We start from the raw sequence: 54,673 nt of genomic DNA on the forward strand, positions 1-54,673 counted from the left end.
ACCAAGGCGGCCCTGTCGCTGCAGGGCGGCACCAACAGCGCCACTAAGGACGCGCAGCCGCGCGGCGCGGCCATGATCAGCAAGAACTGGGACGACAAGTTCGGCGTCCTGGTCTCAGTCGCCTATTCCAAGCGCAAGACCCAGGAGCAGGGCTACAACACCTACGCCGCGCCGACGACCAAGGCCCTGGCCGCCAACGTCGTCAATCTGAGCGCCGCTGACCAGGCCAAGGCGATGAACGGCGAGCTGATCTTCCAGCGCGGCAACCGCCTGACCGTCTGGGAATCGGACCAGGAGCGCCTGGGCGTGACCGGCGCGATCCAGTGGCGTCCGGTCGAGAACGTGACCCTGACCCTCGACGCCCTGCACGGCAAGTTCACCAACGACCGCAGCGAGAACAGCCTGGCCACCCGCGCCACCCTGAACTCGACCATCCTGGGCGCGGCCACCCCGCACTCGGGGACCCTGGTCAGCCCGCCGCCGGTGCTGAACTCCATCCAGTACGACCAGTACAACACGGTCGTGTACGCCGACGTCGACAACACCGTCTTCGCCACCGAGACCCGCCGCCAGCAGACCAAGAACGCCTTCGATCAGCTGGTGCTGACCGGCGAGTGGCAGGTCAGCGACAAGCTGACCCTCGACGGCCATATCGGCCGCGAGACCTCGGACTACGACATTCCGATCTCGGACAAGTTCTACACCGAGGCCTTCGGCGGCCTGATCACCGACTATCGCGGCGACACGGGTCACAACACCTACAAGTGGAACACCACCGACCCGAACAATTACCGGGCCCACGAGATCGACTTCTCGGCGACCTACCAGAGCACCGAACTGAAGAACGGCGAGCTGAACGGGGCCTGGGCGTTCAACGACGACGTCACCCTGAAGGGCGGCGTCTCGTATCGCGGCTTCACCAACTCGGGCTTCACCCAGACCAACGACGACGTGAACAAGACGGCGTGGGAAAAGGGCACGCTGGATGACAAGGTCACCGGCTACTACACGATCTTCGACAAGCACGACGACCAGTCGTGGGTGAACGTCGATTTCGACAAGGCCCTGGCCTATTACGGCGTCACCCGCACGCTAGGCGCGCCCAAGTCGATCTACGAGGTCGAGGAAGACACCAAGGCCGGCTACCTGCAGCTGGACTGGAAGGGCTCGCTGTTCGGCAAGTCCATCCGCGGCAACACCGGCCTGCGCGCCTATCAGACCGAGCTGACCTCGTCGGGCGTCATGGCGGTCAAGGGCGTCAACACCCCGACCGAGGCCAAGAAGAAGTATTCGGGCGTCCTGCCGGCCTTCAACGCCGTGCTCGAGATCTCGGACCAGTTCCAGATCCGCGCCGCCGCCGCCCGCAACATCAACCGCCCGGCCCTGGGCGCCTACGCCATGAACGGCACGATCAGCGTCGACGGCGCCAACGTGTCGGTCTCGACCGGCAACCCGAACCTCAACCCCTACAAGTCGGACGAGTTCGACCTGGTGGCCGAGTGGTACTTCGGCAGCGTCGGCATGCTGACCGCCGGCGTGTTCCACAAGAACATCGACGGCCTGGTCGCCAGCCAGACGACGACCAATGTGACCTACGCCAGCACCGGCCTGGCCGAGGGCCTCTATCCGGGGATCACCGGCTCGACGATCGTGTCGACCTACACCCGCCAGGTGAACCTCAACACCGCCAAGCTGACCGGCCTGGAGCTGTCGGCCCAGAGCGACTTCTTCTTCCTGCCGGGCGCGCTGAAGAACCTGGGCGCGGTCGCCAACCTGACCCTGATCGACAGCGAGACGACCAACCTGATCAACGGCAAGCAGCAGAAGTCCGACATCTTCGGCCTGTCGGACGTCAACGCCAACGCCACCCTATACTACGAGACCGCCAAGTACGGCGGCCGCGTCTCTGCCAACTACCGTTCGGACTACCTGATCGACAGCGGCGGCTTCAACGCCACCACCTATGTCGACGCGGCGGCCTTCTACCAGCTGACCCCACGCATCCGCCTGTCGCTCGACGCCATCAACCTGACCGACGAGCGCGAGGAGCAGGTCAACAGCTACAACAACGGCTTCGGCCAGACCGGCGCCAAGCGGCTGTGGAACTACACCACCAGCGGCCGCACGGTGTTCGTGGGGGCGAATATCCAGTTCTAGGGACTGGAGCCTGAGAACGACGAAGCCGCCCGGGAGCGATCCCGGGCGGCTTTTTTGTGGGGGGGCGTCTGGCTGGCGAGGGGACGCGCTGAGCGTCGGCTATGGGCGGGGAGCGGACCTTTAGTTTCCTTCTCCCCTTGCGGGAGAAGGTGGCCCGAAGGGCCGGATGAGGGGTCGAAAGGCTTGTCCGGATAGCGGAGCGCAACCCCTCACCCGACCCGCTTCGCGGGCCACCCTCTCCCTCAAGGGGAGAGGGATGAACGTCCGCAATGGGTCGAAGGTGGACATCAGGAACCCTCTAGAGGGATTTCCAAGTGCGTTCGCACAAGCAAAAAGCCGCCCTGGAAGGATCCCGGGCGGCTTATCTGTCTCGAAGTGGAAGGCCGCCTTACGCCGCCTCTTGCTCCTCGTTCGCGGGCACCTGCCGGATCAGGTAGTCGAAGGCCGACAGCGAGGCTTTCGCGCCTTCGCCCATGGCGATGATGATCTGCTTGTAGGGCGTCACCGTCGCGTCGCCGGCGGCGAAGACGCCGGGCAGCGAGGTCTCGCCGCGATAGTCGACCTCGATCTCGCCGCGCGGGGTCAGGGCCACGCCGCTATCCTTCAGCCACTCGGTGTTGGGCACCAGGCCGATCTGGACGAAGACGCCTTCCAGGTCCACGCGGTGAACACTGTCGTGGTTGCGGTCCTTGTAGCTCAGGCCCGAGACCTTGCCGTTCTCGCCGTGGATCTCGGTGGTCATGGCCGAGGTGACGATCTTGACGTTCGGCAGGCTGGCCAGCTTGCGTTGCAGGACAGCGTCGGCGCGCAGTTGGCTGTCGAACTCGATCAGCGTCACGTGGGCGACGATGCCGGCCAGGTCGATGGCCGCTTCGACGCCGCTGTTGCCGCCGCCGATCACCGCCACGCGCTTGCCCTTGAACAGCGGGCCGTCGCAGTGCGGGCAGTAGGCCACGCCCTTGTTGCGGTACTCGGCCTCACCGGGGACGTTGACGTTCCGCCAGCGGGCGCCGGTCGACAGGATGACGGTGCGGGCCTTCAGGGACGCGCCGTTCTCCAGCTTGACCTCGTGCAGGCCGCCCGGCGTCTTGGCCGCGACCAGGCCGACGGCCTTCTGCAGGTTCATCACGTCGACCTCGTAGTCCTTGACGTGCTGTTCCAGGGCCGAGGCCAGCTTGGGGCCTTCGGTGTGCGGGACCGAGATGAAGTTCTCGATGGCCATGGTGTCCAGCACCTGGCCGCCGAAGCGTTCGGCCGCCACGCCGGTGCGGATGCCCTTGCGGGCGGCGTAGATCGCCGCGGCCGCGCCGGCCGGACCGCCGCCGATGACCAGCACCTCGAAGGCGTCCTTGGTCTTGATCTTCTCGGCGGCGCGATCGGCCGCGCCGGTGTCCAGCTTGGCCAGGATCTGTTCGACGTCCATGCGGCCCTGGCCGAAGGGCTGGCCGTTCAGCAGGATGGTCGGCACGGCCATCACCTCGCGCGCCTCGACCTCGGCCTTGAACAGGGCGCCGTCGATGGCGACGTGGCTGATGCGCGGGTTCAGGGCGCTCATGGTGTTCAGCGCCTGCACCACGTCGGGGCAGTTCTGGCAGGACTGCGAGAAATAGGTCTCGAAGCGGTAGTCGCCGTCCAGGCCCTTGATGCGCTCGATCACCTCGGCGTCGAGGCGCGGCGGGTGGCCGCCGACGTGCAGCAGAGCCAGCACCAGCGAGGTGAATTCGTGGCCCAGCGGCAGGCCGGCGAAGCGGACGTCCGCATCCCCGGCGGCGCGGGTAATGGCGAACGAGGGCTTGCGGGCGTCGTCGCCCGACAGGTTCAGGCTGACCTTGTCCGACGTCGCGGCGACGTCTTCCAGCAGGGCCAGCATCTCCTTCGACCCCGCGTCATCGGCGAGGGAGGCGACCAGTTCGATCGGCTGGCGCAGGTTCTGCAGGTAGGTGGTCAACTGGGTCTTCAGACCGGCGTCCAGCATGAGGCGCGCTCCCAAAAGGCTAGGGGGAGAGGAGGAAAGGCGTTCGATTTTCGGGGGAGGAGATCGAACGCGGCGAACGATCAGAGAAGTCGCGCCGCCGCCCGCTGTGAGCGGCGGCGCGGGTAGTTCAAGTCTTAGATCTTGCCGACCAGGTCGAGCGACGGGGCCAGGGTCTTCTCACCCTCTTCCCACTTCGCCGGGCAGACTTCGCCCGGGTGCGACGCCACGTACTGGGCGGCCTTGATCTTGCGGAGCAGTTCGATGGCGTTGCGGCCGATGCCTTCGGCGGTGACTTCCATGAACTGGATCACGCCTTGCGGGTCGACCAGGAAGGTGCCGCGGTCGGCCAGGCCGACGCCCGGACGCATGATCTCGAAGTTGTTGGTCACCTGACCCGACGGGTCGCCGAGCATCGTGTACTTGATCTTGCCGATGGCCGGCGACGAGTCATGCCAGGCCTTGTGCGAGAAGTGCGTGTCGGTCGACACCGAGTAGATCTCGACGCCCAGGCGGGTGAAGACGTCGTAGTTGTCGGCCAGGTCTTCCAGCTCCGTCGGGCAGACGAAGGTGAAGTCGGCGGGGTAGAAGAAGAAGACCGACCACTTGCCCTTCACGTCGGCTTCCGTGACCGTGATGAACTTGCCGTCCTTGAAGGCCTGGGCGGTGAAGGGTTTGATCTCGGTGTTGACCAGCGACATGAAGCGCTCCGTTTGAAAAGGATGAGCCCTTCTACGGGTCTGCTGACAATCGATCAAATTGATAAATCTTGTTATCGGGATAGAGGGGGTCTATTCCTGTGGGCGGACGCACGGAGTCGCGCGAGGCCTTGTTGGATAAGGGATGGCGCGGGATGGCAGGGCGGCGATGATGGACGCCTCCGCCCACGATCGCCGCCGCACTGGTTGCAGGGCGACACTGTCCAACGGTGGAGCCGAGCGACGTGGTCCAATTCCCCGGCGGGCCCCAACCCGCCACCACGGTCTCGACGTCCTTTGGACCACCCCCAAGATGATCCGACCCGTCGCGTCAGCGTCACGTCCCCCCAGACGTCACCCCGAAAAAGGGGCGTCCCTGCGCCAGGTCGCGCAGGTCAGCGCACGGCCGCTATCGCGTCGAGCGGTCTCAACCGGCGGGGGAAGCGCACGGCGCGGCTGACGCCTGCGTGGGCGCCTGAGGTGGGCGGCGCCTCTAAATCAACCACGCGAGCGGGCGCGGATAGGCCTCGCCGCGGACCAGGTAGTAGATGCCCATCACGCAGCGGACGACGAACCACAGGCTGACGGCGCCGATGATCGCGCCGCCGGCGATCATCATCGGGATGCCGATCAGCAGCAGGCTCAGCGGAATGCCGAACGCCAGCAGCAGGGCGCCGATCAGGAACCAGGCGATCGACAGCCAGAAGGTGCGGATGGCGAAGGTGTAGTGGCTCTCGTTGATCGGCCCGGCCGCGTCGCGGTTCACATAGGCCACGATCAGGCCGACGACGAAGGTCAGGCCGTTGGTGAAGCCCAGCAGATACAGGCCATAGACGACGGCCGGCAGGACCTTGTCCTCTTCGGCGTGGGTCTCGATGACGGGGGCGTCGGTCATGTCACAGCATCCAGGCTTTGGGAGTGGGATAGGGCTGGCCCTTGAGCAGGGTCGACAGGCCCACGACGCCCCGCACCACCAGCCACAGGCCCAGGGCGACGAACAGCAGCAGGCCGACGGCCAGCATCGACAGCAGGCCCGCGACGATCGAGAAGCCCAGGGCCAGCCAGACGGTGCGGATCTGGAACTCGTAATGGCCGGCCAGCCACGCGGGCGCGTCCTTGCGGCTGACATAGGCCAGGATCACCGCGATCAGGCAGGTGACCCCGCCCGTCGCCACGCCGGCGATCAGCAGGGCGTAGATGGCGATCGGCAGGGTCTTGTCGTCCTGCAGCCGAGGCGGGACGGCGGGATCGATGGGGTCGGACAAGGTCGGTTGAGCCTGTGGATAACGTCGTTGGCTCGATCGTCGCGCGGTTGGGCGTGGGATGCAAATGAAGGTGCGGTAACCCGGTGTACTCTCCTCCCCCTCTGGGGGAGGGGGACCGGCGAACGCCGGTGGAGGGGGCTTTGGGGCGCTGAACGTCAGCACCGCTTGCGCGGACCCCCTCCGTCTCGATGCGTATTCGCATCGATCCACCTCCCCCTAATGGGGAGGAGAACGCTAAGGCAGCAGGTCCTTCGGCGGGGCGTGCGGGTCGAAGGCGCCGCCGCGGTTCAGCCAGGGCAGGACGGCGGCCAGCAGGATCAGCGCGAAGACCATCCGCGCGGCCATCTCGACGCCGACGGCGGCCATGCCGGCGGTCAGGGAGAAGACCAGCATCGCCGCCGCGCCCAGCGCCAGCAGACCCATGATCCAGGTCAGGGCCTGGCGGGCCTGCAGTCGGGCGACGCCGAAGCGGGCGCGGGGGGCGAGGTCGGCGCCGACGGCGGCGAGGGCGCGGGCCAGGGTCGAGAAACTGGCCAGCCGGTCCTCGAACCGGCCGGGCGCCACATAGCTCTGCGAGACGATGACCAGGCGACGCTTGCCGAAGGTGACCAGCAGGCTGCGGCGGCCGCTCCTCTGGTCAGCCGCCAGGCGATAGCGGGTCAGGCTGGATAGCGGAAAGCGGCGAACGACCTTGCCGCGCGTCTCCACCAGCGTCCCGGCCTCCAGGGTCCAGACCGTCTCGGGCTGGAAGGGGGCGAGCCGGGCGCTGTGTCGGACGTCCATGTCAGCCGCGGACGGCGGTGATCTCGACGCCGGCGGCGGCCGCGTGCGGGGCCAAGGCCAGGGGCTTTTCCACCCGCACCCGGGCGCGGGTCACGCGCGGGTCGAAGAAGCAGGCCTGGGCCAGGCGCTCGGCGAAGGTCTCGACCAGGTCGATATGGCCCTCGGCGGCGATGGCGCGGGCGGCCTCGCCGACCATCTCGTAGTTCACGGTGTCGCCCAGGCGCTCGCAGTGGCTGGCGGCCACGTCCAGCTCGACATCGACGACCAGCGGCTGGACCCGGCCGTGCTCGTGGTCGTAGACGCCGATCTGGGCGTCGACCTTCAGGCCGCGGACGAAGACCTTGGTCACGATGATCCGGGCCAGGTCCGGCGCGCCGACGGGGCTGGCGGCGGTGTCGTGAAGCGGAGCTGCGGCCAAGGGGCGGCCTCTCTTAGTTACGGAGCGACGATGTCCGGCGTCTTCCAGCCCAGGTGCTGGCCGCCGTCCACGGCGATCATCTGGCCCGTGACCGACGGCGCGTCAATCAGATAGCGCAGGGCGGCGGCGACCTCGTCCGGCGTGGCCGCGCGTTGCAGCAGCGTCCCGGCCGCCTCGGCCTCGAACTCGCCAGGCGCCTGATGCGTCGAGGGCAGGGTCGGGCCGGGGGCGATGGCGTTGACCCGCACGCGCGGCGCCAGGGCCTGGGCCAGGGTCTGGGTGGCCCACCACAGGCCCGCCTTGGCCAGGGAGTAGCTGAAGAACTGCGGGTTCGGGCGCAGCACCCGCTGGTCGACGATATTGACCACCAGGCCCGGAACGCCGTCGGGCAGCGCGGCCGCGAAGGTCTCGGCCAGCACGATCGGGGCGCGCAGGTTGGTCTCGAGATGCAGGTCCCAGGTCGCGCGGGCCAAGCCGCCGACGCGGTCGTCCTCGAAGGCCGAGGCGCTGTTGACCAGCAGGGTGACAGGACCGATCTCGCCAGCCCCGTCTCGAGAGACCTGCTCGATCAGACCGCGCGTCTGCGCCTCGTCCGAAAGATCGGCGCGAACCAGGACCGCGCGGCGACCCAGGGCCCGCACGGCCGACGCCGTTTCCTCCGCCTCGTCGGCCGAGGCGCGGTGATGGACGGCGACGTCGTAGCCGGCGCGGGCGGCTTCCAGAGCCAGGGCCTGGCCGATCCGGCGCCCCGCGCCGGTGACCAGGGCCGCGCCGCGCGCCGTCCGGGTCATCAGTCGATGCGGCCGAACTCGACGGCGTTCAGGACCAGGATGACGCCCAGGAAGACGGCGATGACGAGGATCGCGAGCATTGGCGCGGCTCCGAAAAGGAAGACAGTGTTCGGCTCGGCTTTAGCCGTCGCGGGGACTGACCGCAAGGCCGGCGCGCGCTACACCAGCGGCCATGCTCTGGCGACGTCGCATCGAACCCTTCACCCGGCCCCTGGTCTACGCCTTCTTCCGCTTCAAGCGCGGCCTGACCCTGGGCGTGCGAGCGGTGGTCACCGACGAGGCCGGCAAGGTCCTCTTGATCCAGCACACCTACATCAAGGGCTGGTACCTGCCCGGCGGCGGGGTCGAGCGCGGCGAGACGGCCGAGATCGCCGTCGTGCGCGAACTGGCCGAGGAGGCCGGCGTGCGGGCGCTGTCGCGTCCCCAGCTGGTCTCGGCCCACAGCAACGAACGGCTGCATCCGGGCGACCACGTGCTGGTCTATCGCGTCGAGGCCTGGGAGGCCTGCGCCTCGGACGCGGCCGGCGAGATCCACGACGTGGGCTGGTTCGACCTGGCGGACCTGCCCGAGGAGACCACCAAGGCGACCCGCCGCCGGATCGCCGAGGCGCTGGGCGGGGCCGAGACCGATCCGATGTGGTGACGCGAGTTTGTTGCGCGTGGCCGTATGGGAAGGCTTCCCACCTGAACGCCGATCATTAAAATGACCGTTTGAAGGGGCCCGCCACGGAGCAGGGCCGCGCGACACATCCAAGGGCAGGAGAACGGCATGCGCGAGTACACCAAGTTCTACATCGACGGCGCCTGGGTCGATCCGGTGACGCCCAAGCCGCTGGACGTCATCAACCCCGCCACCGAAGAGGTCGCCGGCGTGATCTCGCTGGGCTCGGCCGCCGACGTCGACAAGGCCGTCCGCGCCGCCCGCAAGGCGTTCGCGACCTACAGCCAGACCAGCCGCGAGGAGCGCATCGACATCCTCGAGCGCATCATCGCCGAGTACCAGAAGCGCTTCGAGGACATGGCCAAGGCCATCACCGAGGAGATGGGCGCCCCCGCCTGGCTGGCCCAGCGCGCCCAGGCCGCCATGGGCATCGCCCACGTCCAGACCGCCGCCGCCGTGCTCAAGAACTACAAGTTCGAGGAAGACCGGGGCACGACCCGGATCGTCAAGGAGCCGATCGGCGTCTGCGCCTTCATCACGCCGTGGAACTGGCCGGTGAACCAGATCGCCTGCAAGGTCGGTCCGGCCCTGGCCACCGGCTGCACCATGGTGCTCAAACCCTCCGAGATCGCGCCGTTCTCGGGCTATGTCTGGACCGAGATCCTGCACGCCGCCGGCGTGCCGGCCGGGGTCTTCAACCTGGTCAATGGCGACGGCCCCACGGTGGGCGCGGCGCTCAGCAGCCATCCGGAAGTCGACATGGTCTCGTTCACCGGCTCGACCCGCGCCGGCATCGAGGTGGCCAAGAACGCCGCCCCGACCGTCAAGCGCGTGCACCAGGAGCTGGGCGGCAAGAGCCCCAACATCATTCTCGACGACGCCGACTTCGCCCGCGCGGTGGGCGGCGGCGTGGCCTCGGTGATGATGAACTCGGGTCAGTCGTGCAACGCCCCGACCCGCATGCTGGTCCCGGGCCAGCGCATGGACGAGGTGATCGCCATCGCCAAGGCCGCCGCCGAGAGCCACACGGTCGGCGACCCGAACGGCAACCACAAGATGGGCCCGGTGGTCAGCGAGACCCAGTGGAACAAGATCCAGGGCCTGATCCAGAAGGGCATCGACGAGGGCGCCACCCTGGTCACCGGCGGCGTCGGCCGGCCGGAAGGCCTGGACAAGGGCTACTACGTCAAGCCGACCGTCTTCGCCAACGTCACAAACGAGATGACCATCGCCAAGGAGGAGATCTTCGGCCCGGTGGTCTCGATCCTGGGCTACGACACGGTCGAGGAAGCCGTCACCGTCGGCAACGACACCGAGTACGGCCTGGCGGCCTATGTCTCGGGGACGGATCCGGAAGGCGTCCGCGCGGTGGCTTCGAAACTGCGCGCCGGCCAGGTGAACCTGAACGGCGCCAGCCCCGACCTGATGGCCCCCTTCGGCGGCTACAAGATGAGCGGCAACGGCCGCGAGTGGGGGGATCACGCGTTCGGGGAGTTCCTCGAGACGAAGGCGATCCTGGGCTACTCGGCGAAGGTGGCGGCGGAGTAGGGGTGCACTCGCATTGAGTTGGAAGTCTGAGAGGGCGGAGCTGGGAGGCTCCGCCTTTTTCTAGAACGGTCGCGAACTCAAATCGAGCACACGTCTATGGTGAAGCTGCGCCTTTCTCTCTACCCTTCGTGTATCAGATGGGAGGGGGCCATGCTCAAATACATGTTCGTTGCTGTATGCGCACTCGGGCTGACAGCCTGCGCGAGCACGCAATCCGTGATGCCACGTGTTGATATTGTCGATCGTCCAGAACTAGGTGGCCTGGCTCAAGCTGAGCTAGGTGACACGATTGTCGAAAAAGGAAAAATCACCACCTACGACGGCCTGGCCTTGAAAAATGAAGTCACTTGGGGTGATGGATTTATTCTCAAGAAATTTACAATTTCTCCAGGACGCCTCCGCGCAAGGCAGTCCGATAGCTCTTTTACGTATTATTATTCTGATAAAATGACGACGTACGATGCGATATTGGGAACGTCGCCCTACGCTGCTGGCGGTCTTTGCGTGAAGAAGAATGATCCCAGTTATGTGCGAGGGTTCTTCCAGACTGGAAAGTGCAAAAATAACTTCAAGCCGGCACCCGAAGTTTCTGTCACGCGAGTGATAGATTTGGACGCTCCAAATTTTAGGCAAGAGCTGATATACAATGGGAAGTCCGACAATACTTTGAAATTTTTATACCGCGAATTCTCTGGTGACTATGCAAGGCCTTCATTCTCCCAAGATGTTCAATATGATCTAAAAGACGGGAATACGATTGGTTTCAAAGGTGTGAGGATCGAGGTCGTTGAAGCCTCCAATACACGACTGTCGTATCGCCTGATTTCATCCTTTCCGGACCCTCGGAATTAACCGACAGTGTTATCGGCGACGACCTCCCGAGGGCGGTGCTAACCTTACATCTCTCGAAGGCAGCAGCGTGCCGGACTGACCAGGTCAGTCAAGGACCGCTCTCCGAGCGGCCGCTCCGCGGCGGCGAAGCCGTCCTTGAGTGACCTGGACAGCCCGGCGATCGTCTCGCCGTGAGATGTAAGGAGGACTCCCTTCCTGGCGGAAGGTCGTTTTCAAGCGAGGCCACGCCCACCGAAACCCTCTCTCATGGAGAGAGGGAGGGGCCCGCGCCGCAGGCGTGGGAGGGTGAGTGGGTAGGCGAAGCCCGTGGGTGATCTTGGCGCGGGTCGGGGAGGCAGTGCCGGCACGCCGGCTGGCGGTGTAACCCCTCACCCTCCCATCGCCGTGCGATGGGCCCCTCCCTCTCTCTCAGAGAGAGGGGTATGGTGCTACCCATGACCACCACCCCACCCGACGAGACCCCGATCCAGCGGGCCCTGCGCCTGAAGCAGGCCGCCCTCGACGCGCGGCCCAAGCCGCCGCGTGGCGGCAAGTTCCAGCGCCAGCGGGCCGCCGCCGCCGCGACGGGCTCCTCCAAGCCGTGGATGGCGCGCTGATGGCCGGGCTCAAGGACAAGCGCGGCTTCATCGACAAGGACCGCCTGGACCTCAGCGAGCGCCAGGCCGTCGAGTACTGGATGAAGCGCTGGGGCGTCACCCGCGACCAGATCACCGCCGCCCACCGCAAGGTCGGCCGCATGACCAAGGACATCGCCGCGGAGCTCGGTAAGAAGCGCTGAGCCGCGCGGCGTTTCCGCCGGGATCCGCCGCCGTCCCTTGCCCTGGCTCCCGCGCCCGTGCAGCGTCGCTGGGCGACTCACGGAGCGGTTGATGAGCACGGACTGGAGCGGCGGCTATGCGGTGGAGACCGGCTACACCTATCATACCTATTCCGAGCTGAACCCGGTCCGCGCGGCTCTGCCGCTGCTGCTGAAGGGCGTGCGGGCGCCGAAGATCGAGACGGCGTGCGAGCTGGGCTTCGGCCAGGGCTGCTCGGCGGCGGTCCACGCCGCGACTCAGGCCGACGTCGACTGGTGGGGGTGCGATTTCGCCCCCGCCCAGGCGGTCTTCGCCCGCGACCTGGTCGCCGCCAGCGGCGCGCGGGCGACGTTCACCGACGACTCGTTCGAGGAGTTCGCCGCCCGGCCCGACCTGCCCGACTTCGACTTCATCTCGCTGCACGGCATCTGGAGCTGGGTCAACGACGAGACGCGGGCCGGGATCGTCGCGTTCCTGCGCAAGAAGCTGAAGCCCGGCGGCGTCGCCTACATCTCCTACAACACCCAGCCCGGCTGGGCCGTGGCCGCGCCGCTGCGCCACCTGATGAAGCGCCACATCGACACCCTGGGCGCGCCGGGCCTGGGGGACGCGGCCAACCTGGAGGGGGCGCTGTCGACGATGCAGCGCTTCTTCGACCTGGACCCGGTCTATTCGCGGCTGAACCCCGCCGTGACCGAGCGGCTGCAGGGCCTGCTGCGCCAGGACCGGACCTATCTGGTCCACGAATATCTGAACGACCACTGGACCCCGATGTGGTTCGCCGAGGTCGAGCGCCTGCTGGACGCGGCCAAGCTGTCGTTCGGGGCCTCGGCCTGGATGGCCGACCATCTGGAGGGGCTGAACCTGTCGGGCGACATGGCCGCCTTCCTGCGCGAGCTGCCGGATCCCTCGCTGCGCGAGACCTTCCGCGACGTGGCGGTGCAGGCCCAGTTCCGGCGCGACTACTGGCTGCGCGGGGCCCGGCCGCTGAGCGCCGCCGAGCAGGGCCGGGCGCTGCGCGACGTGCGGGTGGTGCTGGCCAAGCCCGTGGCCCAGCGACCGGGCAAGGCCAACGGGGTGTTCGCCGAGACGGGGCTGAACGGGGCGCTGTACGACGCGATCTACGACGTGATGGGCGACTACCAGCCCCGGACGGTCGGCGAGCTGGAGGCGGCCCTGCCCGCCGGCGTGGCCTTCTCGGACCTGACCACCGGGCTGGTGGCGCTGACCAGCCAGGGCGCCCTGGCGCCGGCCCAGGCGGCCGACGCGGCGGCGCGCGCGACCGGCTCGGCCCGGGCCCTGAACCAGGCGCTGGCCCAGCGGGCGGCGGACTCCGACGACCTGGGCTTCCTGGCCGCGCCCGTCACCGGCGGCGCGATCAGCGTCTCGCGCTTCCAGCAGCTGTTCTGGCTGGCGCTGCAGGAGGGCGGCGGCGGGCCGGCCGAATGGGCCCGGTTCGCGGCCGATGTCCTGGCCCGTCAGGCTCAGACCCTGGTGGCCGACGGCGCGGCCCTGGCCCCCGACGCGGCCCTGGCGATGCTGGAGGCCCAGGCCGGCGCCTTCGCCGAGACCGAACTGCCGCACTGGCGGGGCCTGGGGATCGCCTGACCCTCGGAGAGGGAGAGGGCGGCTTAGCGGATGTTCGTGGGGCCGTCGGCCTCTTCGGCCGGCGAGACGACGTGAAGCAGGTGGTTGCGGCCCAGCGGCGTGATCTCCCAGCCGCCGCCGCCATGGCGCGCCAGGCCCAGGGCGGTCAGGGCCTGGGCGGCGGCGATGTTGACGAAGGTCGACGTCTGGCCCGGCTGGCGTTCGGCTAGGTTCAGCAGGGTCTGCAGATGCTGGGCGGACAGGGTCTGGGCTTTGCCGGGAGGCTGGGTCATGTCCGTCCGATGCGGGTTGCGATCGAAGCCGCCGATCGGCGCCTGGGAAAGCCGCCAGGTCGACATGAACCCCGCACCCTAACACGGGACACCCCGTCGTGTGCGGCAATGCTCGCCTTGCCGCGGGGAAAGGCGCATGGTCGCGCCATCGCCGTCGGGCGCGCGCCGTCCCGGTCGAGCGCGGCCGATGCGGCGCCGACCAGATCGCGCCCTTCCATGTTCGCCGTCCATCCATGACCGCTCGGGAAGACAGCCTGTTCGGGCCGCACGACTACGAGATCGTCTACGGCTGGTCGACGCGTTCGCTGGAGGTGACGATCTCGGCCCGCTCCGGCCCGTCGCTGTGTCGCGGCGACGTCTGCACGATCAGCGGCCAGGACGGCGGCTACTGCAAGGACTTCGTCGTCATCGAGGTGAAATGGCGTGGCGAGCTGTGGTCCGCGCGCTGCGTCGGGGCGGGCGAAGAGTTGTTCTGAGGAAAACTCAAATATCCGCGCAAAAGGGCGTCGTGAATTTCACGATGAACCTGCTTTTCAAGGCAAAGAAAAATGCGGTTCGAAATCGTCATTTTATTTTATCGGGCGCCGACTTTGTTTTTGTGTTAACCCTCTGGAATGCGTGAAATTACCGACCGTACAGTCCTCACCGTCCTCCGTCGCGACGGAGGGTGGAGCGTCGAGCAGGACGGCGACTATTTCGGCCAGTCGCCCGACAAGGAGGTGGCCAAGGCCGCCGCGCACCGGCGGGCCGCCAGCCTGCACCAGTCCGGCCGGCCCTGTCAGATCCGCGTCACCGGCGAACATGGCTTCCGGGGGCGCGCGCTGTGAGCAAGGACGTGAAGCTGAAACCGCCCGTGTCGCCCGCCGTCCTGTTCCGGGGGCGCATCGAGGCCGCGATCGGCGAGGGCGTCTCGGTGGAGGCCATGGTCCTGCGGCTGACCCTCAATGACGGCCGCCGCCTGCGGCGAGACGACAACGTGCCGCTGGACCAGATCAGCTATCTGGGCGGCCAGATGCATTTCCTGGGCGTCCGGGTGATGGAAGGCGGCGTCGACGTCAGCGTGCTGGAGCGCGTCGAACCCACCTGAGGGCGACCCCCGAGGGCGACCCAACGGCAACCTTGCCGCGCCTCTGGTTTCCGCTACCGTCAGCTCCAACAGAACAATGATAATCTGAGGGAGTGAGACCATGACGCCGCCAGACGGCGCGTCGCCCTCGCGCGACGTATCCAGCGTTCCGTTCAAGCCCCTGGCCATGAAGGGCCCGGACGTCAGCGTCGAGCGGCGGGCCGACGGCTCGATCGTCATCACCTCGAACCACACCCCCGGCGAGGGGCCCGTCTCGATCGCCGACCTCCTGGCCCGCAAGGCCGCCGAGCATCCGGACCGGCCTTACATCAAGCAGCGCGAGCCGGGTCACGGCCCCTGGCGCGGCGTCACCTACGGCCAGGCCCTGCGGGCGGTCGAGGGCGTCGCCCAATGGCTGCTGGACCAGGGCCTGACCGAGGCCGACAGCGTCATGATCCTGTCGGGCAACTCGATCGAGCACGCCCTGATGACCCTGGGAGCCTACACCGCCGGCGTCCCGGCCGCGCCGATCAGCCCGGCCTACAGCCTGATCTCGACCGACCACGCCAAGCTGAGGCACTGCTTCGAGAAGGTCGCGCCCCGCGTCGTCTTCGCCCAGAGCGGCGCCCTGTTCGCCAAGGCGTTGGAGACCCTGAAGGCCATCGACCTCACGATCGCGGTGATCACGGCGGATGGAGCCGACGGAACGATCGCCTTCGCCGACGTGGCCGCGACCGAGCCTACGGCGGCCGTGGCGGTGTCGCGCGGGGCGCTGGGCCCGGCGACCGTGGCCAAGTACCTGTTCACCTCCGGCTCGACCGGCCTGCCCAAGGCCGTGCCCCAGACCCACGGCATGATGGCCGGGGTGATCGCCGGCCAGGAGGGCATCCGCACCGACGCGCCCGATCCCGACGAGGTCCCCCAAAGCCTGGAATGGATGCCCTGGAGCCACATCTCGGCCGGCAACATCAGCTTCAACGGGGTGCTGTGGGCCGGCGGCACCCTGCACATCGACGAGGGCAAGCCGCTGCCGGGCATGTTCGAGACGACGATCAAGAACCTCTACGAGGTCTCGCCGATCGTGTTCGGCTCGGCCCCGATCGCGTTCTCGATGCTGGCCGAGGCGATGGAGAACGATCCGGCCCTGCGGCGCTCGTTCTTCAAGAACCTGCGCTACATGGGCTATGGCGGCGCGACCCTGTCCAACGACGTCTATGAGCGCATACAGGCGCTGGCGGTGGCCGAGACCGGCCAGCGCATCCCGCTGACCACCATGTACGGCGCCACCGAGACGCAAGGCATCACGGTCACCCACTGGATCACCGAGCGGGTCGGACTGGTCGGGCTTCCCTTGCCGGGCATCCAGCTGAAACTCGCTCCCAGCGGCTCGAAGTACGAGGTCCGGGTCAAGGGGCCGACCGTGGCGGCCGGCTACCACAAGGATCCGGAGCGCACGGCGGCGGCCTTCGACGAGGAGGGCTTCTACCGCCTGGGCGACGCGGCGCGGTTCGTCGATCCGGAGGACCCGGCCAAGGGCCTGGTGTTCGACGGCCGGGTGACCGAGGACTTCAAGCTGGACAGCGGCACCTGGGTCAGCGTCGGCGTGCTGCGGCCCGACATCGTCGCCGCCTGCAGCCCCTACATCCACGACGCGGTGATCACCGGCCAGGACAAGCCGTTCATCGGCGCGATGCTGTGGCCCTCGCCGGCCGGGCTCCAGGCGCTGGTCGCCGATCCGGGGCCGGGGACGCCGCTGGAGAAGCTGGTGGCGATCCTGCGCGAGCGGCTGGGCGCCTTCAACGCCGTGGCCGGCGGCTCGTCGCGCCGCGTGGGCCGCTTCACCATCCTGACCGAGCCGCCCTCGATCGACGCGGGCGAGATCACCGACAAGGGCTACGTCAACCAGCGGGCGACGCTGGAGCGGCGGGCCGAGCGGGTGGAGGCGATCTACGCCAAGGCGCCGGGCGAGGGGATCTTCCCGGTCTAGGTCACCAGGAGAGACCGCCGCGCACCAGAACGGCGGTCTTGTCCGACATGCCGAAGGCCATCAACTCGGGCGGCTTGGCCGGCGGCGCCTTGGCCATCACCGGCCAGCCCTCATGATATTCCAGCGCCGCGACCTCGACCTTGCCGGTCCCCGAGGTGGTGAAGCTCAGCGTCACGCCGTTCGGGTCAGGGGCGTGATAGGTCACGCTGGACCACTTGCCGGCCTCGGTCGCCAGGGTGATCGGCCGGCCGTTCAGGCGCGGCTGGCTGAGCGGCGCGGTGGGGCGCAGGCGCAGGGTGACCGTCTCGGCGCCAGGGGCGGGGATCAGGCGGACCAGTAGGCGATCCTCGGCGCGATCGACGGTCAGTTGCGGCGCGGGGACCGGAACGGCGCGGGTTTCCGACATCCACACGGGCTTGGACCAGAACGGAGCCAGGGCCTGCTGCTTGGGCGCGGAGCCGCCATCGTCGGGCAGGACCCGGCGGGTCCAGGCGTCGAGCCGGGCCTGGTCGGCGACGCGCCAAGCCTCACCGGACGACAGGTCGGCCACATGCACGGCCTGGGTGATGGCCGGACGGCCGGGCTCGCCGCCCGGGCGCGCGGCGCTGGCGGTCAGGGCGATCCCGGCCACGGCCAGGACGCCGGCGGCCCGCCAGGCCCAGCGGGTGGCGGCGAAGTCATGGACCAGGGGCGACAGGGCCGGGGCGGCCAGCATGACGAACAGGGCCATGATCGCCGGCTCGGTCAGGCCGATCCCGGCGAAGGTCCAGGCCCCCCAGGCGGTGAGCTGGGCGGTCGCCAGCACGGCCAGGAGGCCGACAGCGAAAGTCAAAGCGAGCGCGACCCGCTTGTCCCGCGTCCCGCCGACGCCGATGACCAGGGCCGCGCCGACGGCGGCGACCAGCAGCGGCCAGGTCAGCATCACCGTCGCGCCGGGGGCCAGGACTTGCGCGGCCGTGGCCAGCAGCAGCAGTACGATCATCCCGCCGATCCAGGCCCCCAGCACGCCGGTGCGGAAGCCCAGGGCCAGGGCGGCGAACACGCAGGCCGCGACGCCCAGGCCGAGGCCCACGGGATCGAAGCCGCCGGCCAGGCTGCACGCCCCGCCCAGGGCCAGGCCGACGACGCCGGGAATGATCCGGCTGGCCCCGCGCGCCTGGGCCGTGGCCACGCCCAGGCCGGCGGCGACGGCGAGCAGGCCCGCGCCCCACAGCAGGTGGTCGAAGCGGACCAGCAGGCCGTAGTAGCGCTGGACGTCCTGGATCATCAGGGCGCGGCCGGCCAGGTGCAGGACCAGGGCGGCGCTGGTGGCGATCAGCAGCAGGCCCCCTGCGCCCCGGGCGATCTCCCAGCCGCTGGCCGCGCCGGCCGCCAGGGTGCGCCAGGCGGTGAAGACGATCAGCAGGGCGGCCAGGCCCAGCAGCGCCCAGCCGACCACGGGCGGATAGCTGATCAGGGTCAGGCTCAGCAGGTCGGAATAGATGGCGTTCTCGGTCCGGGCCGGCAGCGTCGGCGCGTCGGCCAGGGCTCGGACGGTCGGCAAGGCCTGGTCGCCGATGTGCTGCAGGCTGCCCCGCTCCAGATGTTCGGGCCGGGCCAGCGGCGTGTGATAGCCCAGCTGGTCGTCGATGAAGGCCAGGTTCAGCCCGGGCAGGCCCCGCTTCACCGCGTGGGTGAAGTCGGTGTCGTTGGGCATCTTCTCATAGACCGTCGAGGCCATCGAATTGGCCGACGGTCCCTTGGCTGAGCGGGCGAAGACGCCGATCAGCGCGCCGTTGCCGGGGCCGGTCTGGAACATGGCCGCGCGGCCGGCGTCGCCCCGGGCCTCCATGTTCACGACCACGCCGACCCGCTCCAGCATCGGGTCGCGGTTGAAGAAGGCGTCGGCCCCCAGCAGGCCCGGCTCCTCGGCGTCGGTGAACAGGAAGATGACGTCGCGGGCGTGGGGCCCATCGGCCTTCAGGGCGCGGGCCATCTCGAGAGCGGCGGCGACGCCGGTCGAGTCGTCGGCCGCGCCGGGCGAGTTGGGGACCGAGTCGTAGTGGCTCATCACCAGGATGGCCGGCAGGGTGCGGTCCTTGCCGGGCAGCACGCCGACCAGGTTCTGCACCGCCGCCACGCCCAGGGCCCGCCCGTCCTTGGAATAGGGGCGGAAGCCCTCGCCCGGACGCACCGAGACCTCCAGGCCCAGGGCGTTGATCCGCGCCAGCAGGTGGTCGCGGACCCGGACGATCTCGGCCGAGCCGGTCGGGTGGGGCGTCCTGGCGATGGCGGCGACGTCGGCCATGGCGCGGTCGGCCGAGAAGGCCGTCGCCCGCGCGCCGGCGGGAACTGGAGCGGGCGGCCGCTGGCTCCAGACGCCCAGCGCCAGGCCCAGGACCAGGCAGATCCAGAAACCGAGGAAGCGGATCGTCTTCATCGGGCGTGCCTCCGGCGCGACAGCGAATCCCCCAGGGACATGCTGAGGTGATGCGCGCCGATCGGAAACCCCCGGCGTGGGGCCTGGAGCGCTTCGTCCACGGAAAAGGGCGACCCGGTCGCCCGGATCGCCCTTCCCCTCTTCCGAAAGCCGGCGACGCTTTGAGATCGCGGCGCCGGTTCCCCCTCCCGGTCAGAACTAGAACTTGGAGCGCAGGGTCACGCCGTAGGTGCGCGGCGCGCCCAGGAACGCGTCGTAGGTGATCGTGTCCAGCGCCGCGTTGTAGGTGGGCTGGGTGGCCGACAAGCCCGAGGAGCCCTGCAGGGTGCCGTTGAAGGCCACCTGATAGTACTTCTCGTTGAACAGGTTCTGGCCCCACAGCTCGACGGTCCAGCGATCGTCGGCCGAGCCGACGCCCACGCGGCCGTTCACGACGGTGAAGGCCTTCTGCACCTTCGGCGGGAACAGGTCCGAACCGGTGTTGTACGACGACGAGTACTTCGCGCCGATGTTGAAGCGAGCCTTCAGGTTGTCGCCGACCGGGGTCTCGTAGGTCAGCGAGCCCGAGGCCGAGTACTTCGGAGCCAGCGACATGCGGCTGCCCGGCAGCAGGGCCAGGGCGTTGCCCGGATCGTTCGGGATCGGCTGGTTGCCGTACTTGGTCAGGGCGTAGGTGAAGCCGCTCTGGACCATCAGGCCCTTGACCGGGGTGAACCACAGGAAGTCGGCGTCGACGCCCTTGGACTTCACTTCCGGGATCGAGCGGACCACGAACGAGGTGCCCAGGAACGTGTTCAGCTGGAAGTCTGTGAACTTCTGATAGAAGCCGCTGACGTTGAAGAGCACCGTGCGGTTGAACAGGGTGTTCTTGATCCCCAGCTCGTAGCTGTCGACGAACTCCGCCGGGAACGAGGTGTCGTAGATCGGCGCCACGCCGGCGCCGCCCGAGGGCAGGCCGTTCGACGACTGGGTGCGGTCCAGGTTGAAGCCGCCGCCCTTGTAGCCGCGCGCGAACGAGGCGTAGGTGAAGACCTCCGGCGAGAAGCGGTACGAGGCCTTGATCGTGCCGCTCCACTCCTTGTCCGAGCGTTTCTGGTTGGTGCCGCGGCCGTTGAACAGCGGGTTGGCCCAGGGCAGGCAGAGGTTGCCGATGACCGTGCCGGCGTTGGCCGCGCCGACGATGCTGGCGATGCGGGCTTGGCCGGCGGCCGACAGGGCCGTGCCGCAGGCGACGCCGCCGTCGGTGTTGGTCTGGTAGGTGTCGAGCTTCTTCTCTTCGGAGGTGTAGCGCAGGCCGCCAGTGATCTCGAATGCGTCGGTCACGTGCCAGGTGTTGTTGGTGAACAGCGCGATCGTGGTGGCCCGCTGGTCGTAGCGGTCACGGATCCCCTGGCCGCCGACATACGAGGTGTTCGGCGCGCGGTTCAGCAGCAGGGCGATGAAGTTGGCCACGCCCGCCGGGTTGGCGGCCGAGCGCGACAGCAGGCGGCCCAGATACTGCTCGTAGTCGTTGCCGTAGAGGAAGTTGGCGCGGGTCTCCAGGCGTTCGTCCGCCAGGAAGGCGCCGAGCAGCCAGTCGAACTTGTCGGTCTTGCCCGCCAGGCGCAGTTCCTGGGTGTAGGTCCTGAACTCCGAATAGTTCGTGCCGTCCTTGTTGCGATAGACGAGGTCGGCGGTCGAGAAGTCGGCGTCCTGGCCGTTGTCGGTGCGCCAGTTGCGGATGGCCGTGATGCTGGTCAGCGAGCCGAACGGCAGGTCGATGTCGCCCTGCAGCGAGACGCCCTTGTCCTCGATCTTGGCCGGCGCGCCGCGGTTGGAATAGGCCACGCGCTTGAACGGATCGGCGGTGGTGGCCAGCGGCGTCGTCTGGCCCGAGACCAGGGCCAGGATGCCGGCGGTCGGGCCGGTGCGGATCTGCACCGCGCCGCAGCAGTTCTCGTCGCGGCGGCTGTAGTCGGCGATCACGCGGAAGGTCGCCCGGTCGTCGGGGACGAACAGCAGCTGGCCGCGCACGGTGTAGAAGTTGGAGTCGGCGTCCTGGTCACGATCGGACGGACCCTTGCCGGTGACCACGTCGTTGTAGCCGTCGCGCTTGCGGGCGGCGACATAGAGGCGGCCGGCCAGCTTGTCCTCGTAGATCGGACCCGTGACCGACGCCGACGCGCCCTTGGCGCCGTAGTTGCCGAAGGTGAGCTCGCCGTTGGCGCCGAAGCCGAACTCGGGCTCCTTGGTGACGACGTTGATGACGCCGGCCGAGGTGTTCTTGCCGAACAGGGTGCCTTGCGGGCCCTTCAGCACCTCGATGCGCTCCATCTCGCCCAGGTCGCCGAAGCCGACGCCGTTGCGGGGGCGATAGACGCCGTCGATGACGATGCCGACCGAGCTCTCCAGGCCCGGGTTGTCGCCGACGGTGCCGACGCCGCGCACGCGGGCGGTGGTCGAGGCTTCCGACGAGGTCGAGGTGACGGTCAGGCCGGGGGTCAGGATCGTCAGATCCTTGATGTCCCTGACGCCGGTGTCCTGCAGCAGCTTGGCGCCGACGGCGGTGACCACCACCGGGACGTCCTGCAGGTTCTGTTCCCGCTTCTGGGCGGTGACGATGATGCTGTCGATGGTTTGGGAGTCGGCTTCCTGAGCCTGCGCGACGCTCGTGGCGCCAAGACCGGCGAGGACAACAGCGGACGCAGTGCCGCAAAGCACCTGGGTAAAGCGCATTTCCTACCTCGGTTCGTTGGCCGAGAACGCTTGCCCGCCCCCGGCTTGTTTTTCGTTGCTCCGTCGAACGATTGTTCGAATGGATAGCCAAGGGTTAGGCGCCGGCCCCGGTCTCGGCAAGCGAAATCCCTTGTTGCGAAAAGGTTCTGGGATTTTCTGTTGCCGGGAAGCGACAGCGTTCGGCGGCCGTCATCGAAATTCGAAAGAGGCTTGCGCGGGCGGCGGCCCGGTCTCATCTGGCGACCATGAGCCTTTCTCCCGCCTATCGCCCCGATCCCCGCTTCCAGGCGCTGGGACGCGACTTCGCCGACCCGGTCGAGGCGGCGGACTTTCCCGAGACGATCCTCCGGTTTCGGAACGATCGCGCGGCGGCGAGCGTGGGGCTGGAGGCCCTGAGCGACGCCGAGTGGATCGGCCATTTCGGCCGCTTCGCGCCGCTGCCGGACAACCAGCCGATCCCGCTGGCCATGCGCTATCACGGTCACCAGTTCCGCGTTTACAACCCCGACCTGGGCGACGGGCGCGGCTTCCTCTTCGCCCAGCTGCGCGAGCAGGAGTCGTCCTCGGGAAAGATTGGTCGCCTGCTGGACCTGGCCACCAAGGGTTCGGGCCAGACGCCATGGTCGCGGGCGGGCGACGGCCGCCTGACCCTGAAGGGCGGGATGCGCGAAATCCTGGCCGCCAGCCAGCTGGAGGCCTTGGGGGTTCCGACCTCGCGCGCCTTCTCGCTGGTCGAGACCGGCGAGGCCCTGACGCGCGGCGACGAGCCCAGCCCGACCCGCTCGGCGGTGCTGACCCGGCTATCGCACAGCCACATCCGCTTCGGCACCTTCCAGCGCCTGGCCTATTTCGACCAGCGCGACCTGATCACCCAGCTGGTCGATCACGTGGTCGAGACCTACTACCCGCACCTGGCCGACGTCGCCGACCGGCCGGCGGCCCTGCTGGAGGCGACCGTGGCGGCCAGCGCCGGGCTGCTGGCGCGCTGGATGTCGGCCGGCTTCGTGCACGGGGTGCTCAACACCGACAACATGGTCGTGACCGGGGAGAGTTTCGACTACGGCCCCTGGCGCTTCCTGCCGCGCAATGACCCCAACTTCGTCGCCGCCTATTTCGACCACCAGGGGCTCTACAGCTTCGGCCGCCAGCCCGAGACGGTGTTCTGGAACCTGCAGCAGCTGGCCGCCTGCCTGACCCTGGTCACCGACCAGGCCGGGCTGCTGGCGGCGCTGAACGACTTTTCCGGCGGCTATCGCCTGGCCCTGCGCGGCGCGATCCTGGACCGGCTGGCCGTGCGGAGCCGGGGCGACGACGCCGATGTCGAGCTGGTCAACGCCGCTTTCCGCGCCCTGGCCGAGGGCGGCGACGCCCTGCGCTGGGAGCCGTTCTTCTTCGACTGGTTCGGCGGCGAGGCGTCGGAGGGGCGGGCGCTGGCCGGACCCCGCGCCGGCCTCTATGGGACCGAGGCGTTCCTAGATTTCCGCCGTCGGCTGGCGGCCTTCGAGCCGGATCGCCCCGATCGCCTGGCCGATCCCGTCTTCCAGCGGCCCGAGCCTGAGGAGCTGATCATCGACGAGGTCGAGGCCCTGTGGGCGCCGATCGCCGAGCGGGACGACTGGGCGCCGCTGTACGCCAAGCTGGACCGGATCGAAGCCGCGCGTGTCGCTTACGGGCTGGGAAGGGATGGCGCCAAAAACGCCGCACCCTGAATTTTTTCGTTCGCGCGCGGAACAACCGTCAAGGTTCCGTCTTACAATCCCGGCACAGTGCCCTCGACGAACGCCGCGTGGAGATTCCCGATGCGCATTTTCCAACCCATCATGCTGGTCTGCGCCGTGGCCATGTCCTTCGTGGGCGCGCTGGGCGTGCCCGGCTTCGCCCGAGCGGTCGGCGAGTGGATGCGCGACCGTCCGGAACTGGCCTAGTTCCAGGCCTAGGCTAGGCGCTGAGCGCGGCCGGTTCGGCCGGCGCGTCGCCCATCAGGTCGGCGCGCGCCCGGATCGGGAAGATCGCCAGGAATCTCTCCAGAAACAGCCAGGTGGCGTGGTCGTGATCCAGGTGATGGGTCAGGAGGCCGATCGGCTGGTCCCACTGGCCCGCCAGGCGCCGCTGCTTCAGCAGCTGCCGCATCCGTGACAGGAACTTCCACGTCCCCCGGAAGCGGGCGCCGTCCTTCCAGCGCAGCACGTCCAGGTGAACGTCCAGCCGCGCGACGCCGCCGGTGACGCCGGCATTGTGGTCGAAGCCGGAGACCGCGCGCAGGGGCGAGTCGGGCAGGGCCTCGATCAGGCGCGGCTGCAGATTGTTCCACGGCGGCACGAACAGGGTTGGGGCGACGCCGGCGCGGTGAAAGGCCATCACCGTCGCGCGCAGTTGGGCGCGGATCCAGTCGACGCCGTCGTCCTCGACGATCTCGCCGAAGCCTCGGCCCTCGGGCTGGCGGTTGACGTGCTTGAAGCCGTGGACGGCGATCTCGACGCCGGGTTCGGTCTCGACTCGGCGGACCAGGTCCGTCAGGTGCGGACCGGCGATCGCGGCCAGGGTCAGGGGCGCCTGGCGACGGCGGGCCAGGCTGAGCAGCTGTTCCAGCGGACCGGTCGGGCCGCGCGCGTCGTCGTCGCGCCACCAGAGCACCGGCGCGTGGCCGGCCTTGGCCCAGAGCCGCAGCTCGGAGCCCAGCGCCAGACGGAAGGCGAGGGGCGTACGGGCCGGCATCGCGGGGTTACTGGGCGGCCTCGGCCCGGCGCAGCGGCAGCGGGGCCGGCGCGGCGATCGGACGTTCCGTCTCCAGCGCGCGGGCGCGATTGCGCAGGATCTCGCGGGCCCGCAGGTTCGACAGGATCGGATAGAGGCCGGCCATCAGCGAGATCAGGAAGCCCAACTCGCCTTCCTTGTAGCCCTTGCGCGAGACGTAGCACTTGAAGAACCGGCGCACGCCGCGGAAGGCGTCGTCGGCGACGCCCTTGACCTTGCCGCTGTCGGCCAGGTCCTGGGCGCGCAGGGCGGTGTAGCGGCCCAGGCGGGCGAACATGTCGGCGATGTCCTCGTCGACCATGTGCTGCAGCGGCTCGCGCAGGCGGCCGCCGAAACGGCCTTCCAGCTTGGCGCCCGGATGGACCCGCTCGGCCTTCCACGACTTGTGGCCGCGACGGAAAAGGCGCGCGACCGACGAGGTGCCGAAAGAGCCGCCCCAGCCGTGGCGGACCAACTGGTCGCCGACATAGTTGTCCACCGGGATCTGGTACCAGTCGGCGGCGGCGTCGCGCTCGATGGTGTCGCGGACCTCCTTGGCGAAGGCCGGGGTCACGCCCTCGTCGGCGTCCAGCTCCAGGATCCAGTCGCCGGTGCAGCGGGCGATGCCGGCGTGCTTGCGCGGGCCTTCGATCGGGAAGATGCCGGAGACCACCTTGGCGCCGTACTGGCGGGCGATGGCCTCGGTGCCGTCGCTGCAGCGGTCGGCGACCAGAATGATCTCGTCGCAGAAGCTCAGGGCCGCCAGGCAGGCGGGCAGGCGCTGCTCTTCGTTGTGCGCGCAGATCAGGGCCGAAAGCTTGGCCATCAGGGGTTTCCTCGATCGAACGGACCACGCCCCCGCGGTCGTCTCGATGAGATGACGTCGCCGTCCGGGGTCGCCCCCCGCCCCGGCGGTAAGAAATGCGTAAGCTTTGCGACAGGTCCGGCGGCTAGAAGTTCGCCGCCCCTAGAAGTTGGCCGACAGGGCCAGGCTCCAGGTGCGCGGGCGCTGCGGCGTCACCTGGCGGACCTGGCCGAAGCTGAAGGGGTTGCCGTAGGCGAAGGTGTCGCTGGAGCTGTTCCAGGGGTTGCTGACGAACAGCGCCGCGCGCCAGCGGTCGGTCATCAGCTGGGCCGACAGCTTGCCCGTGTAGTAGCCGCCCATCGACGGCGAATAGCGCGGGTCGAAGGTCAGGCGCGACTCGCCGATGTAGCCGGTCTCGGCGGTCAGCATCAGCGTGGCGGTGCCGGTGACCGGGCGCTGGTAGGTGACCAGGCTGCCGAACGAGACGTCCGGCACGCCGGGCAGGCTGGCGCTGTCGGTGATGCCGTAGCCGGGCGCGATGCGGGTCAGCTTGGGCTCGTTGAACAGGGCGTTGCCGCTGACCGTCAGGTGCGCGGTCGCCTTCCAGGCCGCCTCGACCTCCAGGCCCCGGTTGCGGCCGTCGCCGATATTGGCGGTGTAGGACAGACCCGAGCCGAAATACTGGTCAGTCTGGATGTCGCGCCAGTCGTCGTAGAACAGCGCCGCCCGCAGGTTCACCCGGCCCCGGAACGGATTGAGCGTCGCGCCGATCTCGTAGTTGCGCAGATGGTCGGGGCGGAAGGTCCGTCGGGCCTCGCTGGGCGTGGCCAGGCCGCCGGAGTTGAAGCCGCCGGCGCGATAGCCTTCCGAGGTCAGGGCGTAGATCAGCCCGCCGCCGGCCAGGTCGCGCTGCACCGAGAACTTGGGCGAGAAGCCGCTGAACCCGGCCTCGCGGTCCATGTCGCGCGAGGTGCCGGGATAGGGCGCGGTGACGTAGGAGCGGGTGTGGACCGTGGTCTTGAACGCCCGCCCGCCCAGGGCGACCTTCCAGCCCGCGCCCAGGTCGTAGGTCGCCTCGCCGTACAGGGCGTATTCGTTGAGCCGGTCCTTGCGGTCCTCATCGTAGTAACTGCGGGTGACATTGCCCGAGCGGGCGCGCAGCTCGGCGTCGCTCTCCTCGATGCTGGTGGCGGTGAACACGCCGATCATCCAGCGCAGGCGACCCAGCTCCGGGCCGGTATAGAGGGCGTCCTCGACGGCCATGCGCACCTTGGCGGACTCGTCGTAGAGGCCCAGCTCCAGGGCCTCCTCGGAGAATTCGGTCAGGGCCAGGGTGGCGTCGTAGCGGCTGGCGTAGTTGTGGGTGACATAGCCGGTCACCGACTCGAAGTGGCCCCAGTCGCCCGAACCGCTGATCTTCAGCGAGGTCTCGCCCAGGCGGTTGCGGTGGGTCTCGCGCACCTGGTTGGCGCGACGGGGGCCGCCGGGGGCCAGGGTGACGTACTGGGTGTCCTTGGACGAGGTGTTCTGGCCGGCGGCGCCCAGCTTGATCTGCCAGTCGCCCAGGTCCAGCCGCCAGGCCGCGCGGCCGCCCCGGCGCGTGGTCTTGTCGACGTTGGACAGGCGAAGGTTGACGTCGTCCAGATAGCCGCCGTCGACGTCGTGATAGGCCGCCAGGCGCACCGCCGAGTTCGGGCCGGTCGGCGCGTTGAACACGCCCTCGAAGCGGTAGCTGTCGGAGCCGGACTCGGTCTTGGCTATGGTCGAGCCGATGGAGCCGGAATAGGTCCCCAGCTCCGGCTGGCGGGTGACGATGCGGTAGATGCCTGACAGCGAGCCGCCGCCGTACAGCGCCCCCTGCGGGCCGCGCAGCACCTCGACGCGGTCGACGTCGATCAGGCGCAGGTCCGGATCCGGGGCGTTGTAGTTGACCGGCACGTCGTCGAGATAGGTGCCGACGGTCGACTGGGTCCGGCCAGTGAAGGTGCCGTCCGACAGGCCGCGCAGCAGGATCTTGTTGCGCGCCGCGCCCAGGTTGGTGGTGATGAAGCCGGCGGTCTGGCGGGCGACCGAGCCGGTCTCGCCGACGCCGGTGTCCTGCAGCTGCGGCGAGCCGATGACGCTGACCCCGCCGGGCAGGGTCCCCAGGCGCGGCGGCCGCTTGCCGGCGTTGATGACCAGCGGGGCCAGGGGGGCGACGGGCTCGCTGGCGACGGGCGCGCGGGCGGCGGCGACGAAGCGCGGCGGGACGACGGACCGGGCGGGCGAGAGGCGGACCGTCCGGGCGTCGACGAAGGCGTAGGCGCAGCCCTTGCCCGCCGTGGCCCGGTCCAGGGCCTGGCGCAGGTCGAAGGTCCCGACCAGGGGAACGCCCGCGCCCTTGCAGGCCTCGACGCCGCCGATCGTGACGCCCATGCGCACGCCCAGCTCGATCAGGGTTTCGGTGACGGTGGCTTTGCGGATGTCCAGGCGCGCGCGCGTTGGCGCGGCGGCGACGTCTTGCGCGCTGACGCCCAGACCCAGGATGCTGGCGGCGACGAGAAGCGAGGCCCGTCTCAGGATCGGGCCCGTGGACGAACGTCAGTGCGGCGCGGAAGTCTTTCCGCGCAGGACAATCGAATCATTGGTCGGCGTCGCCGAAAGCGGCATCAGGCTGGTCAGGCGGCGAACCATCGCATCCTGCCCATCCACGATCAATACGCCGGAGAACTTGAGATTGGCGGTGTCTTCGCCTTCCAGGCGAAGCGGCCGGTCGAAATAGTGGTTCATGTCGCTGACGATGCGGCTCAGCGGCTGGTCGCGATAGATCAGCCGACCCGAGCGCCAGCCCACCTGGTCCTCGGCCGCCACGACGCGGACGACGACGCCCGTGGCGCCTTCCGAGTGTTCCAGCATCTGGCCCGGGCGCAGGCGCACCGGCGAATCCTCGCCGTCGGTCGAGACCTCGACCAGGCCGCGCAGGACGGTGACGCTGAGCTGGCCGTCGCGCCGGCGGACGTCGAACTTGGTGCCGAGCACGCGCACGGTCTCGTCGCCGGCGGTGATCAGGAACGGACGCGAGGCGTCATGGGCCACGTCGAACAGCGCCTGGCCGTCGTGCACGGTGACCCGACGGGCGTCCTTCTCGAGGCGCACGGACAGGTGCGAGTCGGTGTTCAGGTCGATGCGGCTGCCGTCGGCCAGCTGGATGGCTTGGCTCTGGCCCTTGGCGGTGGTGTAGAGCGTGTCGGGCTGGGGCAGCAATTCGCCCCACGGCGCGACGACGATGGCGACGGCCGCCGCGGCGGCGGCCACGCCCAGACCGCCCAGCCAACGCCAGTCGATCGTGGACGTCCGCTTCGCCGCGACGCGCCTGGGTTCGACCAATGCCCCCCGCACGGCCGGACCCCGCTGGAAGATCTCCTCGTCGACGGCCTGGATGGCGTCATACGCCTCCTGCGCGCCGGGCTCGCTCAGCCAGGCGTCAAACGCCAGCCAGTCGGTCTCATCGACCTCCGGCCGCTGCAGTCGGGTCAGCCAATCGGCCGCCTCTTGCAGATGTTGCGCTGACCGGCTCATCCGGCGTTGCTCCGACGAGGATCCATCATCCCCCTGATCGTAGACGTCGCCCAGGCGCATCGTCCCCCATGTGCAACTGCATAAATCACCGCAGGCGCCTCGTCAGGGTCTTTAAGGCCGAGCTGATGTGTTTTTCGACGGTGCTGACGCTGATGCCCATGCGTCGGGCGGTCTCGACGTGGCTGTAGCCTTCCAGCTTGTGCAGCTGGAACGCCTGGCGGGTCTTCTCGGGAAGGTCCTCGACGGCCTCGACCAGGGCCTTCAGGCGCTGGCGTCCGGCGAGGATCTCGTCGGCGGGCGGCTCGTCGGTGACTTCCTGGCCGGCCACGACGGTGGTGTTGACGTCGCGCCAGTCGCTGTCGCGGGCGCCGGCCCGTTTCTGGCTGCGCAGGCGGTCCAGCATCAGGTTCGACCCGATCCGGTGCAGCAGGGCCGAGGGGTTGTCGACGGGGCCCAGCGAGTCCATGCCGCTGATGCGAATATAAAGGTCCTGCAAAAGATCCTCGGCCTCGGCGCGGGAGCCCAGACGCGCGGCGAAGAAGCGCACCAGATTGGCGCGCTTTTCCTCGTACAGGCCCAGTAGAGCGGCCTTGTCCGAGTCCGCTACGCTCAAAAGATCACCCGCATCCGCCAGTCGCTACCCCTTGCAAGGCGCAGCACTATCCATCTTTTTCCGGGAAAGACGATCGTTTGTTCGGTCGCCTATTCCCGAGCCCAGGGGCCAGATATCGCTCGCTCGCGACTTGGAAAAGGCGCCCAGAAGTTCAAATAGCGGCGTTTTTGCTGCTTTGGCTCGGCATTCTTCATTTCAGCGCGTTTGAGTGACGCCGCGATGACCTGGATTTATGTGGCGAAATGTCGCGGAGGCCGCGTGCGCGCGGCGCCGTCGTTTTAGCCAGCGCCGCGATCAGCCTTCCAGCCGGACCTCGTTCACGGGCGTTTCCGGGCGCTCGGGCTCGCAGGTTTCCAGGCGATACCCGAAGCCGTAGACCGTGCTCAGGCGGAATCCGTTGATGGGGCGCAGGCCCAGCTTGGCCCGAAGGCGCGACACATGGGCGTCCAGGGTGCGGGTCTCGAGATCGGGCCGCTGCCCCCAGATCCGGCGCAGCAGATATTCGCGCGACACCGGCTGAGACAGGTTGTTGAACAGCATCGACGCCAGCTGGAACTCCTTGGGCGTCAGGGCCTCGACATGGTCACCCCAACTGGCGGTCTGGGCGGCGGGGTCAAGGCGGTAAGGGCCGTGCTGTTCGGTCCGCGGCTGGACCCGATGGACGCGGCGCGCCACCGCGTTAATGCGCGCCAGCAGAATCCTCGGCTGCAGCGGCTTGACGATGTAGTCGTCCGCGCCGGCGTTCAGGCCGGCGACCAGCTCAGCCTCGACCGAGCGACGGGTCAGCAGCAGCACCGGCGGCGCGGCGGCCGGATCCTCGCGCAGCCGCTTCAGGGTCTCCGCCCCCGGCGGCTCCGACATGTCCCAGTCCAGGATCACCAGATCGAAGGCGCCCCGGTCCGGCTCGGCCAGGAACAGCGACGGCCGCGTGAAGCCGGTGCAGGCGAAGCCGGCGGGATCCAGCACGGAGGCGACAAGAGCATTGTGGTCTTGATCGTCGTCAAGCAGGGCGACTTTCATGAGGTCACCCAAGCTGGCGACCAGCCTCTCATTTGCATCTCGCCTCGTCTCTACGCGGTCGATTCGACATCTTTACAATGCGTTACGGCCGCGTCGAGCCGCGCTAAGTCGGTTTTCCGACAATCGAACCCAGACTGGGGGCGAGGTCGCCCGAGGGGCGCACGTCTACGCCCGACAAGCCCAGCCAGGACGCCATCAGGGACAGCTCCTCGGCCAGCCTGGCGGCGGTCTCGCCGTCGGCGTCCGGTTCGGCGTGCGCGGCCAGCACCAGCAGCCGGCCGGCCTTGCGGTCGGCCTTCAGGTCCACGCGGGCCGTGATCGCCTCGTCCTGCAGGAAGGGCAGGACGTAGTAGCCGTGGGTGCGCTTGTGGGCGGGGGTGTAGATCTCCAGCCGCACGCGGACGCCGAAGAGCCGCTCGGTCCGCTCGCGGAACCAGATCAGGTTGTCGAACGGCGAGAGCAGGGCGCGGGCCTTGATCGCGCGTGGGCGACGGGCGTCGGGCCACAGATAGGCCGGCCGGTCCCAGCCCTTCACCGCGACCGGCTGCAGGGTCCCGTCGGCGACCAGCGCGGCCACGCCCTCGCGGGCGTCGGTCACGCCCAGGCGGAAATAGTCGCGCAGGTCGCGCTCGGTCGCCACGCCCATGGCGCGGGCCGAGATCCTCAGCAGTTCGCGGCAGGCCTGCGCGCGATCGGGCGTCGGGGTCTCTACGATCGCCTTGGGCAGCACCCGCTCGGGCAGGCCGTAGACCCGCTCGAAGGTCCCGCGCCGCGTGGCGGTGGTCAGGCGGCCGGTCCAGAACAGGCACTCCATGGCCCGCTTGCCCTCGCTCCAGCCCCACCAGCCGCCTTCGCCCTTCGCGCCCAGCTCCAGCTCCGACGCCGCCAGGGGGCCGCGCTCGGCCACGGTCGCCAGGGCCTTGTCGATGAAGTCGGCGTGGCTGCGCAGGAAGGCCGAAACGTTCTTCCAGACCCCCACGCCGTCCAAGGCGTCCTGCATCCGCCAGCGCAGCAGGGGATGGGTGGCCAGCGGCGTCAGCGAGGCCTCGTGCGCCCAGTATTCGGCCAAGGCCGGCTTGCGGCCCCAGGCCAGGTCCTCCAGCAGGGCGCGGTCATAGGCGCCCAGGCGCGAGAAGAACGGCAGATAGTGCGAGCGCGACACGACATTGACCGAGTCGATCTGGACGACGCCCAGGCTGTCGATCGTCGACAGCAGGTGGCGGCGGGCCGGCGCGTCCGGGCGCGGGCGTCCGAAGCCCTGCGCCGCCAGCGCGATGCGCCGGGCTTCCTTCGCGGAGAGGGTCTGGACCATGGGGCCAGTTGAGCTTGCGCCGTCGCGGGGCGCAAGGCAGTGAGAGCGCTAACATGAAGGAGCCCCCCATGACCGCCATCGAGAAGGGCCAGGCCCGCCTGGTGCTCGCCCCCGAGGTCGGCGGCGCGATCGCCGCCTTCACCGTGGCGGGACGCGACGTGCTGCGGCCGATGGCGGACGGGGCCGGCGACGCCCTGTTCACGTCGAGCTTTCCCCTGGTCCCGTTCTGCAATCGCATCCCGAACGGCCGCTTCACGTTCGAGGGGCGCGAGGTCGTGCTGCCGCCAAACCTGGCGGGCCATCCGCATACGCTGCACGGCCAGGGCTGGCGCGCGGCCTGGACGATCGAGAAGGTCACGGATGGCGAGGCGGTGCTTTCTTATACGCACGCGCCGGACGCCTGGCCGTGGGCCTATCGCGCCGAGCAGCGGTTCGTCCTGTCCGAGACCGGCCTGCGGACCGAGCTGAGCGTCACCAATACCAGCGATGCGCCGATGCCGGCGGGCCTGGGCTTTCACCCCTATTTCCCGCGCCGCGAGGGCGAGGCCCTGACGGCGGCCAATGACGGGGTCTGGCTGATCGACGCCGACGTCCTGCCGACGATCCATCACCCTGGCCCGTGGGAAGCTGACTGGGCCGCCGGGGCGCCGGTCGAGGGCCATGGTCTGATCGACCACTGCTATACCGGTTGGAACCAGCGGGCCGTGCTGCGCGCGCCGGGCCAGCCAGACACGATCGTCACCGCCTCGGCCGAGTGCCGCTGGCTGCACGTCTATGTCCCGCCGGGCGAGGCCTATTACTGCGTCGAACCCTGCGCCAGCCGCCCCAACCCGTTCGGGGACGGGGAGACCGGCATGGTGACGCTGGCGCCGGGGGAAAGCCGGTCGATCTGGATGAAGGTCCAGACGCGATAGATCGCGTTTAGAACAAACCTGGCCTTACAAACCCCGTCTTCCTGGGCCTTGTGCCCAGGACCCATGTTTACGCTTTCCAGGCGGATGCCGGGAACGCGCCTTCATTTGCCGGAAGCGCCGATGCTCGCCGAGCCGATCCCTGGGTCCTAGGCACAAGGCCTAGGAAGGCGATTAAGGGTTCGGATCGGAGACTGCGAAATCTACGGCGTTATCCCCGCCTGCGCCTTCAGCCGGGCGACCATGTCGCTGGAGAGGTAGCCATCGGCCGGCAGCTGCTGGCTCTGCTGCCAGGCGCGCAGGGCCTTGCGCGTGCCCGCGCCGATGACGCCGTCGGCGGGGCCCGGATTGAAGCCGACGCGCGCCAGGGCGATCTGGGCGGCCATGCGGTCGGCCATGTTCAGCGGCGTCTCGACCGGCCAGGGCGTGACCAGCGGTCCGCCGCCGGCGAAGCGGTCGGCCAGGAGGCCGATGCCCAGGGCGTAGGACGTCGAGTTGTTGTAGGTGCGGATCGCGAAGTGGTTGGGCAGGGCCAGGAAGGCCGGGCCGGCCGCGCCCGCGGGCAGCAGCAGCATGGCCTGCGAGGCCGCGTCCTGGCTCGTCCAGGGCAGGCCGTCGGCGCGCTTGACGCCCTTGGCTTCCCACCAGGCCGGAAGTTGGCGCTCGACCTCGGTCACCGAATAGTCGAAGCCGGCCGGGAGGATCACCTCCTTGGCCCAGCCCACGTCGCGCTTCCAGCCGCCGCGCGCCAGCAGGTTGGCGGCCGAGGCCAGGGAATCGGCGTCCGAACCCCAGATGTCACGCTTGCCGTCGCCGTCGAAGTCGACGGCCGTGGCGCGGTAGCTGGACGGGATGAACTGGGTCTGGCCCATGGCCCCGGCCCACGAGCCCTTCAACTGCTCGCGCGTGACCTCGCCCGAGTCGATGATCTTCAGGGCGGCGATCAGCTCGCCCTCGGCCCAGGCGCGGCGGCGGCCATCGTAGGCCAGGCTGGCCATCGAGCGGACGACGTCGAAATCGCCCTGCAGCTTGCCGAAGGCCGATTCCATGGCCCAGACGGCCAGCAGGATGTCGCGCGGCACGCCGTAGCGGGCCTCGATCTCGGGCAGGAAGGTCAGCTGTTCGCGCTTGGCCCGGCCGATGGCGACGCGGTCATCGCTGATCACGCCGCTGATATAGGCCCCGACCGGCTTGGAGAACTCCGGCTGACGGCTGTCCAGGCTGATGACCCTGGGATTGGGGGTGACGCCGGAGAGCTCTCGGTCCAGCAGTTGCGGCGACAGGCCGGCCGCCAGGGCGCGGCCGCGGAAGTCGGCCAGCCAGGCGTCGAAGGCCAGCTCGTCGGCCGGAACGGGCGCGGCCGGCGTGGGATTCGGCGCGGCCGGTGTCTGGGGAGCGGGCTTGGGCTGGGAGGGCGCGGGGCCCGTCAGGGGACCCCGCGGGGAGGTGTCCGCGCAGCCAGCGAGCAGAAGAACGAGAAAGACGCGACGATCCAAGGCCATGTAAGGAAAGCTACCGGCGTTCGAGTGAAACCTTCAATCACAAGCGCGCCAGCCGCTTGAAGTTCCGTCCCGGGCCGTTGAGCGCATTGACTCCGGGCCGCGTCCTGCTTATACGCACCGCCTCCGAAACACCCGGATGTTCCGGCCGTCATCTTGTGCGCGCCCGAACCTCTCCGCTGAGTACAGACAGAGACGGTCATGAAGGTTCGCAGCTCGCTGAAGTCGCTGAAGGGTCGCCACCGCGACTGCAAGATGGTGCGCCGCAAGGGCGTCATCTACATCATCAACAAGACCGACCCGCGCTTCAAAGCCAAGCAGGGCTGATGACGGCTGCCGTGCGTCCCAGAGCCGTTCTCTGGGATGTGGGCAATGTCATCGTGCGCTGGGATCCCCGCGCACTGTATGCGAAGATCTTCAAGGAACCGGCCGATCTCGACCGGTTCCTTTCGCATGTCTGCACCCTTGATTGGCATGTCGAGCACGACAAGGGCGTGGGCTTTCCCGAGAACGCCGCGCCGCTGATCGCGCGCTTTCCCGAGCGGGCGGACGAGATCCGCGCCTGGGACGAGCGGTTCGACGAGATGCTGTCCGGACCGATCCCCGAGACCGTCGCGGTGATCGACGCCCTGGCGGCCCGCGACGTCCCGCAGTTCGCCCTGACCAACATGCCCCAGAGCAAGTGGCCGGCCGTCCAGGCGATCTCGCCCAGCCACTTCGGCCTGTTCCGCGACGCGATCGTCTCGGGTGACGAGAAGGTGATCAAGCCGGCCCGCCGCATCTATGAGATCGTGCTGGAGCGCACGGGTCTGGACGCCGGCGACCTGCTGTTCATCGACGACAGCGCCGCCAATATCCAGGCGGCCATGGACATCGGCTTCCATACCCACCACTTCACGGATCCGGCGCGACTGCGCGCCGCTGTCGAGCGGCACGGCCTGCTCTAGCGACGGTTCAACGCCAAGCGGCCGTTTCTAAGGAGATCCAGCATGAACGTCGGTTTCGTCGGCCTGGGCGCCATGGGCGCGGCCATGGTGCGCAATCTGCTGGCCAAGGGCGTGAAGGTGACGGTGTGGAACCGTTCGCGCGCCATCGTCGACGCCCTGGCCGCCGAGGGCGCGATCCCCGCCGCGACCGTCGACGAGGCCTTCGCCGCCGACATCGTCCTGACCATGCTGGCCCACGACAAGGCCATGCGCGAGGTGCTGGTCGACAGCGGCGCTCTGGCCCGGGCGAAGAAGGGCGCGGTCCACGTCAACCACGCCACCATCTCGACCGATCTGGCCGCCGAGCTGGCGGTCCTGCACGCCGAGCTCGGCCTCGGCTATGTCGCCGCCCCGGTGTTCGGCCGTCCGCCCGTGGCCCAGGCCGGCGGCTTGAACGTGCTGGCCGCCGGCGCGCCCGACGCCGTGGCCAAGGCCCAGCCGGTGCTGGAGATGCTGGCCGCCAAGGTCTGGCCGCTGGGCGAGGATCCCGTCCGCGCCAACGCCCTCAAGCTGGCCGGCAACTTCATGATCGTCTCGGCCATCGAGTCGATGGGCGAGGCCGTCGCGCTGGGCGAGGCCTATGGCGTGGCCGCGCCCGACCTGCTGGACATGCTGTCCAGCACCCTGTTCGCCGCGCCGATCTACAAGATCTATGGCGCCATGATCGCCGAGCGCCGCTACAGCCCGCCCGGCTTCGCCGCCGAGCTGGGGCTGAAGGACGTGCGCCTGGTCCTGGACGCCGCCGAGGCCAAGGGCCTGTCGATGCCGCTGGCCGACCTCGCCGAGGCGAGCCTGGAATCGCTGCTGGGCGGCGGCGAAAAGGACCTGGATCTGGCCGCTCTGGCCGAGGTGGCGAGAGGACGTGTGGAAGGCCGCTGAATCCCGCTTCCCAGCGGCGCGGCTTCGAACTAGGTTCCGCGCCTCCCAATTCCAGCCCGTGAGACTGCCCGCATGGCCGACGACGCCATTCCCCACGCCGACGTTCTGAACAGCACCGCCCAGGGCCAACTGAAGTCGATCGTCGACCGCGTCGAGCGGCTCGAGGTCGAAAAGGCCGAGATCATGGAGCAGATCAAGGAAGTCTATAACGAAGCCAAGGGCAACGGCTTCGACGTCAAGGTGCTGAAGAAGGTGGTCCGCCTGCGCAAGCAGGACCGCGCCAAGCGCCAGGAAGAGGACGCGATCCTGGACCTGTACCTCTCGGCCATCGGCGAGATCTGAGGCCTTCGTTTTTGAGGTGCGCTGGCGCGCTGGGTCGGGGATAGTCCTCGCGACATGCGCGCCAAGCCGCCCGATCCGAAAGAACAGGCCAAGAAGGCCGCGCTGAACGCCCTCAAGCGCGCGCGTCGCGCGGCCGAGAAGTCGGGCGTCGAGCTCTCCGAGTGGGAGGGCGAGTTCCTGACCAGCGTCGCCCAGCGCGTCGAGACCTATGGCCGGGCCTTCGCCGACCCCGAAAAGGGCGCGCGCGGCCAGGCCCTGTCGGGCAACCAGGCCATCAAGCTGAAAGAGATCGCCCGTAAGGCGAAGGGCGAGCCCAAGCCGATGAAGCGCGGCAAGGGCTTCCAGCGCCGCGGGCGCGAGCCCCACCTGGCCGAACCCGAGCCGGAAAGCGACGAAGGCTGACCCTGGCGCGACCAGGCCTGACGCCGCGCGCGATGTTTGGCGGTTAACTCCCCTTTGGCCGCCATGGCGGCTGGGGAGAGCACCGATGAGCGCCAAGTCGCCGCGCGGGATCGCGCTGACCATCCTGCTGGCTACGGCGGTGGCCGGGACCCTCGATATCGCCGACGCCTGCGTCTACTGGGCCATCACCAAGGGCGCGCCGCCGGAGCGGATCTTCCAGTCGGTGGCCAGCGGCCTGCTGGGCAAGGCGGCGTTCAAGGGCGGGGCGCCGACGGCGGCCCTGGGTCTGGCCCTGCACTTCTCGATCATGGCGGTGATGGTGGCGGTCTATGTGGCCGCCAGCCTGCGACTGCCGATCCTGACCCGGCGGCCGGTCCTTGCGGGGCTGGGCTACGGCCTGGCGACCTACGTCGTGATGAACTTCGTCGTGCTGCCGCTGTCGAACGCCGCGCCGCGCGGGCCCTTCGTCCTGGCCAGCTTCGTCAACGGCCTGATGGCCCACCTGCTGCTGGTCGGCCTGCCGATCGCCGTGATCGCGGCGTCGCGAGAAAAAAGATGACAACCACAGCCTGAGTTCGTCCAAAACACTTACCAAAAACTGTCGTTCGTCAGACGTTGTTAAGCTCCTGGTAACGCTACGACAGGAAAATACAAACGATTGTAAAGAGTTAACGACGTTCCTGTGGGGTTCTGGGTCGCGGCTGCTCACGGCGACCTCCAGTCTCGATGCGCGCGGGCGAAAGCCTGGATCGGCGGCCGAGCGAACTCCATGGCCCTGCGGATTAGGGAAAATGGCGACGACCTATCAATATCTGCTGCGCCGCAAGGCGGAGTTGGAAACCCGCATGATCGAGGCGCAGCGGCGGGCTCAGGCCCCGTTCGAGAGCGAGTTGCGCGCGATCGTCCTGGCGCTGGACGCGCTGAAGCAGGCTGGCATGGCCGAGCGGCTGTCGGCGGGCGAGCAGTTGTCGTTCGCGCCGGCCCCGACCCCGACGCCCGCGGCCCCCACGCCCAGCAAGCGCGGCCGACGCGGACGCACCACGCGCGACATGATCCTGATGGCCCTGGCCCAGGCGCCGGGCCTCAACGAGGCCGAGATCTCCCGCCAGCTGGATCACCGCTGGAGCCGTCCGGTGTCCCCGGTCCAGGTCGGCCGCGAGCTGGAGCAGCTGGAAGTCGAGGGCCTGGCCAAGCGGTCGGGTCCGGGCTGGATCCGTCTCGAGCGGCAGGTCCAGGACGAAGAAGAGGGCGAGAGCCTGAGCCTGGCTGGGCACTAGCTGCTCAAGTCACCCCTAACGCCGCTCATCCCCGCGAAAGCGGGGACCCAAGCCGAGGTCCAGCTTGTGGCGCGATCGGCGCTTTCCTCTCTCATGCCGCTTGGGTCCCCGTTTTCGCGGGGATGAGCGGGATATGTGGCAAGCGCGTGCCGACTAAGTTCGCTTCGTCGACGGGGTCGGGCGGGGCGACTTCAGCAGCGCCTTGAGGCGCTGCTCGCGCGAGACCGGCCGGAAGATCATCAAGCTCGCCATCAGCCGGCTTCCTTCATGTCGACTTCGATGCCCTGCTCACGAACCTTGCGATAGAGGGTCGAGCGTCCGATGCCCAGGCGTCGGGCGACTTCGCTCATGTGGCCGGCATAGACGTCGATCGCGTGCTGGATCAGGTCGCGCTCGATGTCCTCCAGCGTCCGCAGGTGGCCGCGGTCGTCGAGGATGCGCACGGGCGCCTCGGCCGCCGGAGCGGACATGGCGGCGTGGGCGGCCTGCAGCATGGCGGCCGGCGGCGGCGTCGGGGCGACCGACACGGCCTCGATCGGCGCGGCCAGGCCCGAGATGGCCGGGAAGTCGTAGGGCTGCAGATAGGGCGCGTCGGCCAGGACGATGGCGCGATAGACGGTGTTCTCCAGCTGGCGAACATTGCCCGGCCAGTCGAAGGCGGTCAGCAGCTGCAGGGTCTCGGGCGAGGCGCCGATGACGCGCTTGCCTTCCTCGACATTGAAGCGACGGATGAACGCCTCGACCAGGGCCGGGATGTCCTGGCGACGCTCGCGCAGGGACGGGGCCTCCAGCGGGAAGACGTTCAGGCGGTAATAGAGGTCCTCGCGGAACAGGCCGGCCGAGACCGCCTGCTGCAGGTCGCGATTGGTGGCCGAGACGATGCGGACATCGACCTTCAGCGAGCGCTTGGAGCCGATCGGGTCGATCTCGCCCTCTTGCAGCGCGCGCAGCAGCTTGACCTGGACGTCGAGGGGCAACTCGCCGACCTCGTCCAGGAACAGGGTGCCGCCGTCGGCTTCCTTGAACTTGCCGAGGTGCTTGTCGCTGGCGCCGGTGAACGAGCCCTTCTCGTGGCCGAACAGGATCGACTCCACGAGGTTCTCGGGAATGGCGCCGCAGTTGACGGCCACGAACGGCTTGCCGGCGCGGTCGGACGAGCCGTGCACCGCGCGGGCGATCAGCTCCTTGCCGACGCCGCTTTCGCCGGTGATCAGCACGGGGATGGCGCTCTTGGCCGCCCGTTCGCCCATGCGCTTGACCATGGTCATGACCGGCGAGTCGCCGATCAGGTCGGCGAAGCTGGTCTTGCCCCCGGCGCGCTTGGTCAGGCGTTCGACCTCGCCCTTCAGGTCGCCCATCGACAGGGCGTTGCGGATCGAGACGGTGATCCGTTCAGGGCTGGCCGGCTTGATGAAGAAGTCGCTGGCCCCGGCCTGCATGGCCTTGACCACGGTGTCGACGCCGCCGCTGGCGGTCAGCACGATGACGGGCTGGTTGAAGCCGCGCGCGCGGATTTCCTTCAGGGTGTCCTGACCGCCCAGGCCGGGCATGACCAGGTCGAGCAGGATCACGTCGGCGGGCGCGCCGGCGGTCAGGTGCGCGATCGCCGCGTCGCCGCCCTCGGCGTGCGAGACCGCGAAACCGTCGCGCTCGAGCACCGCCTGGATCAGCCGACGTTGTGTCGGGTCGTCATCGACGACAAGGACCGTTTTGGTCATTGGGCACGTCCATCATCACCGGCCACGCCCACATGGAGCAGGGCTCTTGTTGACCCATAGTGGTACAGCAGGCGGGTAAACACCGGCTTTCGCAGACGTGTCGCGAACCTTAAGGTTTAGGCTTAACAAGCTCTTACGGGAGAGGGGCATGGTCGACGAGCGACAGCTGGAGGCGCTGGCCCTGGCGCTGCCCGAAGTGGCCGGCGCGGTCAGCGAGAGCGGGCAGTTCGCCTTCGAGGTGGGCGGCAAGGGCCTGGCCTGGGCCTATGTGGCCCGCCCCGCGCCGAAGGCCAGGCGGGTGCTGGTCCCCGGCGTCATCGCCGTGCGATGCGCGATGGAGACCAAGGAGCTTCTGCTGGAGGCCGCGCCCGACCGCTTCTTCACCGACGATCACTATCGCGGTTACCCGGCGGTGCTGGTCCGACTTTCCGAAATCGAGGCCGACGAACTCGGGGGCCTGCTGAAACAGGCCTGGATGCTTGTCGCGCCAAAGCCGATCCAGAAACGGCATCCCGGCGTTTGACGCATTGCGCCATGTGGGCGCCGAGGCCTATCTGCTAGCTCATGAACGCCCCCTTCAAGCCCGACGCCCCGCCCGAATGGAACCTGGCCGACCTCTATGTCGGTCGCGACGACCCCCGGATCGAGACCGACCTCGCCGCCGCCAAGGCCGCCAATGACGAGCTGGCCTCGCTGGAGGGCATGTTCCTGGAAGCCCGCAAGGAGCCGGCGCGCCTGGGCGTGCTGCTGGATCGCGGCGTCAGCCTCTACGAGCGGGCCACCAACGGCCTGTGGGGCGTGGGAGCCTATGCGGCGCTGTCCGCCGCCGTCGCCCGCGACGATCCGGCCTGGGCCAAGTTCGAGGGCGACCTGCGGGCCCGCTCCTCGCAGATCGCCGCCGAGAGCCTGTTCTTCACGCTGGAGCTGAACCAGTTGGAGGACGGCGAGATCGCCAAGGCGCTCGAAGCCCATCCCGACGCCGCGCGCTGGGCGCCGTGGCTGCGCCGCGTGCGCCTGTCGCGGCCGCACGAGCTGTCGCCGGAGCTGGAGCGCTTCATCGTCGACAAGGCCCCGGCCGTCGCCAACTGGGTGCGCCTGTACGACGAGACTCTGGCCAAACTCACGGCGAAGGCCGGCGACGAGACCCTGACCCTGCCCGAGGCCCTGAACCGCCTGTCCGATCCCAGCGTCGAACGCCGCAAGGCGGCCGCCGACGGCCTGGCCCGGGCGCTGGAGGAGCGGGCCTCGACCCAGGCCCTGGCGCTCAACACCCTGGCCTTCGAGAAGCAGGTCGAGGACCGCTGGCGTCGCTACGACCATCCCGCCCAGTCGCGCCACCTGGCCAACGAGGTCGACGCCGACGCGGTCGACGCCCTGGAGCAGGCGGTGGTCGAGGCCTATCCGCGCCTGTCGCACCGCTACTACGCGCTGAAGGCCAAGGTCATGGGCGTGGACAGCCTGGACTACTGGGACCGCAACGCGCCCCTCGATGCGGCCGCCCCGCGCGCCTACGCCTGGGACGAGGCCAAGGGCATGGTGCTGGAGAGCTTCCAGGACCTGGCGCCGAAGTTCGCCGACGCCGCGCGCGTCTTCTTCGACCGTCCGTGGATCGACGCCCGCCCGCGTCCGGGCAAGCAGTCGGGCGCCTTCGCCCATCCGGTGACGGCCGACCGCCATCCGTTCGTGTTCATGAACTATATGGGCGAACGGCGCGACGTGCTGACCCTGGCCCACGAGCTAGGCCACGCCGTGCACCAGACCCTGTGCCAGCCGCTGGGCACCCTGCTGGCCGACACGCCCCTGACCCTGGCCGAGACCGCCTCGATCTTCGGTGAGGGGCTGGTGTTCGACCGCCTGCTGGCCGAGGCTTCGCCCGAGGACCGCAAGAAGCTGTTGGCCGGCAAGATCGAGGACGGCCTCAATACCGTGGTCCGCCAGATCGCGTTCCACCGCTTCGAGCGTCGTTTCCACGAGGCCCGGCTGGAGGGCGAGCTGTCGCCCGACCAGATCGGCGGCCTGTGGCTGGAGGTGATGGGCGAGAGCCTGGGTCCGGCCGTGAAGCTGAACGAGGGCTACGAGCACTACTGGGCCTATGTCAGCCACTTCTGCCACGCGCCGTTCTACGTCTACGCCTACGCCTTCGGGGACCTGCTGGTGCGCGGCCTGATGGAGAAGCGTCGCGAGGACCCGGCGAAATTCGCGCCGCTGTACGAGGACCTGCTCGCGGCGGGCGGCACGCGGACCTATGTCGAGGCCCTTAAGCCCTTCGGCCTGAACCCTCGCGACAAGGCGTTCTGGGCGGCGGGCTGTGCGCAGCTGGAGCGGCTGGTCGACGAGTTCGAGGCGTTGGTGTGAGCTGATGGCGGACGACGCCCGTGACCCCGAACGCGACCGCCTTTCCGGTCGCCTCTCCCGCTTCGCCAAGGTGGGCGCGGGGCTCTCCGGCGCGGCCGTTTCGTACGGCGCCAACCGGGTCTTCGCGGGCGACGACGCCAACGCCCGCAACGCCAAGGCGCTGAAGGCGGCGCTGGGCGGCCTCAAAGGTCCGCTGATGAAGGCGGCCCAGATGTTCGCCACAGTGCCGGATCTGCTGCCGCCCGAGTTCGCCAAGGAGTTCGCCGAGCTCCAGACAAACGCGCCAGCCATGGGCTGGCCGTTCGTGCGCCGGCGCATGGCGGCCGAGCTGGGATCGGACTGGCAGGGCCGGTTCGCGAGCTTCGAGCACGAGGCCGCCGCGGCCGCCTCGCTGGGCCAGGTGCACCGCGCCACGACCCACGACGGCCGGGCCCTGGCCGTGAAACTGCAATATCCGGACATGCAGAGCGCGGTCGAAAGCGACCTTGGCCAGCTGCGCGCCCTGATCGGCCTCTTCAAGCGCATGGACGGCTCGATCGACCCGTCCGAGATGATCATCGAGATCGGCGACCGCCTGCGCGAGGAGCTCGACTATGGCCGCGAGGCCCAGTTGATGCAGGTCTATGCCAACTTCTTCGCCGGGCGCGAGGACATCCGCACGCCGACGCCCGTTCCCGAATTCTCGACCGGACGCCTCCTATCGATGACCTGGCTGGACGGCCAGGGGCTGCTGGCCTTCAAGGACGCCCCGCAGGAGGTCCGCGATCGCATCGCCGCCCTGCTGTTCCAGGCCTGGTGGAGCCCGATGACCCACCTGGGGATCATCCACGGCGACCCGCACCTGGGGAACTACAGCTTCGGGGGTCCGGAAGGGGGAAAGCTGGCGGCGCACCTGAACCTGCTGGATTTCGGCTGCATCCGCATCTTCCCGCCGAAGTTCGTGGCCGGGGTGGTGCGGCTCTATCGCGCGCTTTCCAACGACGACCGCGCCGAGCAGATGGAATCCTATCGCAGCTGGGGCTTCACCGGGCTGAACGAGGCGCTGGTCGACACCCTCAACGTCTGGGCTCGCTTCATCTACGGCCCGCTGCTGGACGACCGGGTCCGCACCGTGGCCGACGACGTTCCGCCCGGCGAGTACGGCCGCCGCGAGGCCTTCAAGGTGCGCCAGGCCCTGAAGGCGGCCGGCGGTATCGTCATCCCGCGCGAGTTCGTGTTCATGGACCGCGCCGCCATCGGCCTGGGCGCGGCCTTCCTGCACCTGGGCGCGCGGCACAACTGGCGGGCGCTGTTCGAGGCCTCGCTGGAGGGCTTCTCGGAAGAGGCCGTGGCCGAGCGGCAGCGGGCGGCGCTGGGGGAAGTGGGGCTCTAGTCCTCGTATTCCCTCAGCAGCGCCTCCAGCCTCCGCTGCTCGGGCTTCATCACCCAATAGTACCGCGCGGTGTTCCAGCCGACGCTGGCGATCAAGGCCACGCCGAACACGAACAGCATCTGCCAGGCGTCGCGGTCGCTGGCCTTGCCGACGTCGCGGAGCTGCCAGACGCCGGTGAACATCGGTGCCAGGAACACGGGCAGCATCATCCAGAAGATCCTCACATTGGTCCGCGCGCGGCGGTTGGCCATCAGCATGGCGGAAATGGTGTCGCGCATCGGCGAGCTGTCCGGGGCGCGGCGATGGCGCAGCAGGACGTCGGCGGTCAGCACGGCCACCAGAACCAGCCAGCACACCCCCAGCATGCCCAGTGCGCCCCACTCGCGGCCGACGTCCATCCGTCCCGAGGAGACCGCCTGGACGGCGATGGCCGTGAAGATGGTCATGGCGGTGGCCGGAATGGCGAAGAACAGCAGTTCTCCCCGGCGGCGGGCCTTCAAGCTGCGCATCACTTGCTCCATCAGATAGGCCTTGGCCTTGTCGTCCGGCGTATTGGCCGGCGAGCGCCAGGCGGCTTCCAGGTGTTCAAACTCCATCGTCGGCGCCCTCCACGAGGCTTGAGACGCGCTGGCGGATCCTCGTCAGCCGCGCCCCGACATTGGTTTCGGAAAGGCCGTGAAGCTGGGCGATCTGGGCGTAGGCCACGCCGTCCAGCGACAGCAGGATCAGCGACCGCTCGATGGGCGGCAGCTGGCGGATGGCGGCGTACAGCCGCTCCAGCAGGGCGCCTTGCGGGTCGGTCCCGGTATCGCGCATCAAGAGCTCGGCCTCGACCGCCACGCCCCGCAGTCGCCGGCGGTTCTCGCCGCGCCGCCAGGTGAGGGCGGCGTTGTGGGCCACGCGGTGGACGAAGGTCCCGGCCGCGCTCTCGTCGCGAAACCTGGGCCGCGCCTTCCAAAGAGCCACCGTCAACTCCTGCAGCAGGTCGTGCTGGTCGGCGGGGGCGGCGAAGGCGCGAGCCGTGCGGTGCAGCATCGGCAGATGCGGCGCCAGCCAGTCGGCGAAATCCTCGTCGATGTCTTGAGCCCGGCCCATCCGCGTCCCCGTTTCGAAGAGGTTAGACACCGGCCGGGGCCAGGTCCTTACGGAAGGCTTCCACTTTATTCAAACGCTCGTTAGCCTGACCTTATGTCCGACGACCTGACCGACGCCCAGACCGCCGCCATTCCCGAGGGCTTCTCGCAACTGAACTGGTCGCGCGGCTTCGGTCGCCAGATCGGGCCGCTGTTCGAGCAGCGTGAAGGCCCTGGCGAGGCGCGCCTGGCCTTCCGCGTCGAGGAGCACCACACCAACGGCCTGGGCAACTGCCACGGCGGCATGCTGATGAGCTTCGCCGACATGGCCTGGGGCCGGATCATCTCGCTGCAGAAGTCCTACAGCTGGGTCACGGTGCGGCTGATGTGCGACTTCCTGTCGGGCGCCAAGCTGGGCGACTGGGTGGAAGGCGAGGGCGAGCTGATCGGCGAGGAGGACCTGCTTTTCACCGTGCGCGGGCGCATCTGGGCCGGCGACCGCACCCTGATCACTGGCACCGGCGTCTTCAAGGCGCTGAGCCCCCGCAAGCCGCGTCCCGGCGAGCTGGCCTACAAGGCCGAGGGCTGACATGGCCGACGACCAGACCCCATCCGCCCTGGCCGCCTCGCTGCTCGCGCCGTTCCAGGGCGACAAGCCCCCCGCGCCGGCCTGGTTCGACGCGGCCATCGCCCAGGCGCCCGAGCGCTCGACGATCCCGGTCGAGGGCGCGAACATCGAACTCCTGACCTGGGGCGAGGTCGGCAAGCCCGGCCTGCTGTTCCTGCACGGCAACGGCGCCCATGCCGACTGGTGGAGCTTCATCGCGCCGTTCTTCGCGAAAGACTGGCGGGTGGCGGCGATCTCGTGGGCCGGCATGGGCGGCAGCGACTGGCGCGAGGCCTATTCGGGCGAGACCTTCGCCGCTGAGATCTTCGCCGCCATCGAGGCGGCCCAGCTGGAAGCCGGCGGCGTCAAGCCGATCCTGGTCGGCCACTCGTTCGGCGGCTTCCCCACGCTCTACTGCGCCGCCCTGCACGCCGACCGGCTGCGCGGGGTGGTCATGGCCGACAGCAGCATCCAGCCGCCGGAGAAGCGCTGGAAGGGCCCGCCGCCGCGCCCGGACGCCGCCAACCGCGTCTACCCGACCCTGGAGGCGGCCCTGGCCCGCTTCCGCCTGGCCCCGCCGCAGCCGTGCGAGAACCTCTACATCGCCGACTTCATCGCGCGGCGGTCGCTCAAGGAAGTGGAGGGCGGCTGGACCTGGAAGTTCGACCCGGCCATCTGGCAGCGTTTCAAGATGCCCGACCTGGGCGACCTGCTGACCCGGATCGCCTGTCCGGCCGCGCTGATGTGGGGCGAGCGGTCGAACCTTATGCACGCCGAGACCTTGGACTATATGATCGGTCAGATGCCCAAGGACGTGCTGCTCTTGCCCCTGCCCGACGCCGACCACCACGTGATGATCGACCAGCCCCTGGCCTTCGTGGCCGGGCTTCGCGGACTGCTGGCGGCCTGGGCCTGACGGCCATGACCGGACCGGTGATCGTCTACACGCCCGATCGCGGGATCGGCGACCTGATGTGGCACCTGCCGACCATCCGGGCGATCGCGGCGACGACGCCCGAGGGCCAGGTCGTGCTGGTGGCGCGGCCCGCCAGCCGTGCGTCCGAGGCGCTGGCCGTCGAGCCGACCGTCGCGCGCGTGCTGCCCGCCCCGAACTACAAGGGCAGGCTGAAGGGCGTGCGCGAGGTCGTCGACTTCTGGAAGATCTGCCGGGCCGAGAAGCCGCGCGCGGTGTGGATCCTGGAGAAGATCGACCGCCCGGCCATCGCCGCCTTCCTGGCCGGCGTGCCCGAGCGGCGGGGCTTTGGCCTGGGGCATGGCCAGGAGACCTTCCTGACCACCGGGCCCTACCTGCCCAAGGCCATGCGGCCCGCCCACCGGATCGACAAGCTGGCGGCCTTCGAGGCGGCCCACGGCCTGGTCGTGGCCAGCCGCGAGCCGGCGCTGAAGCTGGACCCCGAGGCCGTCGCGGTCGTGAAGGCGCGCTACGCCGACCAGCCCGGTCCGTGGCTCGGCCTCGGGATCGGGGCCAGCGAGCCCGCGCGCACCTGGCCGGCCGAGCGGTTCGCGGAAGCCGCCCGGCGGCTCTCAGACCTGTTCGGGACGGTGTTCTGGATCGGCGGCCCGCACGAGGCGGAAGCCGCCAGGGCCGCGATCGGCGACCTGCCGGGCAATGTCGTGGCCTGCGACCTGACCCTGGACCAGTCGGCGGCGCTGATTTCACTTTCCGCCGGGTTCCTGGGCAACGACTCGGGGGCGCTGAACGTCGCCGCCGCCGTCGGGACGCCGTGCGTGGGCCTGATGGGCACCGCGCCGGTGCCGGCCTATTCGCGCTGGCTCTCGCGCCTGGACGGCGGGGGAGGTCGAATCGCGGACATCACGGTCGATCAGGCCGTCGACGAAGTGCGCAGGCGCTTCAACTCCGAGGCGTGGGACAATTCGCACGCTTGAGCCTCGGGCCCCTCCGTTGTATCGGGCGGGCTCGGTAAGTTCCCTTTATCCTCCAAGGAAGACACATGGCCGGCGACTATCACCGCGGTGAAATGGACATCCAAGAGCAAGCTGCCACCTACGAGGCCTTCGGCAAGATGACCAAGTGGGGCTCGCTGGCCGTCGCGGTCCTGCTGCTCTTCATCACCCTGCTGTTCTGCACCCCGGCTGGTTTCATTGGTAGCGCTATCGCTTCCGTGGTGCTGCTGGGCCTGGGCGTCGTCGCCCTCAAGGAAAAGCCCGTTCCGGCCCACTGACACCGGTAGACATCGGCATATTTTTTCCCTGACCTACACGTCATGCCTCGACAAGAGGCAAGACTATCCCCTACAGAGCGCCCCATGCTGATGCGCAAACAGCGCTCTGGGGAGGGGTATGCCGATGGCCGTTATCGCCGTCACGAAAGAGACCCGCGCGAACGAAACGCGGGTCGCGGCCACGCCTGAAACCGTCAAGAAGCTCGGCGCGGCCGGCTTCTCGGTGGTGGTCCAGGCGGGGGCGGGGACGGCCGCGTCCTATCTCGACGCCGACTACGAGGCGGCCGGCGCCAAGATCGCCAAGACCGCCAAGGACGCCCTGAAGGACGCCGACGTCCTGTTCAAGGTGCGCGCGCCCGAGGCCGCCGAGATCGGCGCGCTGAAGAAGGGCGCGATCGTCGCCGCGGCGCTCAATCCCTATCAGGACAAGGAGACGCTGGACGCCCTGGCCAAGGCCGGCGCGACGGCGATCGCCATGGAGTTCATCCCGCGCATCACCCGCGCCCAGGTGATGGACATGCTGTCCTCGCAAGCCAACCTCGCCGGCTATCGCGCCGTGATCGAAGGCGCCGAGGCCTATGGCAAGGCCCTGCCGATGATGATGACCGCCGCCGGCACCGTCGCCGCGGCCAAGGTGTTCATCATGGGCGTCGGCGTCGCCGGCCTGCAGGCCATCGCCACGGCTCGCCGCCTGGGCGCGGTGGTCACCGCCACCGACGTGCGTCCGGCCACCAAGGAGCAGGTCGAGTCGCTGGGCGCCAAGTTCCTGGCCGTCGAGGACGAAGAGTTCAAGAACGCCCAGACCGCCGGCGGCTACGCCAAGGAGATGTCCAAGGAGTACCAGGCCAAGCAGGCCGAGCTGGTCTCCAGCCACATCGCCAAGCAAGACATCGTCATCACCACGGCCCTGATCCCGGGGCGCCCGGCCCCGAAGCTGGTCAGCGCCGCCCAGGTCGCCTCGATGCGCCCCGGCTCGATCCTGGTCGACCTGGCCATCGAGCAGGGCGGCAATGTCGAGGGCGCCAAGCTGAACGAGACGGTCGTGACCGCCAACGGCGCCAAGATCCTCGGCCACGCCAACCTGCCCGGCCGCATCGCCGCCGACGCCAGCGCGCTCTACGCCCGCAACCTCGTCGCCCTGTCGACCCTGTTCACGACGAAGGAGGGCGCCTTCGCCCCCAACTTCGAGGACGAGATCCTGCAGGCCGCCGTCGTCACCCGTGACGGCGCGATCGTCCATCCGAACCTGAAGACCGCCTAACTCCAGCATCGAAAGGGAGGCCTCCATGGAAGCCGTCGACCCCACCGTGTTCCGTCTGGCGATCTTCGTGCTCGCCATCTTCGTCGGTTACTACGTCGTCTGGAGCGTGACGCCCGCGCTGCACACGCCGCTGATGGCCGTCACCAACGCCATCTCGTCCGTCATCATCGTCGGCGCCCTGCTGGCCGCCGCCGCCCATGGCGTCGCGGGCGAAGCCGTCACCGGCTCGACCTGGATCTCCAAGGGGGCCGGCGCGATCGCCGCGGCCTTCGCGGCGGTCAACATCTTCGGCGGCTTCTTGGTCACCCAGCGAATGCTGGCGATGTACAAGAAGAAAGAGAAGAAGTGAGCAAGCGAGAGCAGGGGGAACCAGAACAATGAACGCCAATCTCGCCGCCATTCTCTACATCGTCTCGGGGGTGCTGTTCATCCTCGCGCTGCGTGGCCTGTCCAGCCCCGTGACCAGCCAGACGGGCAACCGTAACGGCATGATCGGCATGGCCATCGCCGTCGGCACCACCCTGGCCACCTTGTGGAGCCAGGGCGCGCTGGACGTCGTGACCCTGGGCCTGATCCTGGGCGGCGTCGCCGTCGGGGGCGCGGTCGGGGCGGTCATCGCCCGCAAGGTCGCCATGACCTCGATGCCGCAGCTGGTCGCCGCCTTCCACTCGCTGGTCGGCATGGCCGCCTGCCTCGTGGCCGTGGCCGCCATCTACACGCCCGCAGCCTACGGCATCGTGGGCGAGGACGGCGCCATCCACCTCAACAGCCTGATCGAACTGTCGCTGGGCCTGGCCATCGGCGCCATCACCTTCACCGGCTCGGTCATCGCCTTCGCCAAGCTGAACGGCAACATGGGCGGCGCGCCGATCCTGCTGCCGGCCCGCCACCTGCTGAACATCGTGATCGCGGCCGCCATCGTGGCCCTGGTCGTGGTGCTGGTGGTCAGCGGCGGTGCGGCCATCTGGGCCTTCTGGGGCATCTTCGCCCTGTCCCTGCTGATCGGCGTCACCCTGATCATCCCGATCGGCGGCGCGGACATGCCTGTCGTGGTGTCGATGCTGAACAGCTATTCCGGCTGGGCGGCGGCGGCGCTGGGCTTCACGCTGGAGAACACCACCCTGATCATCACCGGCGCCCTGGTCGGCTCGTCGGGCGCGATCCTGTCCTACATCATGTGCAAGGGCATGAACCGCTCGTTCGTCTCGGTGATCCTGGGCGGCTTCGGCGCCGACGCGGCCGCGGCCGGCCCTGGCGGCAAGGTCGAGGCCCGTCCCGTCAAGCAGGGCTCGGCCGACGACGCGGCCTTCATCATGAAGAACGCCAGCAAGGTGATCATCGTCCCGGGCTACGGCATGGCCGTCTCCCAGGCCCAGCACGCCCTGCGCGAAATGGCCGACAAGCTGAAGGAGGAGGGCGTCGAGGTGAAGTACGCCATCCACCCCGTCGCGGGCCGGATGCCGGGCCACATGAATGTGCTGCTGGCCGAGGCCAACGTCCCCTATGACGAGGTCTTCGAGCTGGAGGACATCAACAGCGAGTTCTCGACGGCCGACGTGGCCTTCGTGATCGGCGCCAACGACGTCACCAACCCGGCCGCCAAGACCGACCCGACCAGCGCCATCTTCGGCATGCCGATCCTGGACGTCGAGAAGGCCCGCACCGTCCTCTTCGTCAAGCGCGGCATGGCCTCGGGCTATGCCGGCGTCGAGAACGAGCTGTTTTTCCGCGACAACACGATGATGCTGTTCGGCGACGCCAAGAAGATGGTCGAAGGCATCGTGAAGGGGCTCTAGGGCTCGGACTTCACCACGACGACGAAGGCCCCGGCGGTGACGCCGGGGCCTTTTTTCGTTGAAGCGTCTGATTGGCGGCAGGCGACCTCGGTCGGATGGCGGACGCGCATGCGCGTATCGTCTCGCTCCGACAAGCCTTGTGCATTCCGGCCATCCCGATAAGGTCTGACCTTAAGGCGTTATTGGTAAGATAACGTGTCGGCTGGTCCGAGCATGGGGCCTGGAGGAAGCGTGAAGATCCACAAATTTCCGGCGCGCCTGGCGTGCGTCCTGGTCCTGCTCGCTGCGCCGGCGGCATTCGCTTGCGACAAGCCCGTCAGCGTCTGCGCGACGGGCAAGTCGTCGAGCCTGGCGCTGATCCGCGCGGGCGCGCCCGCGGCCGTCTATGTGGATGCGACGGCGGATCCGGCGGTGCGCCACGCCGCCGAGGGTCTGCGCGGCGATCTGGGGCGCGTCAGCGGCGGCGAGGCGACCAGGCTCTCGGACCTCTCCCGGGCCCATGGCCCGGTCGTGATCGTCGGCGTGCTGGGCGCCAGTCCGGTCGTCGACGCCCTCGTCCATAGCGGCAAGCTGAAGGTCGAGGGCCTGGCCGGGCAGTGGGAGGGTTTCCGGCAGATCGTGGTCGAGCGGCCGTTCGCCAATGTGCCCCGCGCCCTGGTCATTGTCGGCGCCGACCGGCGCGGGGCGGTCTACGGGGCCTATGATCTCTCCGAACGGATCGGGGTGTCGCCCTGGACCTGGTGGGCCGACGCGCCGGTGGCCCGCAAGACCGACCTCTTCCTGACCGCCGGGGCCCGGGCCGATCACCCGCGCGTCAGGTATCGCGGCTTCTTCATCAATGACGAAGATCCGGCCTTCAGCGGTTGGGCCAAGAAGAAATTCGGCGGGATCAATTCCGACCTCTACGCCCACGTCTTCGAGCTGACCTTGCGCCTCAAGGGCAACTACCTGTGGCCGGCCATGTGGGCGCCCAAGGCCTTCAACGACGACGATCCGCGCAACAAGGTTCTGGCCGACGAGATGGGCGTGGTCATGGGCAGTTCGCACCATGAGCCGATGACCCGGGCCCAGAGCGAATGGCATCGCAACACCGATCGCGGCGTCACCGGCGGCCGCTGGGACTACGCCGCCAACGGCGACAACCTGCGCGCCTTCTGGCGCGGCGGGATCGAGCGGATGATGTCGAAGGGAGACGGTACGCCTTACGAGAGCCTGGTGACCGTGGGCATGCGCGGCGACGGCGACGAGCCGATGGCCGAGGGCGCCGCGACCCAGCTGCTGGAAAAGGTGGTGGCCGACCAGCGCAAGATCATCGCCGAGGTCACCGGCAAGCCGCCCGAGAAGACCCCGCAGGTCTGGGCGCTCTACAAGGAGGTGCAGGACTACTACGACCACGGCATGCGCGTGCCCGACGACGTGACCCTGCTGTTTTCCGACGACAACTGGGGCCAGGTGCGCCGTCTGCCGGTGGCCGGCAAGGACGCCGTGGATCGGGCCGGTGGCTATGGCGTCTATTACCACTTCGACTATGTGGGCGGGCCCCGGAACTACAAGTGGATCAACACCAACCAGGTGGCCAAGATCTGGCAGCAGATGAACCTGGCGTATGAGCGCGGGGCGCGGAATCTCTGGATCGTCAATGTCGGCGACATCAAGCCGCTGGAATATCCGCTCGACTTCTTCATGCGCATGGCCTGGAACCCCGAGGCGATGACGCCCCAGGCGCTGGAGGCCTATCCCCGCCAGTGGGCCAGCGAGACCTTCGGCGACGAACTGGGTCCCGAGATCGGCGCCATCATGGCCGCCTACGGAACCCAGGCCTCGCGGCGCAAGCCCGAGCTGCTCGACCAGGACAGCTTCCCCATCGGCGCGGAAACGGGGCCGGTTCTGGACGGCGGCCAGTTCGGCGACATCGTCGAGGACTGGCGGCGCCTGGTCGGCAAGGTCGAGGCGATCAAGGCCCGCCTGCGTCCCGACCAGCAGGACGCCTATTTCCAGCTGGTCGAATATCCGGTGCTGGCCTTCGCGAACCTCTACGAGATGTACTACGCCACGGCCTGGAACCGCCGTCTGGCGTCGCGCAACGACGCCCGCGCCAACCCTTTCGCAGACCAGGTGGAGGCGGCCTTCAAGCGCGATGGCGACCTGACCGCGCGCTACCACGCCCTGAACGATGGCAAGTGGGACGGCATGATGAACCAGGTCCATATGAGCTATGTGATCTGGAACGACCCGGTCCAGCAGTCGATGCCCAGCGTCACCCGCGTGGCGGCCGACACCCCGCCCGACAAGCTGTCCGCCAAGGTCCAGTTCGCGCGTTCGACCGCAAAGGACCCGGGCCTGATCACCATCGAGGCCGCCAAGTTCGACCGCGCCACCGGCGGCAGGGGCCTGGCTTGGACGGTGCTGTCCAATCTCGGCCATGGCGACGCCGTGGTGGCCCTTCCGCAGGGGCGGCCCGCGACGGAGATCCGCGACGGTGTCCGACTGGACTATGCGGTGTCGGTTGCGCGCGCGGGTCCGGCCAAGGTCCGCCTGCGCCTGGCTCCGACCTTGGATACGACGGGCGGCCAGGGTATCCGGATCGGCGTCTCTCTCGACGACGGCCCCGTCCAGGTGGTGACGGCCAGTCTGGTCCCGACCGCCGGCGCGGCCTCGACTCCGGAGCAGGTGGCCTGGGTGGCGGCGGTCAAGGACCACGTCCACACGGTCGAGGCCGCTTTCCAGGACGTCGCGGCGGGCGCGCACGTGGTCAAGGTCTGGCGCCTGGACGACAATGCGGTGCTGGAGCAACTGATCGTCGACACGCGTTGAGCGCGCTCATCACGCCTGATCTCGCAAGGCGCGGCCTGCTCGCGGCAAGTCCAGACGAAACAGAGGCCCCAGGGTGATCCTGGGGCCTCTGTCGCGGGGCGTGGGGGAGGTGGGTGTTTTCGGGTAAGCGGCGCCGAAGATCACCGGGCGGCCAGCTCGTGCGACTGGGCGGCTTGGGCCACGGCCTTGCGCATCTCCGGCGACATCTCGCGCTCGACCTCGCGGCGGACCTCGGCGACGCAACCGCGCATCGGCAGGGTCATCTGGCCCTTGCGCAGCATGGTCCGGCACAGGTCCTTGCCGGCCGTGTCGACGCGGGCGCTGAAGATCGCGGCCTGGGCGGGGTTCGCCAGGTTCAGGTCGCCGTAGGGCACGCGGATATTGGCTTCGGCGGCGTTGGCGGCTTGGGTCAGGCCCAGGACCGGAACGGCGGCCAGGCTCAGGCTGGCGACGGTGGTCAGGCTCATGATGAACTTGCGCATTTGAAGATCCCTCTGGTTGGGCGCTGTTCTTGTGCGCCGATGAATATTGAGTACCTGCCAGAGTTCTCGAAGTCCCGTTACGTCTCCTTCATGACGTGTAATTAAAGAAGTGAAGCGCTCTTAATGAAATGAACTTGCCGTAATGTTTTACATCTATTCTTTGGAATTTGAGCAAGCTGTGCCGCGTGGTGAACAAACGGTTAAGCTGCGCCCTGTTTTCGCCCCATGCGACCTTCATAGACCGCCGCCATTCACCAAGCCGAAAGGTCAGGTGTGAGACCAGGACCGCCCGCGCGCGGTCCTCGACTGACCGAACGTCGAAGAGGTAGCGGTTTGATTTCCAAGACCCTGGCGCTTCCGCCTCAGCACCTGCGCGTCGCCTTTTTCACCATGCTGGGCGTCGCGGCCATGGCCGGGACCCTGAACGGGGCGCTGGCCCTGGGCGAGAGGGTCGCCAGGACCGCGCCCGCCTCGGATCCGACCCCGGTCGTCGCGCCGGTCGAGCCCAAGGCCGAGGCGGTCGAGCCCACGCCGCCGCCCCCCGCCTTCCAGTTCGACGCGCCGCTGCCGGGCCGCGTGGTCAATTCGCCGTTCGGCCTGCGCCAGCTGCCCTGGGAAGAGAATGGCCGCCTGCACGAGGGCGTC

55 protein-coding genes and 2 pseudogenes (2 of these 57 only partly in view) are annotated in these 54,673 nt (G+C 68.7%); 33 read left to right on the top strand and 24 right to left on the bottom strand.

Annotated elements, in window-relative coordinates:
• Window positions 1–2,157, top strand: partial view of a TonB-dependent receptor gene (locus tag K8940_RS02645; RefSeq protein WP_411675575.1) — the 3' portion only. 570 nt of this gene lie to the left of the window's left edge; 2,157 of the gene's 2,727 nt are visible here — the last part of the coding sequence; its start codon lies off the left edge, out of view; it ends in the stop codon at window positions 2,155–2,157.
• Window positions 2,158–2,545: 388 nt separating this feature from the next.
• On the opposite strand, the gene ahpF is transcribed toward K8940_RS02645, so the two are convergent.
• From ahpF to K8940_RS02685, 8 genes are all read right to left on the bottom strand, one after another.
• The gene (gene ahpF / locus K8940_RS02650) at window positions 2,546–4,132 is read right to left on the bottom strand and encodes an alkyl hydroperoxide reductase subunit F (protein WP_223392999.1); all 1,587 of its coding nucleotides are present in this window, start codon (window positions 4,130–4,132) and stop codon (window positions 2,546–2,548) included.
• 134 nt (window positions 4,133–4,266) lie between these two features.
• Window positions 4,267–4,830: an alkyl hydroperoxide reductase subunit C gene (gene ahpC, locus K8940_RS02655; protein ID WP_223393000.1), complete on the bottom strand. Its 564-nt coding sequence runs from the start codon at window positions 4,828–4,830 to the stop codon at window positions 4,267–4,269.
• Between the two features lie 490 nt (window positions 4,831–5,320).
• Window positions 5,321–5,722, bottom strand: a complete 402-nt coding sequence (locus tag K8940_RS02660; protein ID WP_223393001.1) for a DUF4870 family protein — start codon at window positions 5,720–5,722, stop codon at window positions 5,321–5,323.
• Window position 5,723: 1 nt separating this feature from the next.
• Window positions 5,724–6,092 (bottom strand): DUF4870 family protein, encoded by a 369-nt coding sequence (locus K8940_RS02665; protein WP_223393002.1) that lies wholly within the window; start codon window positions 6,090–6,092, stop codon window positions 5,724–5,726.
• Window positions 6,093–6,326: 234 nt separating this feature from the next.
• On the bottom strand, window positions 6,327–6,875 hold the full coding sequence (locus K8940_RS02670; RefSeq protein WP_223393003.1) for a hypothetical protein: 549 nt from the start codon (window positions 6,873–6,875) through the stop codon (window positions 6,327–6,329).
• 1 nt (window position 6,876) lies between these two features.
• A complete protein-coding gene (gene folB / locus K8940_RS02675; protein WP_223393004.1) occupies window positions 6,877–7,293 on the bottom strand; it encodes a dihydroneopterin aldolase in 417 nt (138 codons plus the stop codon).
• A gap of 17 nt (window positions 7,294–7,310) precedes the next feature.
• Window positions 7,311–8,084: an SDR family oxidoreductase gene (locus K8940_RS02680; RefSeq protein ID WP_223393005.1), complete on the bottom strand. Its 774-nt coding sequence runs from the start codon at window positions 8,082–8,084 to the stop codon at window positions 7,311–7,313.
• Complete coding sequence (locus K8940_RS02685) at window positions 8,084–8,230, bottom strand: hypothetical protein (protein ID WP_223393006.1); 147 nt, start codon at window positions 8,228–8,230, stop codon at window positions 8,084–8,086. Before K8940_RS02685 ends, K8940_RS02680 begins: the two co-directional genes overlap by 1 nt.
• 26 nt (window positions 8,231–8,256) lie before the next feature.
• Here K8940_RS02685 and K8940_RS02690 point away from each other — a divergent pair, with 26 nt between their 5' ends.
• The 6 genes from K8940_RS02690 (at window position 8,257) to K8940_RS02715 (ending at window position 13,550) form a co-directional block, all read left to right on the top strand.
• Entirely contained in the window at window positions 8,257–8,727 is a 471-nt protein-coding gene (locus K8940_RS02690; protein WP_223393007.1) for an NUDIX domain-containing protein, read from the top strand.
• A gap of 126 nt (window positions 8,728–8,853) precedes the next feature.
• On the top strand, window positions 8,854–10,293 hold the full coding sequence (locus K8940_RS02695; protein WP_223393008.1) for an aldehyde dehydrogenase family protein: 1,440 nt from the start codon (window positions 8,854–8,856) through the stop codon (window positions 10,291–10,293).
• A 150-nt stretch (window positions 10,294–10,443) separates the two neighbouring features.
• A complete protein-coding gene (locus K8940_RS02700; protein WP_223393009.1) occupies window positions 10,444–11,145 on the top strand; it encodes a hypothetical protein in 702 nt (233 codons plus the stop codon).
• A gap of 434 nt (window positions 11,146–11,579) precedes the next feature.
• A complete protein-coding gene (locus K8940_RS02705; protein ID WP_223393010.1) occupies window positions 11,580–11,741 on the top strand; it encodes a hypothetical protein in 162 nt (53 codons plus the stop codon).
• A complete protein-coding gene (locus tag K8940_RS02710) occupies window positions 11,741–11,923 on the top strand; it encodes a DUF3606 domain-containing protein (protein WP_047413801.1) in 183 nt (60 codons plus the stop codon). The genes K8940_RS02705 and K8940_RS02710 overlap by 1 nt, the downstream gene beginning before the upstream one ends.
• 91 nt (window positions 11,924–12,014) lie before the next feature.
• Window positions 12,015–13,550: a class I SAM-dependent methyltransferase gene (locus K8940_RS02715; protein WP_223393011.1), complete on the top strand. Its 1,536-nt coding sequence runs from the start codon at window positions 12,015–12,017 to the stop codon at window positions 13,548–13,550.
• 23 nt (window positions 13,551–13,573) lie between these two features.
• Here the strand turns inward: K8940_RS02715 and K8940_RS02720 are convergent, their stop codons facing one another.
• On the bottom strand, window positions 13,574–13,888 hold the full coding sequence (locus tag K8940_RS02720) for a hypothetical protein (RefSeq protein ID WP_223393012.1): 315 nt from the start codon (window positions 13,886–13,888) through the stop codon (window positions 13,574–13,576).
• A gap of 167 nt (window positions 13,889–14,055) precedes the next feature.
• Between K8940_RS02720 and K8940_RS02725 the strand changes: the two genes are divergently transcribed.
• From K8940_RS02725 to K8940_RS02740, 4 genes are all read left to right on the top strand, one after another.
• Window positions 14,056–14,298 carry a hypothetical protein gene (locus tag K8940_RS02725; RefSeq protein WP_223393013.1) on the top strand — a complete coding sequence of 81 codons (243 nt, stop codon included), beginning with the start codon at window positions 14,056–14,058 and terminating at the stop codon, window positions 14,296–14,298.
• A 138-nt stretch (window positions 14,299–14,436) separates the two neighbouring features.
• The gene (locus K8940_RS02730; RefSeq protein ID WP_223393014.1) at window positions 14,437–14,649 is read left to right on the top strand and encodes a hypothetical protein; all 213 of its coding nucleotides are present in this window, start codon (window positions 14,437–14,439) and stop codon (window positions 14,647–14,649) included.
• On the top strand, window positions 14,646–14,909 hold the full coding sequence (locus K8940_RS02735; protein ID WP_223393015.1) for a hypothetical protein: 264 nt from the start codon (window positions 14,646–14,648) through the stop codon (window positions 14,907–14,909). Before K8940_RS02730 ends, K8940_RS02735 begins: the two co-directional genes overlap by 4 nt.
• A 100-nt stretch (window positions 14,910–15,009) precedes the next feature.
• Window positions 15,010–16,875, top strand: a complete 1,866-nt coding sequence (locus K8940_RS02740; RefSeq protein ID WP_223393016.1) for an AMP-binding protein — start codon at window positions 15,010–15,012, stop codon at window positions 16,873–16,875.
• A 1-nt stretch (window position 16,876) separates the two neighbouring features.
• Here K8940_RS02740 and K8940_RS02745 read toward each other — a convergent pair whose 3' ends face one another.
• Together K8940_RS02745 and K8940_RS02750 are read right to left on the bottom strand one after the other, a co-directional pair.
• Window positions 16,877–19,294 carry a M28 family metallopeptidase gene (locus tag K8940_RS02745; protein WP_223393017.1) on the bottom strand — a complete coding sequence of 806 codons (2,418 nt, stop codon included), beginning with the start codon at window positions 19,292–19,294 and terminating at the stop codon, window positions 16,877–16,879.
• A 198-nt stretch (window positions 19,295–19,492) separates the two neighbouring features.
• Complete coding sequence (locus tag K8940_RS02750; RefSeq protein WP_223393018.1) at window positions 19,493–22,009, bottom strand: TonB-dependent receptor; 2,517 nt, start codon at window positions 22,007–22,009, stop codon at window positions 19,493–19,495.
• Between the two features lie 245 nt (window positions 22,010–22,254).
• Between K8940_RS02750 and K8940_RS02755 the strand changes: the two genes are divergently transcribed.
• Both K8940_RS02755 and K8940_RS02760 read left to right on the top strand, forming a co-directional pair.
• Window positions 22,255–23,718 carry a protein adenylyltransferase SelO gene (locus K8940_RS02755; RefSeq protein ID WP_411675576.1) on the top strand — a complete coding sequence of 488 codons (1,464 nt, stop codon included), beginning with the start codon at window positions 22,255–22,257 and terminating at the stop codon, window positions 23,716–23,718.
• 90 nt (window positions 23,719–23,808) lie between these two features.
• Entirely contained in the window at window positions 23,809–23,934 is a 126-nt protein-coding gene (locus K8940_RS02760; protein WP_223393019.1) for a hypothetical protein, read from the top strand.
• Window positions 23,935–23,947: 13 nt separating this feature from the next.
• Here K8940_RS02760 and K8940_RS02765 read toward each other — a convergent pair whose 3' ends face one another.
• The 7 genes and pseudogenes from K8940_RS02765 to K8940_RS02795 all read right to left on the bottom strand — a co-directional run bounded on the left by K8940_RS02765 (window position 23,948) and on the right by K8940_RS02795 (window position 32,050).
• Window positions 23,948–24,724, bottom strand: a complete 777-nt coding sequence (locus tag K8940_RS02765) for a polysaccharide deacetylase family protein (protein WP_223393020.1) — start codon at window positions 24,722–24,724, stop codon at window positions 23,948–23,950.
• 7 nt (window positions 24,725–24,731) lie between these two features.
• Entirely contained in the window at window positions 24,732–25,568 is an 837-nt protein-coding gene (locus K8940_RS02770; RefSeq protein WP_223393021.1) for a glycosyltransferase family 2 protein, read from the bottom strand.
• Between the two features lie 141 nt (window positions 25,569–25,709).
• Complete coding sequence (locus K8940_RS02775; protein ID WP_223395747.1) at window positions 25,710–27,962, bottom strand: TonB-dependent receptor; 2,253 nt, start codon at window positions 27,960–27,962, stop codon at window positions 25,710–25,712.
• A 165-nt stretch (window positions 27,963–28,127) separates the two neighbouring features.
• Window positions 28,128–29,105 (bottom strand): FecR family protein, encoded by a 978-nt coding sequence (locus K8940_RS02780; RefSeq protein WP_223393022.1) that lies wholly within the window; start codon window positions 29,103–29,105, stop codon window positions 28,128–28,130.
• 85 nt (window positions 29,106–29,190) lie between these two features.
• Window positions 29,191–29,718 carry an RNA polymerase sigma factor gene (locus K8940_RS02785; protein ID WP_223393023.1) on the bottom strand — a complete coding sequence of 176 codons (528 nt, stop codon included), beginning with the start codon at window positions 29,716–29,718 and terminating at the stop codon, window positions 29,191–29,193.
• Window positions 29,719–30,012: 294 nt separating this feature from the next.
• Window positions 30,013–30,753 (bottom strand): annotated as a pseudogene (locus K8940_RS02790) (response regulator transcription factor); the annotation flags it as partial.
• Between the two features lie 88 nt (window positions 30,754–30,841).
• Window positions 30,842–32,050 carry a winged helix-turn-helix domain-containing protein gene (locus K8940_RS02795; RefSeq protein ID WP_223393024.1) on the bottom strand — a complete coding sequence of 403 codons (1,209 nt, stop codon included), beginning with the start codon at window positions 32,048–32,050 and terminating at the stop codon, window positions 30,842–30,844.
• A 68-nt stretch (window positions 32,051–32,118) separates the two neighbouring features.
• On the opposite strand from K8940_RS02795, the gene K8940_RS02800 reads away from it, so the two are divergent.
• On the top strand, window positions 32,119–32,964 hold the full coding sequence (locus tag K8940_RS02800) for an aldose 1-epimerase (protein ID WP_223393025.1): 846 nt from the start codon (window positions 32,119–32,121) through the stop codon (window positions 32,962–32,964).
• A gap of 200 nt (window positions 32,965–33,164) precedes the next feature.
• Here the strand turns inward: K8940_RS02800 and K8940_RS02805 are convergent, their stop codons facing one another.
• Window positions 33,165–34,463, bottom strand: coding sequence for a lytic murein transglycosylase (locus tag K8940_RS02805; protein WP_223393026.1), 1,299 nt, complete (start codon window positions 34,461–34,463; stop codon window positions 33,165–33,167).
• Window positions 34,464–34,661: 198 nt separating this feature from the next.
• On the opposite strand from K8940_RS02805, the gene ykgO reads away from it, so the two are divergent.
• From ykgO to K8940_RS02840, 7 genes and pseudogenes are all read left to right on the top strand, one after another.
• On the top strand, window positions 34,662–34,787 hold the full coding sequence (gene ykgO, locus K8940_RS02810) for a type B 50S ribosomal protein L36 (protein WP_004616427.1): 126 nt from the start codon (window positions 34,662–34,664) through the stop codon (window positions 34,785–34,787).
• Entirely contained in the window at window positions 34,787–35,407 is a 621-nt protein-coding gene (locus K8940_RS02815) for an HAD family hydrolase (RefSeq protein ID WP_223393027.1), read from the top strand. The genes ykgO and K8940_RS02815 overlap by 1 nt, the downstream gene beginning before the upstream one ends.
• Before the next feature lie 27 nt (window positions 35,408–35,434).
• Window positions 35,435–36,325: pseudogene (locus tag K8940_RS23920) on the top strand (NAD(P)-dependent oxidoreductase); the annotation flags it as partial.
• 72 nt (window positions 36,326–36,397) lie between these two features.
• Window positions 36,398–36,667: a DUF2312 domain-containing protein gene (locus K8940_RS02825; RefSeq protein WP_223393029.1), complete on the top strand. Its 270-nt coding sequence runs from the start codon at window positions 36,398–36,400 to the stop codon at window positions 36,665–36,667.
• 54 nt (window positions 36,668–36,721) lie between these two features.
• A complete protein-coding gene (locus K8940_RS02830) occupies window positions 36,722–37,069 on the top strand; it encodes a hypothetical protein (protein WP_223393030.1) in 348 nt (115 codons plus the stop codon).
• 85 nt (window positions 37,070–37,154) lie between these two features.
• Window positions 37,155–37,628, top strand: a complete 474-nt coding sequence (locus K8940_RS02835; protein WP_223393031.1) for a hypothetical protein — start codon at window positions 37,155–37,157, stop codon at window positions 37,626–37,628.
• A gap of 232 nt (window positions 37,629–37,860) precedes the next feature.
• A complete protein-coding gene (locus K8940_RS02840) occupies window positions 37,861–38,346 on the top strand; it encodes a hypothetical protein (RefSeq protein ID WP_223393032.1) in 486 nt (161 codons plus the stop codon).
• 153 nt (window positions 38,347–38,499) lie between these two features.
• On the opposite strand, the gene K8940_RS23925 is transcribed toward K8940_RS02840, so the two are convergent.
• The gene (locus K8940_RS23925; protein ID WP_411675577.1) at window positions 38,500–38,598 is read right to left on the bottom strand and encodes a hypothetical protein; all 99 of its coding nucleotides are present in this window, start codon (window positions 38,596–38,598) and stop codon (window positions 38,500–38,502) included.
• Window positions 38,598–40,064: a sigma-54-dependent transcriptional regulator gene (locus tag K8940_RS02845; RefSeq protein ID WP_223393033.1), complete on the bottom strand. Its 1,467-nt coding sequence runs from the start codon at window positions 40,062–40,064 to the stop codon at window positions 38,598–38,600. Before K8940_RS02845 ends, K8940_RS23925 begins: the two co-directional genes overlap by 1 nt.
• Before the next feature lie 148 nt (window positions 40,065–40,212).
• Here K8940_RS02845 and K8940_RS02850 point away from each other — a divergent pair, with 148 nt between their 5' ends.
• Genes K8940_RS02850 through K8940_RS02860 form a run of 3 tightly spaced genes read left to right on the top strand, consistent with a single transcriptional unit; the run spans window position 40,213 to window position 43,791 of the window.
• A complete protein-coding gene (locus tag K8940_RS02850; protein WP_223393034.1) occupies window positions 40,213–40,587 on the top strand; it encodes an MmcQ/YjbR family DNA-binding protein in 375 nt (124 codons plus the stop codon).
• A 41-nt stretch (window positions 40,588–40,628) separates the two neighbouring features.
• Window positions 40,629–42,419 carry a M3 family oligoendopeptidase gene (locus K8940_RS02855; protein WP_223393035.1) on the top strand — a complete coding sequence of 597 codons (1,791 nt, stop codon included), beginning with the start codon at window positions 40,629–40,631 and terminating at the stop codon, window positions 42,417–42,419.
• 4 nt (window positions 42,420–42,423) lie between these two features.
• Window positions 42,424–43,791: an ABC1 kinase family protein gene (locus K8940_RS02860; RefSeq protein ID WP_223393036.1), complete on the top strand. Its 1,368-nt coding sequence runs from the start codon at window positions 42,424–42,426 to the stop codon at window positions 43,789–43,791.
• Here the strand turns inward: K8940_RS02860 and K8940_RS02865 are convergent.
• Window positions 43,788–44,387 (bottom strand): hypothetical protein, encoded by a 600-nt coding sequence (locus tag K8940_RS02865; protein WP_223393037.1) that lies wholly within the window; start codon window positions 44,385–44,387, stop codon window positions 43,788–43,790. The two genes, K8940_RS02860 and K8940_RS02865, sit on opposite strands and share 4 nt — an antisense overlap.
• A complete protein-coding gene (locus K8940_RS02870) occupies window positions 44,377–44,886 on the bottom strand; it encodes an RNA polymerase sigma factor (RefSeq protein ID WP_223393038.1) in 510 nt (169 codons plus the stop codon). Before K8940_RS02870 ends, K8940_RS02865 begins: the two co-directional genes overlap by 11 nt.
• A 93-nt stretch (window positions 44,887–44,979) precedes the next feature.
• Between K8940_RS02870 and K8940_RS02875 the strand changes: the two genes are divergently transcribed.
• The 8 genes from K8940_RS02875 (at window position 44,980) to K8940_RS02910 (ending at window position 53,546) form a co-directional block, all read left to right on the top strand.
• A complete protein-coding gene (locus tag K8940_RS02875; RefSeq protein WP_223393039.1) occupies window positions 44,980–45,453 on the top strand; it encodes a PaaI family thioesterase in 474 nt (157 codons plus the stop codon).
• 1 nt (window position 45,454) lies between these two features.
• Window positions 45,455–46,387 (top strand): alpha/beta fold hydrolase, encoded by a 933-nt coding sequence (locus K8940_RS02880; RefSeq protein WP_223393040.1) that lies wholly within the window; start codon window positions 45,455–45,457, stop codon window positions 46,385–46,387.
• Between the two features lie 5 nt (window positions 46,388–46,392).
• Window positions 46,393–47,379, top strand: coding sequence for a glycosyltransferase family 9 protein (locus K8940_RS02885; protein ID WP_223393041.1), 987 nt, complete (start codon window positions 46,393–46,395; stop codon window positions 47,377–47,379).
• A gap of 65 nt (window positions 47,380–47,444) precedes the next feature.
• The gene (locus K8940_RS02890) at window positions 47,445–47,675 is read left to right on the top strand and encodes an aa3-type cytochrome c oxidase subunit IV (protein WP_223393042.1); all 231 of its coding nucleotides are present in this window, start codon (window positions 47,445–47,447) and stop codon (window positions 47,673–47,675) included.
• Window positions 47,676–47,793: 118 nt separating this feature from the next.
• A complete protein-coding gene (locus K8940_RS02895; protein ID WP_223393043.1) occupies window positions 47,794–48,936 on the top strand; it encodes a Re/Si-specific NAD(P)(+) transhydrogenase subunit alpha in 1,143 nt (380 codons plus the stop codon).
• Between the two features lie 25 nt (window positions 48,937–48,961).
• The gene (locus tag K8940_RS02900; protein WP_223393044.1) at window positions 48,962–49,285 is read left to right on the top strand and encodes a proton-translocating transhydrogenase family protein; all 324 of its coding nucleotides are present in this window, start codon (window positions 48,962–48,964) and stop codon (window positions 49,283–49,285) included.
• A gap of 28 nt (window positions 49,286–49,313) precedes the next feature.
• Window positions 49,314–50,732, top strand: a complete 1,419-nt coding sequence (locus K8940_RS02905; protein WP_223393045.1) for an NAD(P)(+) transhydrogenase (Re/Si-specific) subunit beta — start codon at window positions 49,314–49,316, stop codon at window positions 50,730–50,732.
• Window positions 50,733–50,963: 231 nt separating this feature from the next.
• Entirely contained in the window at window positions 50,964–53,546 is a 2,583-nt protein-coding gene (locus K8940_RS02910) for a glycosyl hydrolase 115 family protein (RefSeq protein ID WP_223393046.1), read from the top strand.
• Between the two features lie 140 nt (window positions 53,547–53,686).
• Here the strand turns inward: K8940_RS02910 and K8940_RS02915 are convergent, their stop codons facing one another.
• On the bottom strand, window positions 53,687–54,028 hold the full coding sequence (locus K8940_RS02915) for a UrcA family protein (protein WP_223393047.1): 342 nt from the start codon (window positions 54,026–54,028) through the stop codon (window positions 53,687–53,689).
• A 333-nt stretch (window positions 54,029–54,361) separates the two neighbouring features.
• Between K8940_RS02915 and K8940_RS02920 the strand changes: the two genes are divergently transcribed.
• On the top strand, window positions 54,362–54,673 hold the start of the coding sequence (locus K8940_RS02920; RefSeq protein ID WP_223393048.1) for a M23 family metallopeptidase. Its footprint extends 531 nt past the window's final position; only the first 312 of its 843 coding nucleotides appear in the window; it begins with the start codon at window positions 54,362–54,364; its stop codon lies beyond the right edge, outside the window.

Origin of the sequence: Caulobacter segnis (genome assembly GCF_019931575.1) — a bacterium.
GTDB classification, from domain to species: Bacteria; Pseudomonadota; Alphaproteobacteria; order Caulobacterales; family Caulobacteraceae; genus Caulobacter; species Caulobacter segnis_C.

What these genes read in the sequence shown, in the direction of transcription:
- K8940_RS02770 (WP_223393021.1), bottom strand. Translation starts at nt 25,568, where the DNA reads ATGGCCAAGCTTTCGGCCCTGATCTGCGCGCACAACGAAGAGCAGCGC.
- K8940_RS02720 (WP_223393012.1), bottom strand. Translation starts at nt 13,888, where the DNA reads ATGTCGACCTGGCGGCTTTCCCAGGCGCCGATCGGCGGCTTCGATCGC.
- K8940_RS02750 (WP_223393018.1), bottom strand. Translation starts at nt 22,009, where the DNA reads ATGCGCTTTACCCAGGTGCTTTGCGGCACTGCGTCCGCTGTTGTCCTC.
- K8940_RS02690 (WP_223393007.1), top strand. Translation starts at nt 8,257, where the DNA reads ATGCTCTGGCGACGTCGCATCGAACCCTTCACCCGGCCCCTGGTCTAC.
- K8940_RS02845 (WP_223393033.1), bottom strand. Translation starts at nt 40,064, where the DNA reads ATGACCAAAACGGTCCTTGTCGTCGATGACGACCCGACACAACGTCGG.
- K8940_RS02805 (WP_223393026.1), bottom strand. Translation starts at nt 34,463, where the DNA reads ATGGCCTTGGATCGTCGCGTCTTTCTCGTTCTTCTGCTCGCTGGCTGC.
- K8940_RS02695 (WP_223393008.1), top strand. Translation starts at nt 8,854, where the DNA reads ATGCGCGAGTACACCAAGTTCTACATCGACGGCGCCTGGGTCGATCCG.
- K8940_RS02660 (WP_223393001.1), bottom strand. Translation starts at nt 5,722, where the DNA reads ATGACCGACGCCCCCGTCATCGAGACCCACGCCGAAGAGGACAAGGTC.
- K8940_RS02885 (WP_223393041.1), top strand. Translation starts at nt 46,393, where the DNA reads ATGACCGGACCGGTGATCGTCTACACGCCCGATCGCGGGATCGGCGAC.
- K8940_RS02860 (WP_223393036.1), top strand. Translation starts at nt 42,424, where the DNA reads ATGGCGGACGACGCCCGTGACCCCGAACGCGACCGCCTTTCCGGTCGC.
- K8940_RS02700 (WP_223393009.1), top strand. Translation starts at nt 10,444, where the DNA reads ATGCTCAAATACATGTTCGTTGCTGTATGCGCACTCGGGCTGACAGCC.
- K8940_RS02855 (WP_223393035.1), top strand. Translation starts at nt 40,629, where the DNA reads ATGAACGCCCCCTTCAAGCCCGACGCCCCGCCCGAATGGAACCTGGCC.
- K8940_RS02705 (WP_223393010.1), top strand. Translation starts at nt 11,580, where the DNA reads ATGACCACCACCCCACCCGACGAGACCCCGATCCAGCGGGCCCTGCGC.
- K8940_RS02775 (WP_223395747.1), bottom strand. Translation starts at nt 27,962, where the DNA reads ATGGGCGTCACGATCGGCGGCGTCGAGGCCTGCAAGGGCGCGGGCGTT.
- K8940_RS02680 (WP_223393005.1), bottom strand. Translation starts at nt 8,084, where the DNA reads ATGACCCGGACGGCGCGCGGCGCGGCCCTGGTCACCGGCGCGGGGCGC.
- K8940_RS02670 (WP_223393003.1), bottom strand. Translation starts at nt 6,875, where the DNA reads ATGGACGTCCGACACAGCGCCCGGCTCGCCCCCTTCCAGCCCGAGACG.
- K8940_RS02795 (WP_223393024.1), bottom strand. Translation starts at nt 32,050, where the DNA reads ATGGTCCAGACCCTCTCCGCGAAGGAAGCCCGGCGCATCGCGCTGGCG.
- K8940_RS02755 (WP_411675576.1), top strand. Translation starts at nt 22,255, where the DNA reads ATGAGCCTTTCTCCCGCCTATCGCCCCGATCCCCGCTTCCAGGCGCTG.
- K8940_RS02740 (WP_223393016.1), top strand. Translation starts at nt 15,010, where the DNA reads ATGACGCCGCCAGACGGCGCGTCGCCCTCGCGCGACGTATCCAGCGTT.
- K8940_RS02715 (WP_223393011.1), top strand. Translation starts at nt 12,015, where the DNA reads ATGAGCACGGACTGGAGCGGCGGCTATGCGGTGGAGACCGGCTACACC.
- ahpC (WP_223393000.1), bottom strand. Translation starts at nt 4,830, where the DNA reads ATGTCGCTGGTCAACACCGAGATCAAACCCTTCACCGCCCAGGCCTTC.
- K8940_RS02825 (WP_223393029.1), top strand. Translation starts at nt 36,398, where the DNA reads ATGGCCGACGACGCCATTCCCCACGCCGACGTTCTGAACAGCACCGCC.
- K8940_RS02725 (WP_223393013.1), top strand. Translation starts at nt 14,056, where the DNA reads ATGACCGCTCGGGAAGACAGCCTGTTCGGGCCGCACGACTACGAGATC.
- K8940_RS02900 (WP_223393044.1), top strand. Translation starts at nt 48,962, where the DNA reads ATGGAAGCCGTCGACCCCACCGTGTTCCGTCTGGCGATCTTCGTGCTC.
- K8940_RS02780 (WP_223393022.1), bottom strand. Translation starts at nt 29,105, where the DNA reads ATGAGCCGGTCAGCGCAACATCTGCAAGAGGCGGCCGATTGGCTGACC.
- K8940_RS02905 (WP_223393045.1), top strand. Translation starts at nt 49,314, where the DNA reads ATGAACGCCAATCTCGCCGCCATTCTCTACATCGTCTCGGGGGTGCTG.
- K8940_RS02875 (WP_223393039.1), top strand. Translation starts at nt 44,980, where the DNA reads ATGTCCGACGACCTGACCGACGCCCAGACCGCCGCCATTCCCGAGGGC.
- ykgO (WP_004616427.1), top strand. Translation starts at nt 34,662, where the DNA reads ATGAAGGTTCGCAGCTCGCTGAAGTCGCTGAAGGGTCGCCACCGCGAC.
- K8940_RS02865 (WP_223393037.1), bottom strand. Translation starts at nt 44,387, where the DNA reads ATGGAGTTTGAACACCTGGAAGCCGCCTGGCGCTCGCCGGCCAATACG.
- K8940_RS02835 (WP_223393031.1), top strand. Translation starts at nt 37,155, where the DNA reads ATGAGCGCCAAGTCGCCGCGCGGGATCGCGCTGACCATCCTGCTGGCT.
- K8940_RS02840 (WP_223393032.1), top strand. Translation starts at nt 37,861, where the DNA reads ATGGCGACGACCTATCAATATCTGCTGCGCCGCAAGGCGGAGTTGGAA.
- K8940_RS02730 (WP_223393014.1), top strand. Translation starts at nt 14,437, where the DNA reads ATGCGTGAAATTACCGACCGTACAGTCCTCACCGTCCTCCGTCGCGAC.
- K8940_RS02710 (WP_047413801.1), top strand. Translation starts at nt 11,741, where the DNA reads ATGGCCGGGCTCAAGGACAAGCGCGGCTTCATCGACAAGGACCGCCTG.
- K8940_RS02815 (WP_223393027.1), top strand. Translation starts at nt 34,787, where the DNA reads ATGACGGCTGCCGTGCGTCCCAGAGCCGTTCTCTGGGATGTGGGCAAT.
- K8940_RS02850 (WP_223393034.1), top strand. Translation starts at nt 40,213, where the DNA reads ATGGTCGACGAGCGACAGCTGGAGGCGCTGGCCCTGGCGCTGCCCGAA.
- K8940_RS23925 (WP_411675577.1), bottom strand. Translation starts at nt 38,598, where the DNA reads ATGGCGAGCTTGATGATCTTCCGGCCGGTCTCGCGCGAGCAGCGCCTC.
- K8940_RS02870 (WP_223393038.1), bottom strand. Translation starts at nt 44,886, where the DNA reads ATGGGCCGGGCTCAAGACATCGACGAGGATTTCGCCGACTGGCTGGCG.
- K8940_RS02915 (WP_223393047.1), bottom strand. Translation starts at nt 54,028, where the DNA reads ATGCGCAAGTTCATCATGAGCCTGACCACCGTCGCCAGCCTGAGCCTG.
- K8940_RS02765 (WP_223393020.1), bottom strand. Translation starts at nt 24,724, where the DNA reads ATGCCGGCCCGTACGCCCCTCGCCTTCCGTCTGGCGCTGGGCTCCGAG.
- K8940_RS02880 (WP_223393040.1), top strand. Translation starts at nt 45,455, where the DNA reads ATGGCCGACGACCAGACCCCATCCGCCCTGGCCGCCTCGCTGCTCGCG.
- K8940_RS02830 (WP_223393030.1), top strand. Translation starts at nt 36,722, where the DNA reads ATGCGCGCCAAGCCGCCCGATCCGAAAGAACAGGCCAAGAAGGCCGCG.
- K8940_RS02890 (WP_223393042.1), top strand. Translation starts at nt 47,445, where the DNA reads ATGGCCGGCGACTATCACCGCGGTGAAATGGACATCCAAGAGCAAGCT.
- K8940_RS02760 (WP_223393019.1), top strand. Translation starts at nt 23,809, where the DNA reads ATGCGCATTTTCCAACCCATCATGCTGGTCTGCGCCGTGGCCATGTCC.
- ahpF (WP_223392999.1), bottom strand. Translation starts at nt 4,132, where the DNA reads ATGCTGGACGCCGGTCTGAAGACCCAGTTGACCACCTACCTGCAGAAC.
- K8940_RS02745 (WP_223393017.1), bottom strand. Translation starts at nt 19,294, where the DNA reads ATGAAGACGATCCGCTTCCTCGGTTTCTGGATCTGCCTGGTCCTGGGC.
- K8940_RS02800 (WP_223393025.1), top strand. Translation starts at nt 32,119, where the DNA reads ATGACCGCCATCGAGAAGGGCCAGGCCCGCCTGGTGCTCGCCCCCGAG.
- K8940_RS02895 (WP_223393043.1), top strand. Translation starts at nt 47,794, where the DNA reads ATGCCGATGGCCGTTATCGCCGTCACGAAAGAGACCCGCGCGAACGAA.